General features: G+C 46.5%; 43 protein-coding genes and 1 tRNA gene. 21 read left to right on the forward strand and 23 right to left on the reverse strand.

What is annotated here, in order from left to right:
- Nucleotides 1–390 precede the first annotated feature (390 nt).
- The 3 genes from HGO26_RS07315 to fadI all read right to left on the reverse strand — a co-directional run bounded on the left by HGO26_RS07315 (nucleotide 391) and on the right by fadI (nucleotide 4,413).
- Nucleotides 391–591 carry a hypothetical protein gene (locus HGO26_RS07315; protein ID WP_168824254.1) on the reverse strand — a complete coding sequence of 67 codons (201 nt, stop codon included), beginning with the start codon at nucleotides 589–591 and terminating at the stop codon, nucleotides 391–393.
- A 379-nt stretch (nucleotides 592–970) separates the two neighbouring features.
- The gene (fadJ, locus tag HGO26_RS07320; protein ID WP_168824256.1) at nucleotides 971–3,097 is read right to left on the reverse strand and encodes a fatty acid oxidation complex subunit alpha FadJ; all 2,127 of its coding nucleotides are present in this window, start codon (nucleotides 3,095–3,097) and stop codon (nucleotides 971–973) included.
- 5 nt (nucleotides 3,098–3,102) lie between these two features.
- Nucleotides 3,103–4,413 (reverse strand): acetyl-CoA C-acyltransferase FadI, encoded by a 1,311-nt coding sequence (gene fadI / locus HGO26_RS07325; protein WP_014610833.1) that lies wholly within the window; start codon nucleotides 4,411–4,413, stop codon nucleotides 3,103–3,105.
- Between the two features lie 262 nt (nucleotides 4,414–4,675).
- Here fadI and HGO26_RS07330 point away from each other — a divergent pair, with 262 nt between their 5' ends.
- From HGO26_RS07330 to HGO26_RS07405, 16 genes are all read left to right on the forward strand, one after another.
- On the forward strand, nucleotides 4,676–5,632 hold the full coding sequence (locus HGO26_RS07330; RefSeq protein ID WP_028761051.1) for an AAA family ATPase: 957 nt from the start codon (nucleotides 4,676–4,678) through the stop codon (nucleotides 5,630–5,632).
- A 24-nt stretch (nucleotides 5,633–5,656) separates the two neighbouring features.
- Entirely contained in the window at nucleotides 5,657–6,610 is a 954-nt protein-coding gene (locus HGO26_RS07335; protein ID WP_168824258.1) for a DUF58 domain-containing protein, read from the forward strand.
- A 2-nt stretch (nucleotides 6,611–6,612) separates the two neighbouring features.
- Complete coding sequence (locus tag HGO26_RS07340) at nucleotides 6,613–7,239, forward strand: DUF4381 domain-containing protein (protein WP_168824260.1); 627 nt, start codon at nucleotides 6,613–6,615, stop codon at nucleotides 7,237–7,239.
- Complete coding sequence (locus tag HGO26_RS07345) at nucleotides 7,233–8,252, forward strand: vWA domain-containing protein (RefSeq protein WP_131525283.1); 1,020 nt, start codon at nucleotides 7,233–7,235, stop codon at nucleotides 8,250–8,252. Before HGO26_RS07340 ends, HGO26_RS07345 begins: the two co-directional genes overlap by 7 nt.
- Entirely contained in the window at nucleotides 8,252–10,297 is a 2,046-nt protein-coding gene (locus HGO26_RS07350) for a VWA domain-containing protein (protein ID WP_168824262.1), read from the forward strand. The genes HGO26_RS07345 and HGO26_RS07350 overlap by 1 nt, the downstream gene beginning before the upstream one ends.
- On the forward strand, nucleotides 10,291–12,012 hold the full coding sequence (locus tag HGO26_RS07355; protein ID WP_168824264.1) for a BatD family protein: 1,722 nt from the start codon (nucleotides 10,291–10,293) through the stop codon (nucleotides 12,010–12,012). Before HGO26_RS07350 ends, HGO26_RS07355 begins: the two co-directional genes overlap by 7 nt.
- A gap of 72 nt (nucleotides 12,013–12,084) precedes the next feature.
- Nucleotides 12,085–12,648, forward strand: coding sequence for a sigma-70 family RNA polymerase sigma factor (locus tag HGO26_RS07360; protein ID WP_168824266.1), 564 nt, complete (start codon nucleotides 12,085–12,087; stop codon nucleotides 12,646–12,648).
- Nucleotides 12,641–13,345: a DUF3379 domain-containing protein gene (locus HGO26_RS07365; RefSeq protein ID WP_168824268.1), complete on the forward strand. Its 705-nt coding sequence runs from the start codon at nucleotides 12,641–12,643 to the stop codon at nucleotides 13,343–13,345. Before HGO26_RS07360 ends, HGO26_RS07365 begins: the two co-directional genes overlap by 8 nt.
- Nucleotides 13,346–13,502: 157 nt before the next feature.
- On the forward strand, nucleotides 13,503–14,954 hold the full coding sequence (putP, locus tag HGO26_RS07370) for a sodium/proline symporter PutP (protein ID WP_105253092.1): 1,452 nt from the start codon (nucleotides 13,503–13,505) through the stop codon (nucleotides 14,952–14,954).
- A 353-nt stretch (nucleotides 14,955–15,307) separates the two neighbouring features.
- Nucleotides 15,308–16,612 (forward strand): OmpP1/FadL family transporter, encoded by a 1,305-nt coding sequence (locus tag HGO26_RS07375; RefSeq protein WP_168824270.1) that lies wholly within the window; start codon nucleotides 15,308–15,310, stop codon nucleotides 16,610–16,612.
- Between the two features lie 103 nt (nucleotides 16,613–16,715).
- Entirely contained in the window at nucleotides 16,716–17,102 is a 387-nt protein-coding gene (locus tag HGO26_RS07380; protein ID WP_168824272.1) for a VOC family protein, read from the forward strand.
- A 144-nt stretch (nucleotides 17,103–17,246) separates the two neighbouring features.
- On the forward strand, nucleotides 17,247–17,963 hold the full coding sequence (locus tag HGO26_RS07385; RefSeq protein ID WP_113940700.1) for an SIMPL domain-containing protein: 717 nt from the start codon (nucleotides 17,247–17,249) through the stop codon (nucleotides 17,961–17,963).
- 197 nt (nucleotides 17,964–18,160) lie between these two features.
- Nucleotides 18,161–19,174: an efflux RND transporter periplasmic adaptor subunit gene (locus HGO26_RS07390; RefSeq protein ID WP_168824274.1), complete on the forward strand. Its 1,014-nt coding sequence runs from the start codon at nucleotides 18,161–18,163 to the stop codon at nucleotides 19,172–19,174.
- 36 nt (nucleotides 19,175–19,210) lie between these two features.
- Nucleotides 19,211–22,459 (forward strand): efflux RND transporter permease subunit, encoded by a 3,249-nt coding sequence (locus tag HGO26_RS07395; RefSeq protein ID WP_168824276.1) that lies wholly within the window; start codon nucleotides 19,211–19,213, stop codon nucleotides 22,457–22,459.
- Nucleotides 22,460–22,502: 43 nt separating this feature from the next.
- Nucleotides 22,503–22,715 (forward strand): YgaP family membrane protein, encoded by a 213-nt coding sequence (locus HGO26_RS07400; RefSeq protein WP_006082265.1) that lies wholly within the window; start codon nucleotides 22,503–22,505, stop codon nucleotides 22,713–22,715.
- A 118-nt stretch (nucleotides 22,716–22,833) separates the two neighbouring features.
- The gene (locus HGO26_RS07405) at nucleotides 22,834–23,250 is read left to right on the forward strand and encodes a rhodanese-like domain-containing protein (RefSeq protein ID WP_168824278.1); all 417 of its coding nucleotides are present in this window, start codon (nucleotides 22,834–22,836) and stop codon (nucleotides 23,248–23,250) included.
- 383 nt (nucleotides 23,251–23,633) lie between these two features.
- On the opposite strand, the gene HGO26_RS07410 is transcribed toward HGO26_RS07405, so the two are convergent.
- Complete coding sequence (locus HGO26_RS07410; protein WP_247651505.1) at nucleotides 23,634–25,796, reverse strand: alkyl/aryl-sulfatase; 2,163 nt, start codon at nucleotides 25,794–25,796, stop codon at nucleotides 23,634–23,636.
- A 1,311-nt stretch (nucleotides 25,797–27,107) separates the two neighbouring features.
- On the opposite strand from HGO26_RS07410, the gene HGO26_RS07415 reads away from it, so the two are divergent.
- Nucleotides 27,108–29,564, forward strand: coding sequence for a S8 family serine peptidase (locus tag HGO26_RS07415; protein WP_168824280.1), 2,457 nt, complete (start codon nucleotides 27,108–27,110; stop codon nucleotides 29,562–29,564).
- A gap of 83 nt (nucleotides 29,565–29,647) precedes the next feature.
- Here HGO26_RS07415 and HGO26_RS07420 read toward each other — a convergent pair whose 3' ends face one another.
- From HGO26_RS07420 to HGO26_RS07465, 10 genes are all read right to left on the reverse strand, one after another.
- Nucleotides 29,648–30,193, reverse strand: coding sequence for a YaeQ family protein (locus HGO26_RS07420; RefSeq protein WP_028761068.1), 546 nt, complete (start codon nucleotides 30,191–30,193; stop codon nucleotides 29,648–29,650).
- Nucleotides 30,194–30,369: 176 nt separating this feature from the next.
- Nucleotides 30,370–31,281: a precorrin-2 dehydrogenase/sirohydrochlorin ferrochelatase family protein gene (locus tag HGO26_RS07425; protein WP_168824282.1), complete on the reverse strand. Its 912-nt coding sequence runs from the start codon at nucleotides 31,279–31,281 to the stop codon at nucleotides 30,370–30,372.
- Between the two features lie 19 nt (nucleotides 31,282–31,300).
- Nucleotides 31,301–31,660 carry a rhodanese-like domain-containing protein gene (locus HGO26_RS07430; RefSeq protein WP_113941668.1) on the reverse strand — a complete coding sequence of 120 codons (360 nt, stop codon included), beginning with the start codon at nucleotides 31,658–31,660 and terminating at the stop codon, nucleotides 31,301–31,303.
- A 128-nt stretch (nucleotides 31,661–31,788) separates the two neighbouring features.
- Nucleotides 31,789–32,106, reverse strand: a complete 318-nt coding sequence (locus HGO26_RS07435) for a putative signal transducing protein (protein ID WP_028761071.1) — start codon at nucleotides 32,104–32,106, stop codon at nucleotides 31,789–31,791.
- Nucleotides 32,107–32,340: 234 nt separating this feature from the next.
- On the reverse strand, nucleotides 32,341–33,288 hold the full coding sequence (secF, locus tag HGO26_RS07440; RefSeq protein ID WP_168824285.1) for a protein translocase subunit SecF: 948 nt from the start codon (nucleotides 33,286–33,288) through the stop codon (nucleotides 32,341–32,343).
- Between the two features lie 12 nt (nucleotides 33,289–33,300).
- The gene (secD, locus tag HGO26_RS07445) at nucleotides 33,301–35,151 is read right to left on the reverse strand and encodes a protein translocase subunit SecD (protein WP_168824287.1); all 1,851 of its coding nucleotides are present in this window, start codon (nucleotides 35,149–35,151) and stop codon (nucleotides 33,301–33,303) included.
- Nucleotides 35,152–35,168: 17 nt separating this feature from the next.
- Nucleotides 35,169–35,501 carry a preprotein translocase subunit YajC gene (gene yajC / locus HGO26_RS07450; RefSeq protein ID WP_007649452.1) on the reverse strand — a complete coding sequence of 111 codons (333 nt, stop codon included), beginning with the start codon at nucleotides 35,499–35,501 and terminating at the stop codon, nucleotides 35,169–35,171.
- A gap of 27 nt (nucleotides 35,502–35,528) precedes the next feature.
- Nucleotides 35,529–36,653: a tRNA guanosine(34) transglycosylase Tgt gene (gene tgt / locus HGO26_RS07455; RefSeq protein WP_006082277.1), complete on the reverse strand. Its 1,125-nt coding sequence runs from the start codon at nucleotides 36,651–36,653 to the stop codon at nucleotides 35,529–35,531.
- A gap of 161 nt (nucleotides 36,654–36,814) precedes the next feature.
- Nucleotides 36,815–37,852, reverse strand: coding sequence for a tRNA preQ1(34) S-adenosylmethionine ribosyltransferase-isomerase QueA (gene queA / locus HGO26_RS07460; RefSeq protein WP_168824289.1), 1,038 nt, complete (start codon nucleotides 37,850–37,852; stop codon nucleotides 36,815–36,817).
- A gap of 62 nt (nucleotides 37,853–37,914) precedes the next feature.
- Nucleotides 37,915–38,124 carry a hypothetical protein gene (locus tag HGO26_RS07465; RefSeq protein ID WP_105252070.1) on the reverse strand — a complete coding sequence of 70 codons (210 nt, stop codon included), beginning with the start codon at nucleotides 38,122–38,124 and terminating at the stop codon, nucleotides 37,915–37,917.
- 207 nt (nucleotides 38,125–38,331) lie between these two features.
- Here HGO26_RS07465 and HGO26_RS07470 point away from each other — a divergent pair, with 207 nt between their 5' ends.
- Both HGO26_RS07470 and HGO26_RS07475 read left to right on the forward strand, forming a co-directional pair.
- Entirely contained in the window at nucleotides 38,332–38,955 is a 624-nt protein-coding gene (locus tag HGO26_RS07470; RefSeq protein ID WP_168824291.1) for an acyl carrier protein phosphodiesterase, read from the forward strand.
- A 60-nt stretch (nucleotides 38,956–39,015) separates the two neighbouring features.
- Nucleotides 39,016–39,687 carry an RluA family pseudouridine synthase gene (locus HGO26_RS07475; protein ID WP_168824293.1) on the forward strand — a complete coding sequence of 224 codons (672 nt, stop codon included), beginning with the start codon at nucleotides 39,016–39,018 and terminating at the stop codon, nucleotides 39,685–39,687.
- 98 nt (nucleotides 39,688–39,785) lie between these two features.
- Here the strand turns inward: HGO26_RS07475 and HGO26_RS07480 are convergent, their stop codons facing one another.
- On the reverse strand, nucleotides 39,786–40,226 hold the full coding sequence (locus tag HGO26_RS07480; RefSeq protein ID WP_131523165.1) for a hypothetical protein: 441 nt from the start codon (nucleotides 40,224–40,226) through the stop codon (nucleotides 39,786–39,788).
- 352 nt (nucleotides 40,227–40,578) lie between these two features.
- Here HGO26_RS07480 and HGO26_RS07485 point away from each other — a divergent pair, with 352 nt between their 5' ends.
- Nucleotides 40,579–41,958 (forward strand): Gfo/Idh/MocA family oxidoreductase, encoded by a 1,380-nt coding sequence (locus HGO26_RS07485; protein ID WP_168824295.1) that lies wholly within the window; start codon nucleotides 40,579–40,581, stop codon nucleotides 41,956–41,958.
- 169 nt (nucleotides 41,959–42,127) lie between these two features.
- On the opposite strand, the gene HGO26_RS07490 is transcribed toward HGO26_RS07485, so the two are convergent.
- The 7 genes from HGO26_RS07490 to HGO26_RS07520 all read right to left on the reverse strand — a co-directional run bounded on the left by HGO26_RS07490 (nucleotide 42,128) and on the right by HGO26_RS07520 (nucleotide 49,391).
- Entirely contained in the window at nucleotides 42,128–42,652 is a 525-nt protein-coding gene (locus tag HGO26_RS07490; RefSeq protein WP_168824297.1) for a CIA30 family protein, read from the reverse strand.
- A gap of 75 nt (nucleotides 42,653–42,727) precedes the next feature.
- Nucleotides 42,728–43,954 carry a serine/threonine transporter SstT gene (gene sstT, locus HGO26_RS07495; RefSeq protein ID WP_028761081.1) on the reverse strand — a complete coding sequence of 409 codons (1,227 nt, stop codon included), beginning with the start codon at nucleotides 43,952–43,954 and terminating at the stop codon, nucleotides 42,728–42,730.
- A 171-nt stretch (nucleotides 43,955–44,125) separates the two neighbouring features.
- A complete protein-coding gene (locus HGO26_RS07500) occupies nucleotides 44,126–45,025 on the reverse strand; it encodes a chemotaxis protein CheV (RefSeq protein WP_028761082.1) in 900 nt (299 codons plus the stop codon).
- Nucleotides 45,026–45,164: 139 nt separating this feature from the next.
- Nucleotides 45,165–45,635 carry a phosphatase domain-containing protein gene (locus tag HGO26_RS07505; RefSeq protein WP_028761083.1) on the reverse strand — a complete coding sequence of 157 codons (471 nt, stop codon included), beginning with the start codon at nucleotides 45,633–45,635 and terminating at the stop codon, nucleotides 45,165–45,167.
- Between the two features lie 72 nt (nucleotides 45,636–45,707).
- Complete coding sequence (locus HGO26_RS07510; RefSeq protein ID WP_168824300.1) at nucleotides 45,708–46,991, reverse strand: DEAD/DEAH box helicase; 1,284 nt, start codon at nucleotides 46,989–46,991, stop codon at nucleotides 45,708–45,710.
- A 47-nt stretch (nucleotides 46,992–47,038) separates the two neighbouring features.
- Entirely contained in the window at nucleotides 47,039–47,596 is a 558-nt protein-coding gene (locus HGO26_RS07515; protein WP_168824303.1) for a methylated-DNA--[protein]-cysteine S-methyltransferase, read from the reverse strand.
- 103 nt (nucleotides 47,597–47,699) lie between these two features.
- Complete coding sequence (locus HGO26_RS07520; protein WP_168824305.1) at nucleotides 47,700–49,391, reverse strand: DNA-3-methyladenine glycosylase 2 family protein; 1,692 nt, start codon at nucleotides 49,389–49,391, stop codon at nucleotides 47,700–47,702.
- A 172-nt stretch (nucleotides 49,392–49,563) separates the two neighbouring features.
- On the opposite strand from HGO26_RS07520, the gene HGO26_RS07525 reads away from it, so the two are divergent.
- Entirely contained in the window at nucleotides 49,564–51,393 is a 1,830-nt protein-coding gene (locus HGO26_RS07525; protein WP_113941006.1) for an ABC transporter ATP-binding protein, read from the forward strand.
- A gap of 571 nt (nucleotides 51,394–51,964) precedes the next feature.
- Here the strand turns inward: HGO26_RS07525 and HGO26_RS07530 are convergent.
- Nucleotides 51,965–52,040: transfer RNA gene (locus tag HGO26_RS07530), tRNA-Glu, on the reverse strand.
- Nucleotide 52,041: the final 1 nt, after the last annotated feature.

Here is a 52,041-nt window from a genome sequence, read left to right on the forward strand (position 1 = left end):
TCCTTACGTGAAGTTCAAACCGCTCGAAGTCGCAGGACATCCTTACGTTAAATTTATTAACTCTGAAGTTGCATAACATTAATCAGGTTAAGGAGAGTGACTATGTTAAATTCAATCAAAAAAGCACTCGGTTTATCCAAACCAGCGCGTAAAAAAGTTAAGTTGCCTGAAGGCTTGAATCACCTTGAAGTGATTTCTGCAAAAGGTTGGTGGAACTAATTTAAGTTCTGTAGCCATGAGTCTAACTCATGTACAGTGATAGTTAATTAAGCTAGCGCGGCTTAGAAACAATAAAGGGAGCATTGGCTCCCTTTAGTTTTAAGTGAATATAAAAGTACTAAATAGTCATGTAGTCATGTAGTCATGGAAATTACCTAGCAAATTAATAAATTAGCTATTTAATATCCCTTCCTCACTACAACGGATTTTCCTCAAGGCTAAATGACTATGTGTCGTAAAGAGTGGATAAGCCAGAGGCCCGAGCACAAAACCCAGCAGCACCCAATGCTTAACAGTAAAAACTGCGGTAAATGCAGCTAAGCCGAAGTACCAAGCCGAGATTAATGCTTTAAACATAACCAGCAAAACCACAAACCACCTCTTTAAAAACAACTAAATAAATCATAAAGGTAGAGAAATTAATTCCTCATCAAAATGCGGATGCTACTCGCGTAATCTTGGTGATTGATGCACATGTTAAATACGTCGTTTTAACAGCAGGATAAAAAATTCTCCGCACTATGCATAAACGAGCAACACTCATTCATCGCTACGCTCTCAGTACAGAACACGTAACACCGACCTCTCGATAAAGGGCTCGGATTATACAAGATCCACATCCCCAACATGAACATTTTTTAGGCAAAAACATACCTTATGGCAATAAAAAAAGCGGCAACAATCTGCCGCTTTTTTGTTCAATTTTGATTAACTAAGACCTAGATTAACGATGACTTAGATTCACTGAAACTTAGAAAAAGTGCGCGTTTTCTTGAGCCATGGTTTTTAAGCGCTCACAAGGTTCGAATCTGTTACCGAATTGACTTTGATAACCTTCAAGGATCTTCACTAAGTTCGCGGCGCCTAAAGAGTCAATATAATGGAATGGGCCACCGAGGAATGGCGGAAAGCCAATACCGAAAATAGCGCCAATATCACCGTCTCTTGGCGATGCAATAATACCATCGTCTAAACAACGCACCGCTTCATTGAGCATTTGTACGACACAACGCTCAGCAACCGCTTTTACATCTTTATTGGTGCCAGGCTTAATACCTAACACGCCATAAACACTCTCATCGACGACTTTCGCTTTCTTGCTAGAGTCTTTTTGGCCGTATTGATAAAAGCCTCTGCCATTTTTGCGGCCTTTACGATCGTCACCTAAAAGCTTGTCGAATGCGGCTGGCGCTTTAAAACGTTCACCCAATTCTTTCTCAAGGATCGGTGAAATTTTTGCGCCCACGTCGATACCCACTTCGTCGAGCAAAGTAATCGGTCCCACTGGGAAGCCAAATTTCACTAAAGCTTTATCCAAATGCTCAACACTTTGGCCTTCGAGTAGTAATTGCGCCGCCTCGTTCATGTAGAGCGCCAGAATACGGTTTACATAGAAACCCGCGCCATCTTGCACCACTATCGGTGTTTTACCTTGCTTACGGGCAAATGCGACAGTTGTCGCAATGGTTTCTGGCGAGGTTTTAGCGTGGGCAATCACTTCCACCAGCGGCATTTTTTCCACTGGCGAGAAATAATGCAGACCAATCACATTTTCAGGACGCGTCGCCGCCTCGGCGATTTGGCTAATCGGCAAAGATGAGGTGTTTGACGCAAAAATAGTGTGCTCACCACACTCACGCTCAATGTCTTTCACCATTTGATGCTTAAGCGCTAAGTCTTCAAATACCGCTTCCACAACGATGTCGGCATCGTTAACGCCTTTATACTCAGTGGTTGTAGTCATCAGTGCCATTAAGTTGTCACGGGCAGCAGGCGTCATATGACGGCGCTTTACCCCTTTATCCAACAACTTATAAGCGTAGGCTAATGCATTGCTTAAACCTTTTTCGTTGATGTCTTTGACGCGAACAGGGATTTTAGCCTTAGTGGTAGTCACAGAGGCGATGCCTCCGCCCATTAAACCACCACCTAAGATCACCGCTTTCTTCACTTTACGCGGCGTAGCACCCTCAGCGCCGGTTTCTTTCTTCATTTCTGTGGTAGCGAAGAAAATACTGCGCAGCGCTTCAGATTCTTTTGATACCACTAATTCGGCAAAGTGACTCGCTTCGACTTCTAGCCCTTTTTGCATCCCCTTCGCAATCCCTTGACGCACGCAGTCAATAATTTTGGCTGGTGCTGGATAATTACCTTGGGTTTTCTTTTCGACTTGTTTAGTCGCTTGATCGAAAATAATGTTACGGCCAAAGCTCGTGCCTTCAAGCACTTGATTAACGAGCGACTTGTTAACAGGTTTCGGTGCACGTTTACCAGCCAGTGCCATCTCAACTGCGGTTTGCAGCAAAATGGTCTGCGGTACAACATCATTCACTAAGCCCATTTTCAAGGCTTGTTTAGGACGGATTTGTTTACCGGTCAGCATCATGTCTAAGGCGGTGGTAATGCCGACTAAACGAGGCAAACGTTGAGTCCCACCGCCGCCAGGTAATAAGCCAAGTTGAACTTCCGGTACGCCGAGCATGGTTTTACCATCGTCGCTACATACCCTTTGATGGCAGGCTAAGGCTAACTCTAAACCACCACCTAAACAGGCACCATGGATTGCCGCCACTACAGGAATTTTTAAGGCTTCTAACTCATTAAAAACCAAATGCCCTTGCTGGGATAAGGCTTTGGCATCGGCCGCCGTTTTACAGGCATCGAGCATGGAAATATCCGCGCCCGCGACGAAAGAATCTTTCTTGCCCGAGATCAGCACGAGCCCACGAATATGAGGATCGCTTTTAATCTCAGCCAGAATCTCACTGATTTCAGGGCCAAACTGTGCTTTTAGGGTGTTCATGGTTTCGCCAGGAACATCCATAGTCAAAATGGCAATGCCGTCGTCGCGGCGGGTTAAATTAAAGGTCTTTTCCATGCCGATTACTCCACTTCCACTATCATAGCCACACCCAAACCACCGGCCGCACAGGCCGTCGTTAAGCCAGTTCCACCACCACGGCGCTTAAGCTCACGACACACTTGGGTGATTAAACGGGTTCCCGTTGCCGCAAAAGGATGACCATAAGCAAGCGAGCCGCCGAGCACGTTAAACTTGCTCATGTCGATTTCGCCAATCGCGCGGTTGCGGCCGAGTTTTTCTTCGGCAAATTTTTTCGAAGCAAACATCTGCATATTCGCTAATGTCTGCGCCGCAAAGGCTTCGTGCATTTCAATCAGGGTAAGATCTTCTAATTCCATTCCGGCACGTTTTAACGCCAGTGGCGTCGCGTAAGATGGCCCCATCAGCATATCTTGCCACACATCAATGGCGCTAAAGGCGTAACTCTTAATGTAACCAATCGGTTGATAACCTAAGGCTTTGGCTCGACCTTCACTCATCAGGATAATCGCTGAGGCACCGTCCGTCAGTGGCGTACTATTGGCCGCCGTCACAGTACCGTGTTGTTTGTCGAATGCAGGGCGCAACTTAGCATATGACTCCAGTACCGAGTTTTCGCGGATATTGTTATCACGATCGATAAACTGCTTATACGGCGGTATATGCGCGACCATAACTTCGTCACGCAAATGGCCCGAAGCCCAAGTTTCACTCGCTAAGGTATGTGAGCGATGTGCTAAGGCATCTTGATCGGCACGGCTAATATTGTAGGTTTTTGCCATCTGCTCGGCGGTTTGTCCCATAGACAAGCCCGTTGAGTACTCTGCCACCGCAGGCGGCACAGGTAATAAATCCTTTAAACCTAAACGGCGGAAAATTTGTAACTTTTGCCCAAAGCTACGGGCTTTATTCAGATCGACTAACGCATGGGCTAATTTTTTCGATACACCGATAGGCAATACAGAGGAAGAGTCGGCGCCGCCCGCAATACCGATTTCGATATTACCCGTCATGATAGATTCAGCCACGTTTACGGCAGATTGAAAGCTAGTTGCACAGGCGCGAGTGACACTATAGGCATCGGTCGACACATTCATGCCAGTACCGAGTACGATTTCACGGGCAATGTTAGGTGCAGCGGGCATTTGCACCACTTGTCCATATACTAATTGCTCAATCAGCTTAGGATCGAGTTCTGAGCGCGCCAATAATTCATTGACCACCATTTTGCCCATATCGAGCGCCGATACGCCGTGGAATGCCGTGGCTTGCTTTGCAAAGGGCGTTCTTAAACCCGCTACAATGGCGATACGTTCACCCTTGGCGTTCGTAACCTGTTGTCTATCACTCATTTGTCACCCTCTTTATGTGCGCAATCGCTGAGAGATTTCAGGCGGCGCTATCGATTTCCGTGTTTGACCCATTGTTTTACGGCGAAAAACGCCCAATAACAGGTCTGACCATTAAAGTGTGATCTGATTCTAACTTCTTGTCAGCAAGTTTTAAACACCTGTTTGTTTTTTTAACACTAGCCAAACCCTAAGGGAATTCTTTACCATAGCTGTTGTCTATAGCCCACACACGTATTTTCAACATAATAAAACGAGTAGCATCATGCCTTTGAGTCGCTTCCACGCATTACGCACTTACCTAAATAAGGTTGTTTTAGGGCAGCCAGTATTGACCGAAAATCTGCTCATTGCCTTAATTGCCAATGGCCACTTATTAGTTGAAGGACCACCGGGGCTGGCCAAGACCCGTGCAGTGAAAGCCTTATGTGACGGGGTTGAGGGCGATTTCCACCGCATTCAATTTACCCCAGATCTACTGCCCGCCGACTTAACCGGTACAGATATCTATCGCTCGCAAACTGGCACCTTCGAATTTGAAGCCGGACCGATTTTCCACAATTTAATCTTGGCGGACGAAATTAACCGTGCCCCAGCCAAAGTTCAGTCAGCCTTATTAGAAGCCATGGCCGAAGGCCAAGTCACAGTTGGTAAGCACAGCTATAAGCTACCGCCGCTGTTTTTAGTGATGGCCACCCAAAATCCATTAGAGAACGAAGGCACGTATCCGCTGCCCGAAGCACAGCTTGACCGTTTTCTGATGCACTTAAACCTTGATTACCCAAGCGGTGAGACTGAAATCGAAATTCTGCGTCAATCCCGCAAAGAAGCACTGACCCACGAATTGCCAACCACTGAGCCGATTGCACAAGCAGATGTGTTTGCCGCCCGTGACGAAGCCATGGAAATCTATCTTGCCGAGCCGCTCGAAAAGTACATAGTCGAAATCGTGATGGCGACCCGTGAGCCTTTACGTTACAGCGAAGACTTAGCTAAGTGGCTTGAGTACGGCGTCAGCCCGCGCGCAACCATTTCATTAGAACGCTGCGCCCGCGCCCGTGCTTGGCTGCACGAGCGAGACTTTGTTTCACCGGAAGACATTCAAGCCGTCGCACCGAACGTGTTAAGACACAGATTGCTACTTAGCTACCAAGCACAGGCCGAAGGTGTCAGCCGCGATCACGTGATCAACCACATCTTAAGTCAAGTTGCAGTACCTTAACGGTGAAGATAAAGGTGAAATAAGATGAGTGACATAGCGCGACTCTCAGCCTCAGTCGATGGCTTGCCGCTTTTTGCCGATGGCTTGCATTTAACCGAGCAAGAGCTGCTGGCGTGCCAAAATATCGCCCGTGCTATGCCTGAGCGTTATAGCCGTGCCCGCGCTAATTTAGCGGGCCATCGCAGCAGCTTAATCAAAGGCCGCGGTATGGAGTTTGCCGAGGTGCGCCACTACCAACAGGGCGACGATGTGCGCACCATTGATTGGCGCGTTACCGCTCGTACAGGCACAACTCACACTAAGTTATTTGTCGAAGAACGTGAGCGCCCTATTTTATTGTTAATCGACTTGAGCCAAAGCCTCTATTTTGGTTCGAGTTTATTGCTGCAATCGGTGCAAGCAGGACACCTTGCGACCACCTTAGGTTGGAATGCGATTAACCATGGCGATCGGCTCGGCGCCTTGATCGCATGCGAGTCTGAGCATTTAGAGCTCAAACCCCGCAGCCGTCGTCAGGGCATATTGCAATTGATCTCAGGCCTGCGCCGTGTGCACGAAAATCAGCTCAATCATGTTGGCACTGGCCAGCGCGATCCTGACCATATCCTGCGTGCCTGTCAGCGATTACAACGTATCGCCAAACCCGGCTCCTTAGTTTGGATAGTGACAGATGGCAGCCATTTTAGTCCCCAATGTATCGCGCCTCTCACCGAGCTTAAGCGTCATTGCGATGTGGGTGCCTATCTTATTACCGATCCTCTGCGTCAAGGTACACTGCCGTTACCACACAACTTTAATTTGCCGGTACGGGATGGGAATGAGGACTTAGTGCTTACCCGCCACAGTTATCAGGCTTGGCTCGACATTCAGTTGCGTCAACAAAACAACTTTATCGCCATGATGCAGCAACTGCGCGTACGTACCCAGCTCATAGATGCGGGTGCTCCCCTAGCCCATCAATTGGAATTATTGCGTTAACTATGGATCCAGCAACAGTGAATTCAGAAATAGCAAATCCACAGGCAACAGTACCTATGCCTTCTACGGCGTCAAACCCAGCCCTTGCACAACTGCAGGATATTATTCATCCCGATCCGATCGGCGCTTGGCCTTGGGCAATCGGTTATTGGCTGGTTTTAGCACTTGTGATTGCCCTCATCACACTCTTAGTTATCTGGCTAAGAAAACGCGCCCGTGACTTAGCGCCAAAAAAAGCCGCTAAACAGTTACTCAATCAGCTCGATAGACAAGCGACTTCCTATGCCTCTGACGTCAACAGCCTATTAAAGCGCACCGCCATGAGTTACCTCAGCAGAGAAGCGATAGCCTCCTTAGATGGTGAAGCTTGGGCGACTTGGCTAGACAGCTATTTACCCGAGCATAAACGCCAACATATCGGCCCTTTGCTAGCCAAACGCCATCAGGCAACTCCATTGACCTTAGCTGAAGCCAATGAATTGCATCAACTCACACAGGCTTGGTTGGCATCGAAAGCAAAACTGAGTGCGCCTGAGCCGACTCTTGCTCATGTTAGTGGCGACGCTCGAGCTAAAAGCCAAGCGACACCCCAGCCAGCTGACACTCAACAAGCGGAGGCACAATGTTAACAATTGCATGGCCTTGGCTATTGATATTATTGCCTTTACCTTTGATTTTTTGGCGCCAACACACAGTACAAGTGGATGGTGGCCGGCTGCAATTACCCGGAATAAGCCAAACGGGTAAACAAAGCTTAGCGGCCAACACGCGCCAGAGTCGCAAACGCTACTGGCTGATGTGGTGCCTGTTAGTGCTCGCTATTGCTCGTCCGCAATGGCTTGGTGAACCTATCGAACTGCCAAGCCAAGGCCGCGATTTGATGATGGCGGTGGATTTATCCGGCAGTATGCAGATTGAAGACATGGTGGTGAATGGCAAAACCGTCGACCGTTTCACTTTAATTCAGCACGTCGTCAGTGACTTTATCGAGCGCCGCAAGGGTGATCGTATCGGCTTGATCCTCTTTGCCGATCACGCCTATTTACAGGCGCCGCTCACCCAAGACAGACGTTCAGTCGCGCAATTTTTAAAAGAAGCACAAATTGGCTTAGTCGGTAAGCAAACCGCCATAGGTGAAGCCATCGCGCTGGCGGTAAAACGCTTCGATAAAATGGACGAGAGTAATAGAGTGTTGATTTTATTGACCGACGGTTCTAACAACGCGGGCAATATCGAACCAGAGCAAGCAGCGCAAATTGCCGCTAATCGTAAAGTTACCATTTATACGGTTGGTGTGGGCGCAGATGTAATGGAGCGCCGCACACTCTTTGGCCGCGAGCGGGTTAATCCTTCGATGGATCTGGATGAAAACCAACTTAAGCATATCGCCGACGTCACCCACGGCCGTTATTTTCGCGCCCGTAACAGCCAAGAGCTAGACCAGATTTACCAAGAAATCGATAAACTCGAACCAGTGAGTCGCGATCAATTAAGCTATCGTCCGCAGGCAGATCTGTTCTACTGGCCGCTGGCACTAGCATTACTGACGAGTCTGTGGATTGCCTTAGGTCAATTGCCACTGTTTGCAGCGCGCCGCGTTAAACCCTCTGTCGCAACCACTTCACAGGGGAACATCAAATAATGAGCCTACATTTTATTCGTCCCGAATGGCTACTCGCACTAGTACCGCTAGCCTTAGCCTTGTTGAGTTTATGGCGGCAACACGAGAGCCACAGCGCTTGGAATCGTTATATTGCGCCGCACTTAGCCAAGATATTGGTCACCCAAAGCAATAAGAAATCCCGCCGTCCGTTGCATTTATTAGCCTTAACTTGGTTGATTGCGACCTTGGCACTCGCCGGACCTGCCGTGAATAAACAATCCTTACCTGTATTTGCCGCCGAGCAAGGCCGCGTACTGGTGATGGACATGTCCGTATCTATGTTCGCCACCGATCTTGCGCCGAATCGGTTAACCCAAGCCAAATTTAGGGCAACGGATCTCCTGCGTAATCTTAAAGAAGGTGAAACAGGTTTAGTCGCCTTTGCAGGAGATGCCTTTACTATCAGCCCGTTAACGCGCGATACCGGCACGCTACTCAATTTACTGCCGACGTTAAGTCCTGAGATCATGCCCGTTCGTGGCTCAAACTTAGCGGCAGGTTTAACCCAAGCTAAAACGCTACTGGCTCAGGGTGGGCATATTCGCGGTGATATTATCGTGATGACAGATGGCATAACCGCTGCCCAATTTGATGACGCTAACTCGGCATTAAGTGGCACGCAATATCGTCTTGCCGTCGTCGCTTTTGGTACCAGCCAAGGCGCGCCAATCCGTCTACCCGATGGACAATTGCAGCGCGACAGCAGCAACGAAGTCGTCGTGGCCAGCACTGATTTCGCTCTGCTGCAAAAACTGGCCGCGAATAACAAAGGTGTGTTGATCCAGAATCGCACCGACGGTAATGATCTCGCCCAATTACAGCAATGGTTAAGCGATGCTGGCGATGCGAAAGCCACAGATCTTGATGGTGAAACTTGGCAGGATCTCGGTCCTTACCTCGCCTTATCATTACTGCTACCCGCACTTTTCAGCTTTAGACAAGGAATCGTGGCCAGTGTTGGATTGGCCACTCTCGCGGGCGGCTTACTGCTCGCGGCTGTGCCTCAGCCAGCCCATGCCAGTGTGTGGGACAATGCCTGGGATAGTATGTGGAAAACCACAGATCAACAAGCGATGCAGGCCTATCAATCCCAAGATTACGCAAACGCCGCTAAGCAGTTTGAGTCGCCCCAATGGCGTGGCAGCGCCCAATACAAAGCCGGTGATTACCAGCAAGCACTGAAAACCTTCGAGCAAGATAGCTCAGCCCAAGGCCTCTACAATCAAGGCAATGCGTTGATGCAACTCGGTAAACCCGATAAGGCCAAGGAGCGCTATCAAGCCGCGCTTGAGAAACAAGCTGATTTCCCTACGGCGAAGGCCAATCTTGAACTGGCTGAAAAGTTATTGCAGGAACAGCAACAACAGCAAGGTAAAAACGAGCAACAGGATAAGAACCAAGATCAACAAGGCGATCAGCATTCCGGTGATCCCAAATCAGGTGATCAACAGTCTGGCGACCAACAATCCGGTGACCAAAAATCGCAGGATAAACAGCAATCTGACCAAGATAGCGCTCAGAAAGATAAGCAAGATCAAGCAGGGCAAGAGTCTCAGGATCAACAGGACGATGCCGACGCGGATCAAAGCCCTGAGCAGCAAAAAACGGATGAGCAACAATCTGAGCAAGATAAGCAAAATGGCAATGCTCAGGATCAGCAGGATGAAGCCAAGCAGCAAAATGGCGAGCAGGATACGCAGGAAAATGAGCCTGCAGACAATGAAGCTAAGATGCAAGCGCAGGCTAAAGCCGATGCTGAAGAGCAAAAGTCAGCAGAACAGAAAAAGCAAAGTGTTGCCGCCAAAGAAGCTCCTGAGCAAAATGCGCAAGATAAACAAGAGGCTGCTATGAGTGAATCGGTCGAGGCACCGCCAACCAATAGCGAGTCACTGCCCGCAGAAATGCAGCGAGCACTGAGGGGCGTGAGTGAAGACCCGCAAGTGTTACTGCGCAACAAGATGCAGTTGGAATATCAAAAACGCCGTCAAAATGGCCAAATATCAAAGGATAACGAACAGTGGTGACGAGACAATTTTTTATCCTGCTACTCCTTGCCATCGGAGTGGCTCATCCCGCCTTTGCACTTAGCAAAATTGAGGCCTCGGTCGATCGCAACCCAGTGATGGAGGGCGAATACTTTGTGCTCAACATCAGTGTCGATGACGAAGTCGATACAGGTAAGCTAGACACATCAGCTCTACTGAAAGATTTTATTGTCGGCCGTACTAGCGTGAGTCGCAGCACGCAAATCATGAACTTCGATGCGGTCAAAGAAACCCGCTGGCAAGTGCTGCTCGCGCCAAAACAACAAGGCCAGTTAACCATTCCAGCCTTTAGTATTGACGGCGTCAGCTCATCGCCTATTCCTCTCAAAGTGGTAGAAACCGGTAGCCAGCCCGCGCAAATGAACAATCTGTTCATTGACGCCAAAGTCTCTACCGACGAAGCCTATGTTGGGCAGCTCATTACCTACAAGGTGAAACTCTATCTGGCGGTAGAATTACAAAGGGGCGTATTGAGTGCACCTGTGATCGAAGGCGCACAGATCAAACAAATCGGAGAAGATAGGGATGGTTCAGAGATAGTCGATGGCCGACGTTACCGCGTGATTGAACGCACCTATGGCATCATTCCCGATTTGCCCGGCCAAGTGAATATCAAAGGTGCAACCTTTGCTGGCGATGTGCTGGTAGAATCCCAACGCCGCGGCGGCATGTTTGGCTTTAATGAAAGCCGCCCAATGCAAGCAGGCGCGCCCTCACTGACAGTTCAAGTGAATCCCGCACCAACAAGTTTCCAAGGCCAATGGCTAGTTGCCGATTTAGTGGCGCTAAAAGAAAACTTCCCTGAAGATATTAAAAAGTTTACCGTCGGTAGCCCTATCACCCGCACTATTACGCTGTTGGCTTCCAATGCTGATGAAAATAGTCTGCCTGATATACTGCAAACTCTGCCCGATGAACTCAAGTCATACCCAGAAAAACCCCAGCGGCAGACCTTTGTGCGCGATGCACAAATTGTTTCGCAGTACAGTATTACTTCGGCAATCGTTCCCAGCAAAGCGGGCACCTTTACCTTGCCCGAAATCAAAGTGCCTTGGTGGAATCCGCGCCTTAAACGTCAAGAAACTGCAACGCTGCCCGCACGTACCATAATCGTTGAAGGTGGTGCTGTCAGTGATACGCCAGCTCAACCAACATGGGAAACCAACTCCGCGGCCGATAAGGGCTGGTCTTGGCTGACCACGGTTTTTGCTGCGCTATGGCTGGTGACTCTAGTCGCTTGGATTATCACCTTAGTCGCTTGGCGCCGCGCCTTAAAAAATCAAACGGCCGCCCCAATTTCAGTAAACTCTTCAATCAGTTCAGCACAATCAGTCACTGCCTCCGGCTTTAAAGGATTAGAGCAAGCCTGCGCCAGTGGCGATGTGAGCCGGATTATGTTGCAATTGCAGCGATATTTCAGTGAGTTACAGCAAACGCCTATGACATTAGATAAGATTGCTGAGCAGTCACCACAACTAGCAGCAGCGATACAGCAACTGCAAATCAAAGCCTACAGTGCGAAGGCCGATAAGAGCCACCATACTGAGAGTGCTAATACGAGCAGTGCGAATTCTAACAATACAAATAGCCACTTAAGCGCCGAATGTACCGCCTTACTTAACGCGGTTAAGGCTTGTGAGCATAAACATTCCGCACCTAAATCAGCGCCATTAAGCCCACTGAATCCTAAGTAAATTAAGGATTTAATGAGAGAGAAGCGAGCTCAACTATGCTAAACATTCAGCCAACAAGCCGAAAAAATAAAAATGTTTGCTAACTGGCGTAAGAAATCCGTCGAGCCCGCGGTCTCTTCTGACATGCTAAGTAAACAACGACGATACAACAGCCTAGTCAAGGCGCTACATGCAGACATCTTCCGCTACGCCTACTGGTTATCCGGCGATAAACACGTGGCTGAAGACATTACCCAAGAAACCTTCTTGCGGGCGTGGCGCTCTTTGGATTCCCTCAAGGATGATAAAGCGGCGAAAGCTTGGCTGATCACGATTCTTAGGCGTGAAAATGCGCGGCGTTTCGAGCGTAAACAGTTCGATTATTCCGACGTTGAGCAAGATACATTGGAAGACAATATCTCCAATAGCAGTGAAGAGCAGACCGAGCAATATCTGATCCGTCGACAAATTGGCAAGCTAGATATCGAATACCGCGAACCACTCTTACTCCAGCTCATTGGTGGCTTTAGCGGCGATGAAATCGCCGAGCTGATGGAGCTCAATCGCAACACCGTAATGACGCGTTTATTTCGGGCGAGGAGCCAATTGAAAGAATTACTTGAGAAGAATGATGTTAGAGGTCAATCCAATGGATGAGCTTAAATTTAGACGTCAAGCTTATGAAGATCCTCATAATCAGGATGTTGACTTTCTGGCGCAGATCAATGCCAAGCCAGAAAACCAAGCCCTAATCAATGAGCTTAAAAACCTTGATGCCAAACTGAGCAATGCATTGAAAGTAGATGTGGCTGAGGATCTCGCCGACAAACTCATTTTGCGGCAGCAGTTACAACAGCACCATAAACAGCGCCGGCAAACGTTTTTTTTAGTGGCCATGGCAGCCTCGGTCGCGTTTGTGGTAGGGATCAGCTTCAGCCTATTACGCTTAGGGCCTATTGATTTGGCTGAACATGCACTGGCCCATGTCTACCATGAAGATATTGCCTTGCATGTCGATCAAAATGTCAATTTTAGTCAAGTCAATGCCCAGCTTGCGTCGATAAAAGACTTTGGCAATGCCAAATTTACCCAACAACCGGGCAAAGTGTATTACACCTCTTATTGCGATTTTCAAGGGGTAAAAAGCCTGCACTTAGTACTTCAGGGCGAACAAAGTAAGGTGACGCTTTTTATCGTGCCACTCGAGAAACGTATGGTGTTGGATAAAACCTTCGCCGACGGTAAATATCAAGGGATGGGCTTTGAAACGCCCGATGCATTTATTTTGCTCATAGGTGAGGATCAAGCTGACCTTAGCTATATAAAAGACGAAATCAAGAATATATTTATTTAAGACATTGTTATAAATGATATTTAAAAATCAACCTCCGATATTTTCATGTTATCGGAGGTTAGATTTCAATCACACTTACATCTGCTAATGGGCGCACGTTCAAACATCTGGTAGCATGCTTGCCACTTTTAATAATAAAAAGATGGGAAAAGGCAAGATGACGATTGAAACCCCGATTTTAATCACATTTGTTGGTTACTTAGTATTGATGATGGGCATAGGTTTTTGGGCTTACCGTGCTACCGATACTGTTGATGATTATATTTTAGGTGGCCGCAAAATGGGCCCCGCAGTGACCGCACTCAGCGTGGGTGCATCTGACATGTCAGGTTGGCTGTTACTGGGATTACCCGGCGCAGTTTACTTAAGCGGCTTAGGTGCAGCCTGGATTGGCGTAGGATTAATTATTGGTGCTTGGCTAAACTGGTTATTTGTTGCCAAACGACTGCGCATTTATACCCAACTCGCCGATAACGCCCTCACTTTACCGGATTTTTTCGAGAAACGTTTCCACGATACCCAAGGCTATCTCAAGCTCGTTTCCGCAATCACTATTCTGGTGTTTTTTACTTTCTATGCCTCCTCAGGCATGGTCGGTGGCGCGATTTTGTTTGAGAAAGTCTTTGGGCTTGATTACACTGCAGCCCTCGTGATTGGCTCGGCCATCATAGTCGGTTACACCTTTATTGGCGGTTTCTTTGCCGTGTGTTGGACTGACTTTTTCCAAGGCAGTTTAATGCTCATCGCCCTATTGATTGTCCCTTTTGCCGTTTTCGCTCACCCCGAAAGCCATGCAGGTATTGAAACGATTGATCCCGCTATGTTGGCATTGGTCAATGACAAAACCACTGCCATCGGCATGTTATCTTTGCTCGCATGGGGCCTAGGTTATTTTGGTCAGCCACATATTTTGTCGCGTTTTATGGCGATAGGCAGTGCCGATGCCCTGCCCTTGTCACGCCGTATAGCCATGAGCTGGATGGTGTTATCTCTCATTGGCGCGTTAGCCACAGGTATCGCAGGATCGCTCTATTTCGCCAAAGAGCCATTAGCCAATTCTGAAACGGTATTTATCCATTTAGCTCAAGCAGCGTTTAACCCATGGATTGGTGGGCTATTAATCGCCGCTATTTTATCGGCAATCATGAGTACTATCGACTCACAACTCTTAGTCTGCTCAAGTGTCATCACCGAAGATTTCTACCGTAAATGGTTGCGCCCAAAGGCCGATGATCGCGAGCTAATGATGGTAGGTCGTTTAGGCGTACTCGCTATCGCTGTGATTGCAGGTGTGATAGCACTCAATCCTGAAAGTAGCGTGCTCAGTTTAGTGAGTTATGCTTGGGCAGGCTTTGGTGCGGCCTTTGGTCCCGTAGTCTTGTTATCCTTGTTTTGGAAGCAATACAGCCGTAATGGCGCTATCGCCACTATTATTGTCGGTGCATTAACCGTGGTGATTTGGAAGCAACTCACTGGTGGCATTTTTGAAGTATACGAAATCCTTCCTGGGTTTATATTCGCGACTATTGCGGGTATTTTAGTCAGTAAATTCTCTGCTCCAAGTGAAAAAGTAACGACAGAGTTCGAACAATTTAAGTCTGCACTCTAATCTAGATATGCTTCCATATGTTTAAAAGCGCACAAGTGTGCGCTTTTTACATTTTGTATCCTTTTAAATACCCTACACACTATTACAAACCTTTAACTTCAATTAAAACCCATAGCGGCACCCAAAGCCCTTCATATCAAGCATCTGGCCAGACCATTCAAGCATACTAAAGTATCACTCTTGTTTTAAAGACTTTTAATTAACTGAAAATTAACATATTTCACCTCTGGTCGGACTTGTTGAGGGTACATTGAATCCATAAGATGCCGGAGACTAATAAATGGATTTAAATACTTTCGGCGGACTAGGACCGAATAAAAATCCAATACTTATAAAAAATAGAGAGAATAATAATGAAAACATTCAACAAGACACTCATTGCCGTTTCTGTCGCATTAGCAAGCACACAAACCTTAGCCGCAGGCTTCCAATTGAACAGCCAATCTGCAACAGGTATTGGCCGTGCATTCTCAGGTGATGCTGTTATCGCCGATAATGCCTCTGTTTTATCTCGTAACCCAGCAGCTATGGCTTTATTTGATGAGAAAGCCCTCTCATTCGGCGTAACCTATGCCGATATCAGCGTTACTGTTAAAGACGTTGAAAAAGCTGGCACGCCAATTAGCTTTGGTAGCGAACACGATGCTGCCGACAGTAAAGTGATCCCAAACTTTTACTACATTCAACCGCTAAACGATCAATGGGCTTTTGGTCTAGCCGCATTCAGTAACTTTGGTACAGGCACAGATACCACCGCATTAGCAAATAATGCCGTCACAATCCCAGGCATGGGTACAGTACCTGCGCCAGTGGATTTACTCGGTAATACCGAAGTCGTCACCATGAACTTCAATGCGAGCTTATCCTATCGTTTCAACGATCAATTTAGCGTCGGTGCAGGTCTCGATTTAATCTATGGTCAAGGTAAACTGAGCCGAGAAGGTAACTTACCTATCGGTCCTAACAGCGCTATGGTTAATGCTAATCTAGTCGATGTTGATGCTGATGGTTTTGCCGTAGGCGGAATTATTGGTGCTGTGTATGAGTTCAATAAAGACAACCGCATTGGTGCCAGCTACCGCCTGAGCCCAGATTTCAAAGCGACTGGAGATATCAACACTCTGAATACTCAATTAGGTAAAGTGGTTTCCTTTGATGAAATCAATATCCCATTACCAGATATTTTCCAAGTTGCGGGTTTCCATCAGTTAACAGAGAAGTTTGCTATTCACTACACTGCCCAGTTATCAACTTGGGGTGACTTTGATCAGATCACATTGACTGATGGCACTGTAGGTGGCACACCAGTCGTTAGCAGCGCGCCATTAAAACAATACGTATGGGATGACTCTTGGTTATTCAGCGTAGGTGGTACTTATACGATTAATGATAAGTGGACTGCCCGTGCAGGTTACATGCATGACCAAGGAGTTGTGAATGATATCAGCTCAATTTCAATCCCTGATTCGAACCGTAATTGGTTTACTGCAGGTTTAAGCTATAACCTGAGCACTCATTCAACTGTGGATATGGGTCTTGCCTTCGTTCGCGGTGAAGATACTGAAGTATTAGAACACAGCGCAATCATTGGCGACGTGATTGCCCATACTCGCTCTGATGCTGTGTACTACTCAGTTCAATACAGCTACCAGTTCTAAGCTAAACGCTTAACCCCAAAAGCCGCATTTTTTGCGGCTTTTTTGTATCTTAAGCATTTATTGCCTAAAGTTAATTCATACTCCTGTAAACGCAGCTACGGCTATGGCTAAAGTCATTGGACTCGGTGGAATTTTCTTTAAAAGTGTCGATCCCGTTGCCTTGGCAACTTGGTACAAAACCCATCTTCAAGTCCCCATTGAAAACTGGGGAGGCGCCGCGTTTTATCACACAGATAAATCAACTCTTGGCTACCATGTTTGGACCCCTTTCGCCCATAGCACGGACTATTTCGCCCCCTCAAATAAAGGGTTTATGTTCAACTTTGTCGTTGACGATCTAGAGCAAGCCCTAGTACAAGTAGAGCAAGGTGGCGGTCAACCGATTGGTGGTATTGAAGATTCAGAATTTGGCCGCTTTGGCTGGTTTATTGACCCTGACGGCAATAAAGTCGAATTATGGCAGCCAAGCGCCATCCCTCCTGAAAAATAGAATGCTTTAAACAGATATTTCAAAACTCATATCTCAACATAATCTCCTCTGCCTTAAGCGGCATCTATTCCGAATAAACCCAGTGCATGACTGAGGTTTATTCGGTATCGTAGACTGAGTTCATCTAATCAAGAGATTCTTTTTATGGAAAAAAGTAACATCCTTCCTGCCCTGCTGTTAGGTGGTTTCCTTTGCGCTGGGCTTGTTTATGTAGGCCAGACAGCAAGCTCAGCACTATTGCAAATGAAAGCCATGGAACGCACTGTCACGGTAAAGGGCTTAGCGGAAAAAGAAGTCAAAGCCAATGTGGCAATTTGGCCAATCAATTTCACTGAGGTCGATAACAATCTGCCTAAACTCTACGAGACGGTTCAGCAAAAAACCGATCGTGTTGTGGCGTTTTTAAAGGAACAAGGCTTTAGCGACAGCGAAATTACTGTCTCTTTGCCTTCAATTGAAGATCGCCAAGCCCAAGGTTATGTCGATCCTAACGTCAGATACCGTTACTCGGCAAAAGTGAACCTATCAGTTTATACCCCACAAATTGATCTCATGCTGAACACCCGTAAGCAAATGATTAACTTAGTAAAAGAAGGTATAGCGATTGCCAGCCAAGATTATGATAATCGCACTGAGTTTCTGTTTACCGATCTCAACTCAGTCAAACCTGTCATGGTGCAAGAAGCAACTCAAAATGCCCGCGAAGTGGCTGAAAAATTTGCTAAGGATTCGGATTCTCGCCTCGGAAAAATTAAAAGTGCGAGTCAAGGCCAGTTCACCATTTCAGACCGCGACAGCAGCACGCCTTACATTAAACAAATTCGCATCGTTTCCACACTAACCTATTATTTAAATGACTAAATTTTAGGCTTAATTTGAAACTCTGAAGCATAAGGAATAAGGCGCTATAGGCCTTATTCCTTATTCCTTATTCCTTATTCCTTATTCCTAAATTAGGTAAAAACACTACATTAAATTTTTCTAATAAATATTGATTGCCTATTGAAAACAACTCCATTAGAATTTTCTCATAAATTACATCTGGGGTGATATAAGTTATGACATCAATTTCTCGTGCTTTTTTCTTACTGCTGGCACTTTCCAGTACTCAAGCTCAGGCTGCCTCAGTCGAAACCATCGAAGTCCTAAATAAACCCTATCCGAATTGGGTCACCTTAGACGCCACCATTGAAGCAATAAAAGCAGCGACGGTATCGGCGCAAACCTCTGGTCGTATTGTCAAACTCAACTACGATGTTAACGATGTCGTCCCCGAAGGAGCCGCCCTACTGGAAATTACCAGTAAAGAGCAAGGTGCTGAATTGGCAAGCTTTGAGGCTGATCTAGCCAAAGCGAAGGCTTTAAATGTCGAAGCTCAGGCACAATACAAACGTTATAAAGAGCTATTTCCCCAAGGCGCGATTTCTAAGGGCGCGATGGATGAAGCCACCGCCAATGCTAAAGCAACAGAGCAAGCCGTCAGTGCAGCACAAGCCCGTGTCATCAAAGCCAACGAATCCTTAAAATACACTGTCGTTTCAGCGCCTTTTAGTGGCATAGTCACTGAGCGTTTTGTCGAACTTGGCGAAACCGTAAGCCCAGGACAAGCACTACTTTCAGGGTTTTCCGCGAGTCAAATGCGCGCCATTACCCAAGTGCCACAGCGTTACATTAACCAACTTAAAAATTCCCCTGAATTTCTCGTCCGTTTAAGTGATGGCCGCGAGTTCACCTCAACTGACCTCACGATTTTCAGTTTCGCCGATCCCGTCAGCCACAGTTATCAAGTGCGAATTAATCTGCCAGAAAATGAAGCCAATCTTCAACCTGGTACTTGGGCAAAAGCTTCCTTTAAAAATGGCGATCGGGAAAAAATCCAACTGCCCGCCTCTGCACTACTCACAATGAACGAACTGAGCAGTGTTTACCTTAAACAAGGCGAAGCCTTTGTGCTGACCCAAGTCCGTGTCACTGAGCCCTTAGATGGCGAGGTAGAAGTGCTTGCGGGCCTTAAGTCGGGTGACAAGGTGGCCGTTGATGCCTACCAAGTGTTGCTCAGCAAGAAGCAATAAATTCCCTAGCGACTTAAGCTTTGTCGAGGTTGTTTTATGAAACATGCTCCAGTACCACAAACCACACTTGGGATTTCCGGACGAATTGCCGCTGCCTTTCAAAATAGCGCCATCACGCCGCTATTAGCACTTCTCGGGCTCTTACTTGGCTTATTCGCCATTTTGGTGACACCAAAAGAAGAAGAGCCACAAATTGATGTCACCTTTGCCGATGTGTTTATCCCTTTTCCCGGCGCGACACCCACGGAAGTTGAAAACTTAGTCACCCTGCCAGCGGAACAAGTGATCTCCGAAATCAAAGGCATAGATACTCTGTACTCGTTCTCCCAACCCGATGGCGCGCTGATCATCGTCATCTTTAAGGTCGGTGTTGCGCGCAATGATGCCATCGTCAGCCTATACAACCAGATTTATTCCAACATGGATAAATTACCAAGGGGCGCTGGCGTGGGTGAACCGCTAATTAAACCCCGCGGCATCGATGATGTGCCCATTGTCAGTTTGACCTTATGGTCAAAGGACAGGCAAGTGTCTGCTGAGCAGCTAACCCATGTCGCCCTTGGATTAGAAACCGAAATTAAGCGTATTCCCGGCACTCGCGAAATCGATACCGTTGGCCAGCACGATATGGTGGCCAACATACGTATCGATCCCGCCAAGATGAACAGCTTTAATCTGACCTACGACAAGTTAAGACAAAGCCTGAATGACAATAATATGGTCTCTATGCCTGCATCCTTAGTGCAAGGCAATCAAGAGATTAAAGTTCAGGCTGGGCAGTTTTTACAATCCATCGACGATCTCAAGCAATTAGTCGTCAGTGTCTATCAAGATAAACAAGGCAAGAATATTCCGATTTATTTGGCGGATATTGCCGAAATCAGCTTAAAAAGTGATATCCCTAAACAGAGCGTTTGGCACGCAGATAAAACCGACATTTATCCCGCAGTTACAATCGCAATTGGTAAACAAGCAGGCCAAAATGCCGTCGATATCGCCGACAGTGTGATTGAGCGGATTGCTAAAGTCGACAATGTGTTGATCCCGGCAAATGTCGAAGTCACAGTGTCACGTAACTATGGCGAAACCGCGGCGGATAAATCTAATACCCTTATTTTAAAACTGATTTTTGCCACCAGCGCCGTAGTCGTGCTGGTCTTTTTAACCATGGGCGCACGCGAATCCTTAGTCGTGGGCGTGGCCATTATTATCACGCTAGCGATCACCCTTTTCGCCTCTTGGGCGTGGGGATTTACCTTAAACCGCGTGTCCTTGTTCGCCTTGATTTTCTCCATCGGCATCTTGGTCGACGATGCCATAGTCGTTGTAGAAAACATCCACCGGCATATGGCACTCGGCAAAAAGTCTTTTAGTGAGCTTATCCCTGTGGCGGTCGATGAAGTCGGTGGCCCGACGATTCTGGCGACATTTACTGTTATCGCAGCCTTGCTGCCGATGGCTTTTGTATCGGGCTTAATGGGGCCTTACATGAGCCCGATCCCCATCAACGCCAGTATGGGCATGTTAATTTCCCTCGTTGTGGCATTTGTGGTCACTCCTTGGCTCAGTCGTAAACTGCTGAAACATAATGACCAACACGATACTGCCCAAGCCTCGCACGAAGATGAAGCTGAAACTAAGATGGTGCGCCTCTTTACTCACTTAATTGGTCCTTTCCTGCTGGGTAAAAATGCCCGTAAGGCAAGAGTGGGACTGGCTGCCGGCGTATTTGTGTTAATCGGCATCGCCGTCGCGCTCCCTGTCGGTCAGCTCGTGGTGCTTAAAATGCTGCCCTTCGATAACAAGTCCGAGTTTCAAGTAATGGTGGACATGCCAGAAGGCACTCCCGTAGAGCAAACACAAAGAGTATTGCAGGATTTGAGTCGCTACCTAACAACCGTCCCTGAGGTCGAGCATCTGCAATTGTATGCGGGCACTAACGCGCCAATGAACTTTAACGGCTTAGTGCGCCACTATTTCCTGCGTCACAGCCAAGAGCTTGGCGACATCCAAGTGAACCTAGTGGATAAGAAACACCGCAAGCGCGACAGCCACAGCATAGCGGTATCGGTGCGAGACGAACTGCAGCAAATTGGCGAGCAATATCAAGCCAATATCAAAGTGGTTGAAGTTCCACCAGGGCCGCCAGTGTGGTCGCCGCTGGTTGCAGAAGTGTATGGCCCAAGTCCCGCTATTCGCGAGCAAGCCGCATATGAGATGCAGGCGCTGTTCCATGAAACCAAAGATGTGGTCGATATCGATATTTTCTTGCCCGCCGCCCAGCAAAAATGGCAAGTGATGATCGACCGCAGTAAAGCCAGCCTGATGGCCGTGCCCTACAGCAATATTGTCGACTTGATTGCCACCTCAGTTGGCGGCAAAGATGTGAGCTATTTACATCAAGCCCAGCAAAAACAACCGATACCGATCCGCCTGCAATTAAACGAAGGCGCGAAAGTCGATTTAGAGCAAGTGCTGAATATGAAGTTACTGAGCCAAACGGGGCAATCTGTGCCTGTCTCTGAGCTGGTGACCATCAAACGCGGCAAAATCGATGCACCAATTATCCATAAGAATATGATCCCTATGATCATGGTCGTCGCCGATATGTCGGGACCACTGGACAGCCCGCTCTACGGTATGTTCGATATGGCGGGCAAAATTGATGGCACCGATGGCTTAGGGTTTGATCAGCATTATATTCACCAACCCACAGGGTTAGACTCAGTCGCCGTGCTCTGGGATGGCGAATGGAAGATCACCTACGAAACCTTTAGAGACATGGGTATCGCCTATGCGGTCGGTATGATTGCGATTTATTTATTGGTGGTCGCGCAGTTTAGATCGTATCTGGTGCCGCTTATCATCATGGCGCCAATTCCACTGACTGTGATTGGCGTAATGCCTGGACATGCCCTGCTCGGTGCCCAATTCACGGCAACGTCCATGATAGGCATGATAGCGCTGGCGGGGATTATTGTGCGTAACTCGATATTATTGGTCGATTTTATTAATCAAGAAACCGCATCCGGCGTACCCTTTGAGCGGGCAGTGATCCACTCGGGTGCGGTGCGGGCCAAACCCATTATGCTCACCGCATTAGCGGCCATGATAGGGGCGCTGTTTATCCTTGATGATCCGATTTTCAATGGCTTAGCGATCAGTCTGATCTTTGGTATTTTTATCTCGACCATACTGACCTTAGTTGTCATCCCAGTGCTGTACTACGCAGCAATGAAAAACCGCATGAATACTGTTCAAATACAGACACAAACACAAAACTAACCACAACAAAGGCCATCACCAAGATGGCCTCAAGGAGTAAGGTATGTCATTAGAACGCAGCATTATGGCTTTTGCCGGATTTATGGTGTTACTGTCACTGGTGTTAACCGCCTATGTGCACCACAACTTTCTGTGGTTAACCGCATTTGTTGGCGCGAACCTGTTCCAGAGTGCTTTTACCGGCTTTTGCCCTGCAGCAATGGTTTTACGCAAATTGGGTGTAAAATCAGAGGCTGAAATTGCCAAGCAAAGCTAAGCCACACAAAGTCACTACTTAATAGTTAAGAGTTAAGAGTTAAGAGTTAAGATTTAGGTGAGTAAGTACCCGCTTGGCTAAAACAAGCTTGCCCAAAAGATCGTCAAGGAGAGATAAAGTGACCCACAACCTCGTAACCAGTGGCCAAAGTCTAATGCGCTTAGCCCTATTAAGCTTGCAATCACTGGTACTCATGCCTCTGCTGCTAATGCCCATGATAGCCAGCGCCGCCGACCAAGATCCTGCAATCGCATGGGATAAAATTGCCGCAGGCGCTATGGTGCTCGATGTTAGAACGCCTGAAGAATTTACCGAAGGTCATTTAGCGAATGCGGTCAATATTCCCTTTGAGCAAGTGACAGAGGAGTTTGCTAAGCGTGGCATCGCCAAAGATGCTCCCGTCGTCTTGTATTGCCGTAGCGGTCGTCGTAGCAGTATTGCGACCGAAGCCTTAGTCGCTGCCGGATACACCCAAACCTATAATGGTGGCGGTTACTCCACCTTAGTTGAGGCGCAAAAAACACCCGCTAAGTAATTTACTACCATCGAATTGGCTCTAGTGTGGGGAAGTAAGGATAAATCACTTAAATACTGTCACCTAACTCTAGTCATTCAAGGTTTAACGGCTAAAAGCGCCCTAGGGCGCTTTTTTATTGTCTAAATAGAATATCGAAATTAAGCAGAGGTAAATAAGTAAGCACCTACCTACAATCATTTTTGAAGAGACACATAATCCATCCTAAAAATGAGTGGCAGATTTAAAAACACAAAAAGATGTCGTTAACCTGCAGTTGGCACAAAAATAAATCACCTTAAGGTTGCAGCACTGGCGTATTGACACCGCTGCAACCTATTGTAAGCAGGGGAAGTGAACCTCAACGCTCTACATTCTTGCAAAAGGATGAGAGAAAAGACGCATTAGCCCCCCGAAGTATTACCGGGCTCTTGAACTTCAAACGGGTCTTTAACAAGATCTTGATGAGGTTTAACGGCCTTGGTACCAGGCAATAGTTCAAAACTAGGAGTAAATCTAACCAAAGAACTCCGCAGCAAATCAAACGGCTTGCGGTCACCTTCAAGCTTAGCTTTACCTTCCTTAATCAACTGGTCAAATGTTGCTTTCCCCCCCATAACGGTTTCTAGGTCTACACGGTTGACTCTAATAGTCAGATCCGGATTCTTAGCCAACTGTCCCTTGATGTTCGTCAGTGTTGAATTGCTTAGCTCAACGATAAACATCTCACCATTATCAGGCGTGATCAGATTAATGACAGCCTTGACTCCCTCCACTTTGGTGCTATCCATGCTGATACCCATAAAATTCAACCAAAGCTCGGTGGTCATACCGCGAATGGTATCCGGACCGCTAGATTTGGGTGGTACACCACTTGGCAGACCATGGCGCAGTTCATAGGCTGCAGCCAGGAAGCTGTTACGCACGCTCGGGCTTTCCTTCTGATAGCCTATCTGCTCATAGACATCTGCCAACAAGTCTTTGGCAGAAACATTCTCAGGTTCGGCATAGACTAATTTATTGAGGATCTCAACAGCTTCGAAATACTTGCCCTGATCCTGCAGTTGCTTACCCTTAGTCATTATCTTCTTAGCGCCACCCATCATCTCGACATAAAGCGGTGCTGATTCTCTGGGTGAAAGCGGCATCAGAGTCGCCGGGTTTGCATCCCAGTAACCAAGGTATCTGTTCATCACAGCACGGCTGTTATGCTCGATAGAACCGTGGTAGCTATGGGCCGCCCACTGTTCTTGCAGGCTCTTAGGTTGTTTATAGACGTTGTGGATTTCGTTTATCGTCACACCTTTGTTCGCATGGTGCAGTACGTTGTTGTTAAGGTGACCATAAGCATCACGCTGGGTGCGCATTATTTCCTGTATGCGTCCGTTACCCCAACGTGGCCAACTATGTGCAGCGAACATGTATTCGGCCTCAATACCGTAACGATACAGTGCCACATTGATGTGCTTGGACCAAGCCAGTGCATCACGCACTAATGCGCCACGCAGGGTGTAAATATTGTGTATGGTACCGGTGATGTTCTCTGCAGCCCAAAACGCTTTTAGCTGCGGGAACCAAGTATTCATTTCAGCAGGCGCTTCGGTGCCAGGAGTACTTTGGAACTCCATAATGACCCCATCGACGGTCAACGTCTCGAAGTCTTTTTCTATATAGCGTGACGGTTGAATTAGACCTGTATTACCCGAAGCGGTATTTTTCCCAATTGATTGATCAACATGACCAAACGGGCTACGTGGAAGTAGCACGCCGTATTGAAAGAATGAACGGCGGATCATTGCATTGCCTGCGTAAACGTTCTCGGAAACAGCATGTTCCATAAAGCCACTCGGCGCGATCACTTGCACCTTGCCACTCTTGACATCGGCCTCGTCAATGACACCGCGTACACCACCGTAATGGTCCAGATGTGAGTGCGAATAGATCACCGCGACTACTGGCCGAGGACCGAGTTTTTCGTTGATTAACTTCAACGCTGCTGCGGCAGTTTCCTTCGCTGTCAGCGGATCAAACACGATCCAACCCGTGTCGCCCTTGATAAAACTGATGTTGGCAAGATCGAAACCACGGACCTGATAAATCTTGCCCGGAACCACCTCATAAAGGCCATAAGCCATGTTCAAGATGGCCTGGCGTTGCAACGAAGGGTGGATGCTATCAAAATCCTTGCCCTGCAGTAGGTATTCGTAACTACCCATATCCCAAGCCACGTTGCCAGCCTCGGCCATAATTTGCTTATAGGATGGCGCGACAATGAAGCCCTTCTTGGCCTCCTCGAAATCACGCTTATCTTCAAAATGCAGGCTCTTGCGCAGGCCATTCTGCAGTTCGACCGTAAACGTCGACGGCATTTTACCTTTGGGATCGAAATGCTTACCTTCCATGGCACCAGGGTCTACCAGCACGCCACCGCCACCTGCTGCTAAAGTGTCACCGCAGATCAAGAGTGTTCCGACCAAAAACAGGCTAAACACATTTTTATGTCGCATATGATTTCCTTTCAAGTTTGAAGAGTAAAATAGCAAACAGACATTTTGTAAAGTACTCATACGCGTTTATCCCATGAGACCAACGCAGTCTTTAAGGCCAGTAAAAATGCGTATTTTTAACTACATATTAGTTATCAGCTTCCTAAAATATAACATTCGACAAAACGCGCATGTGCGGGTTCCAAACCTATTGTTTCAAGCTGTAAAACATAAGTTATTTGTCAGAAATGTTAATCGAATGTAAGGATGGCACAGGTGCACAAGTATTTTTATTTTTTCCTTTGAAACTTGATCAAAGTCACTAATTTAGCGCAAATAAACAGTATAAAAAAATCGGATATCATGAATATAAAAACCCCGTTTCTACACCTAATTCAAGAATAAATGTGTATGCAGGATTAGAGATTAGAACTGAAAAAACTACCTGCATTGGATCAAAAAAATTATTAACGTTCACCACGAGTATCATCCTGAAACGATGGAAACTGAAGTGGCCATACAATACTTAACCTTCCTTATCCATAAATAAAATATGGCTCTCAATACGCAAAAAGTTGTGCTCAACACATTAATCTATTTGTTACGGAATCATCTGTATCATAAGTTTGGAAATTTAATTTTTTTGCTATGCCACTAAGCAGTGATATTTATCCACCGTTTTATCACTTTCAGAAGTCTTATAACGATTAAATGAACTTATTAGCCATAACAAACAAATAATAGAGCAGTGCTATAGCGGAAGATTGTGGATCTCAAAATACCTAAGATTACCTATGCAAAATATTGATATTCAAAAATACTTAATAACACGGTACATAAAGCCCAAATAGCTAAACGTGTTACCAACGTACTTTAAAGTACAACGTTGCAATCCAGTTATTTCAAACTGACCGAGATATTAGCCGTCGTCAATCAATTGGCAACTGCCACCCTATTGACAGCCTTTTGCAACAATTTCGCATAATCAATCACTTGATGAAATATCATCATTATGATGAAAACTTAAAGTTTGTTTTTGTTATTTTTAATTACAAAAAAATATATATATAAATTTCAATACATTGATAACGGTAAAATCAATCAAAAACCCGTATATGGAGTCGTAAATTCGTATTCACTTATTCACGTTTATCACATAAAAAAACAAATATTTTAATAAAATTTGGTTACAATTCGTTACAACTTGAATTTATATGCACTATAAATGCCTATTAAATCTAATCACTTACCAACCGCCATACCGTTAACAATTGATTTACAAATACTGTGGTCGCAGATAAATTCACTAACCGAGTAGCATCTGAGTCGTAGTTATTCTTATGAAACATAAAATAATAATGATTAACACTAAATTGACCATGGAAGAAGAACATGACAATCAACAGAACCACTAAAATAGCGTTAAGCCTTTCAAGCTTAGCTATTGCGATCTCAGCCGGTGTACAAGCAGCACCACAAGCCCCAGGTTTTGCCGCAGCATTACAAGCACAAACCTCCCCACTGCCAAAGCGTTACATTGTGAAGTTTAAAAACACTGATGCCGCGGCCATCATGTCAGCCAATAGTGTGCAATCAACGAGTGATCTGCAGTCACTCAATGACGCGACAACAGATACTCTACCAACCACAATGAATTATCAGCCACAAATGGCTGAAATCAGTGCCCAACATACCGCATTAAATAAAGTACAAGCGAAGGAAATGAAGCGTATCGGCCGCAGTAACAGTTACTCGGTGAAACTCGATGCCAAAGGGATCAATGCCTTAAAAACCCGTGCTGATGTGGAATATGTCGAAGAAGATATGCCACGCCGCTTTCTAAGTGAAAGTACGCCTTGGGGCCAAACTTTTGTAGGAGCAACCCAGCTAAGCGACAGCCAAGCTGGCAACCGCACTATTTGTATTATCGACTCAGGCTACGACCGTAGTCACAGTGACTTAGGTGGCAACAATGTCACAGGAACCAATAACTCAGGCACGGGTAACTGGTTTGAGCCGGGCAATAATAACGCCCACGGTACCCACGTTGCGGGGACGATTGCGGCGATTGCTAACAATGATGGCGTGATCGGCGTTATGCCAAATCAAAATGCCAATATTCATGTGATCAAAGTGTTTAATGAATCTGGCTGGGGCTACTCTTCATCCTTAGTCGCTGCCGTAGACACTTGTGTCACCAACGGCGCCAATGTTGTCACTATGAGTTTAGGTGGTTCAGGTTCTAGTACCACTGAGCGTAACGCTCTGGCTGCCCACTATAATAATGGTGTTCTCCTGATTGCTGCTGCGGGTAACGATGGGAATAGCACTCACAGCTACCCAGCATCCTACGATGGCGTCATGTCCGTCGCCTCTGTGGATAGCCATAAAGACCACTCAGCATTCTCCCAATACACTAACCAAGTGGAAATATCAGGCCCTGGTGAAGCCGTTCTATCGACTGTTACCCGTGGCGAAGGCCGTTTAGCCGATATCACTATCGGCAGTCAGTCTTACTTTGACTCAGGTGTCGTGCCACACAATCGCCTGATATCCTCTGGTGGCAGCTATGTCCCCGCACCATTTAACGGTACCAGCACTGCAACTTTGGCAGAATGTACCGTTAGCGGCACAAGCTTCAACTGCGGCAACATGACCAATAAGATTTGTTTAGTGGAACGTGTTGGTAATCAAGGCACTAGTTACCCTGAAATTAACGCAGCTAAAGCCTGTAAGAATGCGGGTGCCAGTGCGACGATTGTTTACAGTAACGCGGCATTACCCGGCTTACAAAACCCCTTCCTTGTCGATGCTAACAACGAAATCAATATGGTTTCTGTATCTGTTGATCGTGCAACAGGCTTAGCATTGCGCAATCAACTGGGCGCCACAGTCACTGTCAGCAACCAAGGCAATAAAGATTACGAGTACTACAACGGTACATCAATGGCGACACCGCATGTGTCAGGTGTTGCGACCTTAGTGTGGAGCTACCACCCAGAATGTAGTGCGGCGCAAGTCCGTAACGCATTGAAAATGACCGCCGAAGATCTTGGTACTGCGGGTCGTGACAACTACTATGGCTATGGTTTAGTTAATGCAGTTGCAGCAAAAGCCTTCCTAGATGCATCTTGTACTGGTCCAACGGGTCCTGTCGATCCAACCGAACCGGGCGATAGTGTTCTGGTGAACGGTGTGGCGAAAACAGGTTTAGCAGGCGCAACAGGTGAAGAATTACATTTTTCATTTGAGGTTCCAGCAGGTGCAACTAACCTAGGCTTTGTGATGAACGGTGGCACAGGTGATGCGGACTTGTATGTGCAATATGGCGCGGCGCCAACCACCACTAATTACGATTGCCGTCCGTATAAAAGTGGCAATAGTGAGTCTTGTCCAATCACCAACGTACAATCAGGCACTTACTATGCCATGGTGAAAGGCGATTCGGCTTTCACTGGTGTGTCGTTAACGGCGAGCTACACAGCGTCTAATGGCGGCGGTACACCAACGAGCTATAGCAATACTGATAACTATAATATTCCTGATAACAAAGCGGCGGGGATCACTAGCCCAATCACGGTTACTCGCACAGGTGATTCAGGTACTGTGACTGCAGTCGTGAATATAGTCCACCCTTACATTGGTGACTTAAAAGTGCAGCTGATCAGCCCTTCAGGAAAAACGGTTACCCTGCATAACAACACAGGTCTTGGTGCAGACAATATCAACAAGAGCTATACCGCAGATATGACAGGTGCGAATTCGAACGGCGTATGGAAGTTAAAAGCCGTAGACAGTGGCCGTGGTGATGCTGGTTATATCGATAGCTGGGAACTGAGCTTCAAATAAATAAAAATCGATACTCTTACTGATACTTAAAAGTGATAAACGGAAAGAGCCTGCAATTGCAGGCTCTTTTTTTACAAAACATGTTATTCAATATCTTTGAGAATTTCAGGCTCAATCAACACGCTGGTTTCATTATCCGATAACCAAATTTGGCCTTCACTAATCGAAACTTGCAATGCCATATTACGCCCAACAAAGGCTTCCATCGCCGTGACGGACTCTTCGGCAATATTCCACACTTTTAAATTCTGATAACGCTCTAACGCCTGCTGATTCTGTTTCCACCAAATCGGTACACTGCGGCCACCATAGGTAAAGAGCTGCACGACTTTGGCACGGCCGCTGGCCTTTCGCAGCCATTTTTCATCGGCCTGACCAAACTCAACCCACAACTCAATTTCACCGGATAGGGTTTTGTCCCATAGCTCTGGCTCGTCATCGACGCACAGACCTTTACTAAAACTTAAGGTTTCGCTGGCATTCACAATAAACGCGAGTAAACGCACCATCATGCGGCCATCGGTTTCGGAAGGATGCTGTGCAAGCGTCAATTGATGGTCTTGGTAATAATTCCGATCCATATCGGCTATCTGTAAATTGACTTTAAACACGGTCGCCTTGAGGGCCATAGTCATCCTAAATGCAGAGTGAAATCCTGAAACAGCGAAATCCTAAAATAAGGCTGCCGAGTCTACCTGAGACTCGGCATTAGCTCAAACGAACAATAGAATACGCCCATGAAATCGAACATAAAGTGCAATCGAATAGAAGGTTAAATCGAACCCAAGGCTGAATCGGTAAGAAATTAAATCGCACCGGGTCGCAGATGTTTAGCCATGGGGAAATGGGCTTTCAACAAGCTGATTTTTTGCGTATCCGCTACCAGTAACATGCGCGTACCCAGCTCATACTGTTGACTCAATTCACTGAAAGCGGGTAAAAAACCACGATCTGCGTCGCGGCGAACAAGTTCAGCGAGTTCGACGCTCAAATCCCCTTGGCTGTATATCCAATCGAGGCGCTGTAATAATGGCATGGCGGCGAGCGGCAGTAAGTCCACAGATGTTGCATCATCCAACAAAAGGATTTCACCGCGGCTGACTAAGTTATTAAACGCATTATGGTAATGCTCGGTGGTACGACTATCGAAACGGTCGCCATTGGTATCGAAAAAACGCTCCCAAAATAAGCGGCGTTTCGAGGTTGAATCGAGTTTATCTTGTACTTCGACGCGTCTATCAGCGACAAAATCGAATAACGGTTTGAGTGACTGCGGTAGGCTAGATTCTAAACGCGAGCGAATCGTGCGTGCAAATACTGGTGCTGCTCCCGCAGTGCTGATCGCGACCACTAAACGACCTCTATCCACAATAGAAGGAGTGATAAAGCGGCAAAAGGCGGGATTATCAACAGCATTAACCCAGATACCACGCGCAGTAGCTAAGGTCGCTAACTCGGCATTAAGACTGTCGTTTGCCGTAGCTAAATACACCAAATCATAATTTTGAATGTCGGCATGGACGACTTCACGCTGGGATAACAAAATGCGGCCAGCATCTGCATAACGTTGCACCTCAGGGTTCACCTCTGGCGCTACCACGTGGATATTAGCTTCAGTACGTGTCAGCAGTGCTAACTTACGGCTCGCCACATCGCCCGCGCCCACCAGTAGAACATTCAAATTAACCGTATCGACAAACAAGGGAAAATATTGCATTAGATGAGATCCTGAACGCTTAGTCCTGCACGACTGGCAGTTGACGCTGTACCCAGCCCTTATAGCCACCAATCATAGAGGCAACGTGGGTGTAACCCATAAGTTGCAGATTATGGGCAGCCAAGGCGGAGCGCGCACCACCCGCGCAGTAGAGTAATATAGGTGTATTTTTATCGGGGAAACGCGCTTCGATATCACGCTCTAAAATACCCCGGCTTAAATGTTTCGCTCGGGGTAAATGATCTTGCAGCCACTCACGATCCTCACGCACATCAACAAGGTGCCAGCGGTCATCGGCCTGATAAGCTTCGATTGTCACTTCGGTGATATTAGGCAGAATAGCGTCAACAAGGGCGGAAAACGCATTGGGATGCTGCATCACTAACTCCTAGATAAGATATTGAATGACATGATGAATGTCAGCTTATCAGCAAAGTGTAATCTTCTCATCCTGCAGACGCAATCTTTCAGCCTCACCGCAAAGCTGAAAAAGTTGCCAGTGAAAGGCTAGTTGTGGCTTTCGCTGCGCTCTGAGCTACATTGCCAGCAAAGCTCAAAACTGCCTTCATTAGTCTCATGGCATTGCACACACTGCCATTGCGGACTTTCAACATCCAACGCATTCAATTGAACTTGTGCCGACGCGTATTGGGACTCACCTACCCATAACTCGACGTTTTGCATCCCAGTAGGGAGTTCACCAATGCCGCCTAATAACGCTTCACCTCTGAGTTCAACATGAATGCCACAGGCCTCCAATAAACCTTTCCATGTGTGGGCCTGCAATAAATTACCACCAGCAACTAACACTTTACGTTCTTCCATGCGACATCCTACGGCTACAACTCTCTAGAATATGGGTTGCCGACATCCTACTGCTAAATAGCCGAGACTGTCGAGCGCTGATTTTTACATCAGTTGTTAAATAAATTAACATTCACCTTTTACAGCATAACTGACTATAACTTTGTGAGTTTGCTAGCAGAATGTCAGATATGCCTCAAAATTGATGCAAAAAAAAGCCACCTCATAGGTGGCTTTTTAACTCGAAATTAACCTTTAAGGCATCATAGGAGGTTGGTCTGCGCCTTCTTTCTCAATCTCAACTGGCATCATGTGTTCACGATTTATACCCAGTTTAACGGCCAAGAAGCTCGCCACATAGATAGAGGAATAAGTACCCACAAAAATCCCCAACAGCAATGCAGTCGCAAAGCCATGGATCATAGTGCCGCCCTTAAGGAACAAGGCCACAACAGTCACCAAAGTCGTGCCCGTTGTAATAATGGTACGGCTCATCGTTTGAGTGATTGAAATGTTAACTATTTCTTCAGGATCGCTCTTACGCATCTTAAGGAAGTTCTCACGGATACGGTCAAATACCACAATAGTATCGTTAAGTGAGTAACCCACCACAGTCAACAAGCCCGCCAATACGGTCAAGTCAAATTCCAATTGGAATAACGAAAACACCCCTAAGGTCACGATGACATCGTGCGCCAGTGCTGCTACAGAACCAAACGCTAAGCGCCATTCGAAACGAAACGACACATAGATCATGATACAAATCAGCGCAACTAATACCGCCAATGCACCTTGCTCTGCCAGTTCTTTACCCACTTGTGGGCCAACAAACTCAACACGCTTCTGCTGCACTTGTGGGTCAACTTTCTGCGCGGCTTCCATGACAGACTTAACCTGCACATCGCTCTTAACGCCTTCTTTCACCTGTAAACGTACAAGTACGTCACGGCTAGAACCGAAGTTTTGCACGATCGCACCTTCGGAATCTGGCGTCGTCAGTTGCACACGCAGCGCATTCAAATCAACCGGCTGAGTAAACTCCATTTCAACAACAGTACCGCCAGTGAAATCAAGACCCCAGTTAACGCCATTAGTTGCGAGCGATACCAGCGAGCCCAGCACTAACACTGCCGACATAATGCTAATAGGCAGTGCATGGCGGAGGAAGTTTACTGTATGTTTTAAGGATAAAACTTCAATCATTGTCACTTCCCCTTAGATAGACAGAGTCTTCACGCGCTTACCACCCCAAATCGCGTTAACGATTGAGCGAGTACCCACGATGGCGGTAAACATAGAAGTCGCAATACCTATCATTAAGGTCACAGCGAAGCCTTTAATCGCACCAGTACCTACGGCAAACAAAATGAGCGCAGTGATGAAGGTGGTGATGTTCGCATCGGCGATAGTTGAGAAAGCATTACCATAACCTTCATGGATTGCCTGCTGTACGCTACGTCCTGCACGAAGCTCTTCACGAATACGCTCATAAATCAGCACGTTGCCGTCAACCGCCATACCGACCGTCAACACCATACCGGCAATACCGGGTAGGGTTAACACAGCGCCAGGGATCATAGACATAACGCCCACGACCATGACTAAGTTTGCGGTTAAAGCCAGGTTAGCAATAAGCCCAAAGCTACGGTAGTAAACCAACATAAAGAGTAAGACAACTGCCATACCCCATACCATAGCTTGCACACCGCTTTGAATGTTTTCAGCACCTAAGCTTGGACCAATGGTACGTTCTTCAACAATTGATACAGGAGCAATCAAGGCACCCGCACGCAGTAATAGCGCAAGGTTTTGTGCTTCACCATGACTTAAGCCAGTGATCACAAAGTTACGGCCTAAACGGGCTTGAATAGTAGCAACCGAAATTACTTCTTCAATTTTCAGCATCTTAACGCTGCCATCGGCATTGCGTTCACCACTGTCTTTATACTCGATGAACAAAGTCGCCATAGGCTTGCCTATGTTGTCTTTGGTCACGTCAGAGAAAATGGTACCGCCTTTAGCGTCGAGGTTGATACTGACCTGAGGACGACTGTACTGGTCAAAGCTAGGTTGTGCGCCAGTGATATGATCACCCGTCAACATCACTTCTTTCTTCAATATCACAGAGCCACCTTCGCGGCGCTGATACACTTCAGAACCCGCAGGTACACGACCTGATTGCGCAGCATTCGGATCGGCTTTGTCATCCACCATGTGGAATTCAATTGATGCGGTTGCACCTAAGATTTCCTTAGCGCGAGCCGTATCTTGCACACCTGGCAGCTCAACGATAATGCGCTCGGCGCCCTGACGTTGTACTACAGGTTCAGCCACACCTAACTCATTAACACGGTTACGAATTGTGGTAATGTTTTGTTGCAGTGCTTCTTCTTTAATCTGCTTTAGATAAGCTTCACTCATCACAGCTTGCAGCGCGAAATCTTCGCCACGGCTAGCGTCGGTGAACACCATATCTTGATTGCGAGTTTTAAGAAAACGCTCGGCAGTCGCTAAGTTTTCAGCATCACGGAACTTGATTTCAATTCCAGTGGCATTAACACGAATACCTGCATAACGGATGGTTTCTTCACGTAATTGTGAACGGAAATCAGCAACTTTAGCTTCTTCCATCTTACGAATCGCTTCGCCCATGTCCACTTCCATGAGGAAATGCACACCACCGCGAAGGTCAAGACCGAGCTTCATTGGGCTGCCGCCCATGGACTCGAGCCACTTAGGCGTCGCAGGCGCTAAGTTAAGTGCCACAGTAAACTTGTCACCTAAACTGTCAGCAATGATTTCTTTCGCCAGTAGCTGTTGATCCGCATTTTGCAAACGGACCAACAACTGACCTTTTTCAAGCTCAGAGCGCTTTACCGCAATGCTCTTACTGGCTAACAGCTCGTTCACACTGGCTTGGGTAGATGCTGTTACTTCAGCACCTCGAGTCGCCACCACTTGCACCGCGTGATCTTCACCAAAAAGGTTAGGTACGGCATAGAAACAACCTATGGCGATGACGAGCATCACCATAATGTTTTTCCACATTGGGTATTTATTTAACACGCCTGAGCCCTCTTGGCTTACAACGACTGGATAGAGCCCTTAGGCAATACAGCTGCAATATAGTCTTTTTTGATCGTGATTTGTGTTGTGTCGTTCAAGCTCAGTAACACGTAATCGCTTTCGTCGCTGATTTTTGCAATCTTGCCTAAAATCCCACCACTGGTTAACACTTCATCGCCTTTGCCTAATGAAGACATTAGATTTTTGTGCTCTTTAACGCGTTTTGATTGCGGACGGAAAATCATGAAATAGAAAATCAGGCCGAAAATCGCCAGCATGAAAATCAGTTCCATCGTGCCGCCACCTTGTGGTGCGCCGGCAGCGCTTGCATATGCATTTGAAATAAACATAGTTTTTCTCTTCTTATTAGCAAAAAATCAATCGACTAACTCTGGTACTTCGCGACCTTGACTGGTATAGAAGTCCGCCACAAAGGCGTCTAATGTACCCGTCTCAATCGCACCGCGCAAACCTTCCATTAACATTTGATAGTATCTCAAGTTGTGAATGGTGTTTAAACGCGCACCCAGAATCTCATTACAACGATCTAAGTGGTAAAGATACGCCCGTGAATAATTTTTACAGGTATAACAATCACACTTAGTATCAAGTGGTGACGTGTCATCTCTATGACGCGCATTGCGTATTTTGATCACACCTTCACTCGTAAACAGATGACCGTTGCGGGCATTACGGGTTGGCATCACACAGTCAAACATGTCAACACCACGACGTACACCTTCAACTAAATCTTCTGGTTTACCGACCCCCATCAGATAGCGAGGTTTGTCTGCAGGAATTTGCGGGCAAATATGCTCAAGAATGCGATGCATATCTGCTTTAGGCTCACCGACGGCCAAACCACCGACGGCATAACCGTCGAAACCAATATCGACTAAGCCTTTTAAGCTTTCGTCGCGTAAATCTTCATACACACCGCCCTGAATAATACCGAAGAGTGAGTTAGGGTTCTCTAAACGGTCAAATTCATCACGCGAACGTCTCGCCCAACGCAAAGACATCTGCATTGACTTGCGCGCTTCATCTTCAGTTGCGGGATATGGCGTACATTCGTCAAAAATCATCACCACATCACTGCCCAATGCATCTTGAATTTGCATTGATTTTTCAGGATCTAAGAAGATTTTTTCACCATTAATGGGCGAACGGAAATGCACACCTTCTTCGGTGATCTTACGTATATCGCCAAGACTAAACACTTGGAAACCGCCCGAGTCCGTTAAAATAGGACGCTGCCAGTTCATAAAGTCATGCAAGTCACCGTGCTTACGCATGATCTCTTCGCCTGGGCGCAACCATAAATGGAAAGTGTTACCGAGCAAAATATCCGCGCCAGTGGCACGTACTTCTTCTGGTGTCATGCCTTTCACTGTGCCGTAGGTTCCTACCGGCATAAAAGCGGGGGTTTCTACTGTGCCACGATCAAAAATTAACCGACCACGGCGCGCACGCCCGTCGGTAGTGTCTAATTCAAATTTCATAATTCACCTCGCCAGATAAACAGTCTGACTACATTTTTAATGGCTAATGCCATTTTGATTAACAATAGAGATGGGGACAGCGTTAAAAGGTTCAATCTTTTAACGAAAAAAATTGCCGCACCATCTCACTTTGGGCGGCTATTTTAAAACAAAATCTTGGTCTAGTGGGCTTTTTTCGTCACAAACATCGCATCGCCATAGCTAAAGAAGCGATATTTTTGCGTGATAGCATGTTGATACGCCGCCATAACATGATCAAAACCAGCAAAAGCACTAACTAACATGATCAAAGTTGATTCAGGTAGATGAAAATTTGTCACCATAGCATCGACCACTTGGAATTCATAACCTGGGTAAATAAAGATATCGGTATCGCCGCTAAAAGCTTTGAGCTCGCCAAGGCTTGCGCGTGCCGCACTTTCTAAAGAGCGCACTGACGTCGTCCCTACGGCCACCACACGTTTACCCGCAGCTTTGGTTTGCGCGATTAAATCAACCACATCCTGCGGCACATTCGCCCACTCGGAATGCATCTTGTGTTCAAGAATAGTATCGACACGCACTGGCTGAAATGTTCCCGCGCCCACATGCAAGGTCACAAACGCGACATTCACGCCCTTGGCTTTTAATGCATCGAGCATGGCATCGTCAAAATGCAAACCCGCCGTTGGCGCGGCAACTGCACCAGGGTTTTGGTTATACACGGTTTGATAGCGCTCTTTGTCGGCATCTTCATCGGGTCTATCGATATAAGGAGGCAAAGGCATGTGCCCTACTGCTTCAAGCACTTCTAAGATGGTTAACTCTGATAACAACTCAAGTTCAAACAAGGTATCGTGGCGGGCGACCATCTTCATTTGATAGCCACCGTCGAGATGGATTAACGAATCCACTTTCGGGGATTTAGAGCTGCGAACATGGGCGAGGATGCACTTATCATCGAGCATACGCTCAACTAAAATTTCTAACTTGCCACCACTGGCCTTTTGACCAAACATGCGCGCGGGGATCACTCGGGTATTGTTGAACACCATTAAATCACCGGGATTAATCATCCCCAGCAAATCGGTAAACTGTTTGTCGCCTAACGCGCCAGAGTTGCCGTCTAAGGTTAACAGACGAGATGCATTACGCTGCGCCATAGGATAACGAGCGATCAGCTCATCGGGGAGATCGAAAGAAAAGTCTGCAACGCGCATATTGGCCTCTAGATAGCTTAGAACGGCGGCTAGTCTATGGTTAGAGGCCAATAAGATCAAGATTACTTATTGCCAGTGTCCACTTCTTGCTCGGGTTCCACTGGATTGATGCCATCTTGGGGCTGATTGTCATCGGCATCGAATTTTAGCCGCGAGCGACTAAAGTCATCCATGCTGAAACGGTGTTGTTCAAAGGGGATTTCTATTAGCACTTTTTTGCGCTTCTGCTGCTCGTCTTTACCAAGCATTTTGGTGAACCAGTTCCACATCATCCATGATCCTAAAAAAGGTTATTGATTTTATTTCACTTTCCCTTATCGATTACTATGTCAACGTTTAAGTCAGCCATAATTATTCACAGCGAATCAAATGTCATTATCAATAAAAAGTGAAAAAATACTGCATTTTTAGCTTCGGCGCTTTCCTAAGCGCGCTTGTGCATGATACCGTGAACCGACGTGGTTAACCAAGCACAAATAATGAACTTTCTTACACACTTACATCTCGCCGACATCAGTAAAACCCACCTTGCTGCCAACGTAGCAGGTAACTATATTCAAGCGCCAATTGCACAAGCCCCAATGGAGTTACGCCAAGCTTTATGGCTAAACCAAGAGATTAATACCCTCTGCGCCAGCCATGAATTGACGATTGAATTAATGGAAGCTTTCCCTGCGCCCTTAAGAAGCATAGCAGCAGAACTCATGGCGGTGAGTTTCGATCACTATTTAGCTTACTATTGGGAAGAATATCACCACCAACCCTTGGATGAATTCAGCAGCAAGGCCTATGACGCGTTAGATGCTTTCGCCACGCAAGGCGTTGATCCATACCATCCAGAGGCATTATTTACACTCTTGCCCACAATGCGCAGCGCCGATTGGCTAGGCAGCTACACCACCGAAAAAGGATTACAACAAGCCTTAGCACAAGTGGCCAAACAGCATCCGCAAGCCGCACTGTTTAAAGATGCCCATAAAGTCGTCAATAAAATGCAGATAGAAATCGAAACCGCGTTCCGCACTTTTTATCCGCAGCTGATGGCTTATACCCGTATTTGGAGCCGTAAGACGCCTGTAGAATATTTGCCCTCACCCCTCTAAGAATAATGCTGTGTGCCTGCGTAAATTTTGCTAGTATGGCCGCGCAAAAATGAGGACAAGATGCAGATATTTGATTACCAGCCCCCAGCAGTTCCTTGGCTAGACATACGCTATAAAGATAGAGATCTGATTATCATCAATAAGCCTTCGGGATTATTATCTAATCCGGGTCGAGCGGCTCACACCTTCGATTGCGCCTTAACCCGCTTACAAAGCCTTTATCCAGAAACGATTTTAGTGCATAGGCTCGACTGCGCGACCTCGGGCATTATGGTGTTCGCCCGTAATAAAAAAGCGGAGTCGCATTTAAAAACACAGTTTCAAGATAGACAGAGTAAGAAAGTCTATATTGCCGAAGTGATGGGACATGTGCTGCAAGATCAGGGGATTATTGACCTCGCGATAGTGCCAGACACTGAACATCCGCCCTATCAAAAAACGCTACAGGCGGGAGAGACTGGCGGCAAAAGCGCCCTCACTCACTACCGTGTATTAGAGCGCCGAGAAAACAGCACCTTAGTCGAGCTTTCGCCAGAAACAGGCCGCACCCATCAATTGCGTGTGCATATGCTTGCCCTAGGCCATGCGATTTTGGGTGATGAGTTTTATGGTGATGCCGAGGTTATCAAGGCCAAACCGCGTTTATGTTTACATGCACAAAGCTTAAGTTTGACCCATCCCTATTCGGGTAAACCGCTGTTTTTTAGCAGTAAACATCCATTTACTGAATAACTTAAGCCACTCGCTACAATTCCATAAAAGCAAAAGGTCGCGACTTAGCTCTTAGCTATCGTGCGACCTTAGTTATTTACAGATTCGACTGTCGTCGTTTAAGCGACGCGTATACCTTGACCAAAATCGACATCAGCCGCTAATTTTTCTGCTTGGAAATAACAGCCCTGCTCATTACAAAATTGTAATTGCTGCGACGATGTCACGATAAAAAATTCACCAAAGAAATTGCCGCCAACATCTTCCAGCTTATGGCCCTCAGGAGTTTGCGTCATATAGACTTCATCTAAACTATGGCAGCCATCGCTAAACCAAGTTTCTAAAAAATATTTATCGTCTTCTTTATAGAGGGTAATTTTGTCACCCAATAAAGGACGCCCATCTAACCAACGACCTATAATTTCACGATTTTGCATATCTGTCTCCCGCCAATGAAGGCGACGGCGTTTTTCAATCCCAGACATCCTGATATCCTTATGCAATACCCAATCACCTAAAGTGAATGTCAGTTGTGGTAGTACATTAAGCATAGAACCCATTTAACTCTTTACTCCCCACAGCAGCAAATTACTTCAAATCGCCCGTCAAATGTAATTTTTTGGTTAATTTAAATTTGCTAAATATTTAAAATATAAAAGATAAATACCTTTGACTAATTAATCGGCAGTGTAGCTCAATCTAAAAATAAAAACGCGATCTTTATCACTATTTACTTATCGCTAAAGTAAAGGCAGCTAAAAGACTTATCCTCCTAGATGAATGAGGTTTGTTACATCTTTTATTGCCAATTTTAATAGGGTTTCTGATATAACCCATAAGTGAATTACCGCACAAATAAGACCAAGTGATATTTCAATATCCCTACAAAACAAAAATAAAGCAGGAAGCGCTATGCATAACATTCATCGTCGTCATTTTCTTAAGGCAGCGGGTGCCGCTACCGCCGGACTCGTCACAGCCAATATTGCCCTCAACGCCTACGCCAGTAGTGTTGCCCCTAAACCGCAAGCGGGTAAATCCGTTATCGGACTCATAGCACCCAAGATGGACGTGGTTCGAGTTGGCTTTATCGGTGTTGGCGAGCGTGGCTTTAGCCATGTCGAGCAATTCTGTCATTTAGAAGGCGTTGAACTTAAAGCTATTTGTGATACTCACCTAGCGGTGCTGGACAGAGCCGTGGATCATATCGTTAAACAGAATCGGCCAAAACCGGCTGTCTATACAGGTAATGACCTGAGCTATCGCGATCTCTTAAGCCGCGATGATATTGATATTGTGATCATTTCTACTCCATGGGAATGGCACGCGCCTATGGCGATAGAGACGATGGAAAGCGGTAAACATGCCTTTGTCGAAGTACCGTTAGCACTCACAGTAGAGGAATGCTGGCAAATTGTGGATACCGCTGAACGCACTCAGAAAAACTGCATGATGATGGAGAACGTCAACTACGGCCGTGAAGAACTTATGGTTCTCAACATGGTACGCCAAGGTGTGTTTGGTGAGTTGCTCCACGGTGAAGCCGCTTATATCCACGAGCTACGTTGGCAGATGAAGGAAATAGACCATAAGACGGGCTCATGGCGGACTTATTGGCATACCAAGCGCAACGGTAACTTGTACCCGACCCACGGTTTAGGACCAGTTTCCCAGTATATGAACATCAACCGCGGTGATAGATTTGATTATCTAACCTCGATGAGTTCGCCCGCTCTTGGCCGTGCGCTCTATGCTAAACGTGAATTCCCCGCCGATCATGAGCGTAATCAGCTCAAGTACATCAATGGGGATATCAATACCAGTCTGATTAAGACCGTTAAGGGCCGGACCATCATGGTGCAGCATGACACGACGAGCCCAAGACCTTACAGTCGCCACAATTTAATCCAAGGGACAAATGGCGTGTTTGCGGGTTTCCCGAATCGTATCGCCGTCGAAAATGGTGGCTTTGGTCAAAGTTACCACGAGTGGGATATGGACATGCAAAAGTGGTATGACAAATATGATCACCCTCTGTGGCAACGCATAGGCAAAGAAGCTGAGATTAACGGCGGCCACGGCGGCATGGATTTTGTGATGTTATGGCGCATGATTTATTGCCTGCGCAATGGCGAGGCCTTAGATCAGGATGTGTACGATGGTGCGTCTTGGTCGGTGGTGAATATCTTAAGTGAACATTCAGTCAATAACCGCAGTAATTCAGTCACCTTCCCAGATTTTACCCGCGGCGCGTGGCAAACGGCCAACCCCTTAGGGATTGTAGGCGCTTAAGCAGCGGCTTTCGCCAAACTCATTATGATGGGTTCACCATAAGGATAAGTGCCTCGGCCTTATCCTTTTTCTTAAATGAAGCCTAGTGATGCCCGCACCATCAATAGCAAGCAATAAGGGACAAGCAATTAGGGGCAAAAAACTCATGATAAGAAACCACCTATAAACGCTAATAGTAGCCAATTTCTTTGATTTTCAAAGAAAAATCACCACACTGCTGGGCACCAATCACTAACCCTAGACTACAGACTTGGCTTAAATCCATTGCCACTCGGGAAATCGGTTTACCCCGACATTGGGGCAAGAAGTCACTGAAGGGAATTTCTATCCGCTGCCAATTCATGACTCTAGCGCCACTCACACCAAACGTTTGATGACTTGGCGCTGGCATAGGCGCTTGATAAACCGTACTTTGTGGTGTGTCGATATCCTTTAAATTCACTTTATAATCTTTAGGTCGGTCGCCATCGAGTTCGACATAGATCCCAGTAAACCCACTGACATCAATAGGGTTAAACTCACAACGCACTGAAGCAAACCCGCCGCCATTGGCCAGCGATACATGGCCACTAAACTCACCATAGCCTAAAGGTGACACCGTCATCTTACTGCGAGACAAACCGCCCATCACAGTGTCATTTATCCCATACCAGGGCTTTGCAGCATCTAGCACTCTAAAATCAAAAAAGATCATAACGACTCCCATAAAAAAAGCAGCCACCTAAGTGACTGCTTCCATAATACTTTTCAATACGAATAACAGCACTCGTTAACTCAGTTTAGCTTTATTCTCAGCGGCTTCACAAGCGGCAGCGGTAAAGATAACGTCTGTAGAGCTGTTCAATGCGGTTTCGGCTGCATCTTGAACCACACCAATAATAAAGCCGACAGCGACCACTTGCATGGCGACATCATTAGAAATACCAAACAAGCTACAAGCCAGTGGGATCAACAGTAATGAACCACCCGCTACACCCGAGGCGCCGCAAGCCGAAATAGCGGCGACAACGCTCAATAACAATGCGGTGAGTAAATCGACTTGAATGCCCAAGGTATGCGCTGCAGCTAAGGTCAATACCGTAATAGTGATCGCCGCGCCGCCCATATTGATGGTGGCACCTAAGGGAATAGAGACTGAATAAGTGTCTTCATGCAGATTTAATTTTTCACACAGCGCCATATTCACCGGAATATTCGCCGCACTCGAACGGGTGAAAAATGCTGTAACGCCACTTTCACGCAAACAACGAAATACCAACGGATAGGGATTACGTTTAATCTTCACGTAAACAATTAAAGGATTTACGATTAAGGCAATAATGGCCATCGCACCTAATAACACAGCCAATAACTGCGCATAACCCGCAATTGCGGCAAAACCGGTTTCAGCAAACGTCGCAGCAACTAAACCAAAAATACCAATAGGTGCTAAACGAATAATGAAATGCACCATTTGCGAAATGCCGTGGCTCATGTCGGCAAATACTTGCTTAGTCGAATCGCTAGCATGATGTAAGGCTAAACCTAAACCCACACCCCAAGCAAGAATACCAATATAGTTGCCCGTCATTAACGCATTCACTGGATTATCAACCAATTTAAATAATAAGGTATTGATCACTTCACCAATACCTTGTGGAGGACTTGTACCTTCCACACCAGCAACCAAAACTAAAGTCGTGGGGAAAATAGAGCTTAAAATCACAGCAGTTAACGCCGCGGCAAAGGTACCCAATAAATAGAGGATCACAATTGGGCGCATATTGGTTTGCGTATTTTTCTTTTGATTGGCAATCGACGATGCTACTAAGATAAATACCAGTATTGGAGCAATCGCTTTTAATGCTCCAACAAATAAACTGCCTAAGAAGGCGATATCTTTTGCGCTATCGGGTGAAAAACTCGCTAATACCACACCAGCGATAATCCCTAATAAGATTTGTAATACGAGACTGCCATTAGCCAACTTAGCTAATAATGATGATTCTTGTTTCATGGTTTAACCTGTCGTTATTATATTTCGGTTGAGATCCCCAACGCGCACCTTCGGAAATGAGGCCAATAAGGTTTTTATAGGATGTGACTAGACTTGTCTAGTTTTGCGGGGAAATAAGCTAACTAAATTACCCTTGTCCCGCAAAAAGCATACAAAAAACTAACAAGCGCCTTATTGGCGCTGCTTCATGGCTAAATCGGCACCACGCAACATGGCATCAATCAACTCGTGGGCATCGAACTTAGTCAGCGCTTCATTTGCCCCCACTTGGTGGGCCTGACTCACGCTTATTTCGCTGGATAAAGACGTGTGTAAAATGATGTATGCCTTGGCAGTCAGTGGATTATCACGCACCTCAAATGCCAGTTCGTAACCATCAAGTCCCGGCATCTCGATATCACTCACTAGAATATCTATGGGGTGATGCTCTAGTGCCGCTTGTTCCATCATGACTAAGGCTTCTTTACCGTCGGCGGTCACTCGATAAGGGATGTTGATCATATCAAGGGCGTCGGATAACTGCTTACGTGCCACCTTAGAATCATCTACTAACAGGATATTCATGGGTTTGAGTTTCTCACGCTGCACATCGGTCAAGATTGCCCGATTTGCCTGTGGGTTATTCGGGAAAATTTTCGACAGCAATAACTCAACATCGAGCAATTGTACTAACTGGTCCTCAAAACGAGTCACGCCAGTCAAGTAAGCATTCTTGCCCAAATTGGCAGAAGGCGCCTCAATATCGCGCCAATTACATTCAATAATCTTATCGATACCACGCACTAAAAAGCCAATGATCATCCGCTGACAGTCAGTGATGATGATGTAGCATTTTTCCCGCTCTTCAGGAGCTATCGGCCGATAACCAATCGCAGCCGCCATATCTATGATAGGAATCGTATGGCCACGAATAGTTGAAGCGCCAAGAATCGTCGGATGAGATTGGGGAATTTTGCTTAGCTGTGTGTACGGCACCAGCTCACGCACTTTCAACGTGCCTAAGGCAAACACTTGAGTCTGTGATAACCGAAACAGTAGTAATCCCTGTGACTGACTTGCCTTACTTTTCATAATTAGATAAATAACTCACTAAAAACAACCTTCGGATAGCTTAACCTTAACACAGTAAAATTTTGATGACTAAGGTCAAACGAATGAAACTATTATTACCTATTTATTAATAGGTTCGATGCCAATCGCCGACAAGTGCTTAGTCTTGTAATGCGTACAAGACATCAAAGGCGAATTGATCCCAACCTTCGGCAGTAAAAGCGATATCGCGAATATTACGAACTTGGCTCACCGCATGTAATGGCGCAGCACCATTGACCATCAAGTAATAGGCCATGATAAGACTGGTGCGATCCTTGCCAGAGCGACAATGGATCACTACAGGCAGCTCATCGGCTTCACATTGCTGAATAAAAGCGAGTGCCTTGGGCAACTGAGCGACACAAATCGCCACATCCCCATCTTGGGGCGGCACATTGCGCGAAAAGGGAATACATTCGTAACGTAAATCAAGCTGCTTAAACGCACTCGGCTCGCAGCCCTCGCCCCCATTGACCGACAGAATGGCACCAATACCGGCCTCTTTGAGCGCTTGTAAATCCCAAGGATCTTTATTAGGGCCACTGCGCCCTGCGACTTTACCTTCAACTAACCAGAATAAGTGTTGCATAAACCTTACCTACGACAAGTGAGATGACAAGGAACGCCAGAGATAAGCTAAGAATAGCTTGTTTCCAACGACTTAAGATTTTTTACCCCAAAATTCAGCATTGGCAGGCGGTAACTGTTTACGTTTTTTTTTACCCATACCTTCAGGCTTGGCGACAGGTTTAGCTTGTTCTAACAGTTCGGCTGGCATTTCATCATCGGCTTCAAAACCGACAATTTGCTCACGCACTAACTTAAGTTTGTTCTTTTTCTCTATCACGCCAAAGTGGTGATAATCCTCATGGGAAATCAAGGTCACGGCCAAGCCTGCTTCACCGGCGCGGCCACTACGGCCAATACGATGCATATAATCTGCAGGGCTTCGTGGTAAATCAAAGTTGATCACCACAGGCAGTTTATCGATATCGATACCACGGGCGGCAATATCGGTCGCAATTAACACACTGATCTCACCATTTTTAAAGCCATCGAGCACCCGCGTACGCGCACCTTGGGCTTTATCGCCATGGAACACTTCGGCTGTGATCCCACGTTTAGACAGCTTTTGCGCTAAGTGATTACAAGTATTTTTAGCACTCACGAAGATCAACGCCTGTGACCACTGATGTTCTTTAATCAGATGCGCCAATAATGCGGTTTTCATCGGACGATTAACCGTAATCACCCGTTGATGAATCGTGCTTTCTTGCTCACTTTGCAATTGATATTCAAGTGGATTATTAAGCAGTTTTGCCGTTAACTCACGGACTTCTTCAGGGAATGTCGCAGAGAATAATAAGGTTTGTTTCTTGACGGGCAAAGCGTCGAGCACTTGAGCTAATTCTTCAGTAAAACCAAGGCTTAACATGCGGTCAGCTTCATCTAGCACTAAGGCGCTGACACGATTGAGTTTGATGGCATTACTGGACAACAGATCTAACAAACGACCCGGCGTTGCTACGAGTACGTCGGCACCAGAGCGTAGACTCTGCATTTGCGCATTCACCGACACACCGCCAAACGCAGCCACAATTTTTAGCTTGCCATTGAGATGTGAGGCATAGGATAAAAAGCTGTCAGCGACTTGTTGTGCTAATTCACGGGTTGGGACTAAGACCAAACAACGAACATAAACGCCGGTCTTATCATCAGTTTTTGCTTCAACAAGTTGTTGCAACAGCGGCACGGCAAAGGCTGCCGTTTTACCCGAGCCCGTATTAGCACCGGCTAACACATCGCGCCCCGCAAGCACAGCGGGGATCGTCGCCGCCTGTACTGGTGTGGGCGAAACATACGCTAATTCGGTTAATCGATTTAGCAAGGGTGCAATAATGCCGAGTTGGGCAAAGCTTGCCGCAGAGGAAGAAGCCTGAGTCATAGAAAGTTTAACTGCTCACCAATATCTTAATAGGCGGCTATTCTAGCTTAAATATCGAGGCAATGCTTGGCAGTTTCCAGCGTTAATAACTGCTGTTTCATCGCAAGCCCATAGGCGTAACCCGTTAACTTGCCATTTTTGCCTATCACTCTATGGCAAGGCACGATAATCGCAATGGGATTGGCGCCATTAGCCGCGCCCACTGCGCGCACCGCCTTAGGCCGACCGATTTGCTCGGCAATCTGCCCATAACTGCAGCTCTGGCCATAATCTACATTGATCAAAGCTTGCCAAACTTCACGCTGAAATTCAGTGCCTTTAGGTGCGAGCTTTACATTAAATTCAATCAGTTCACCTGCAAAATAACGCGCGAGCTGCACTTGAGTTTCACTAATATGCGCCTTAGCTTGATTGAGGACATCCTCACTCACCTTAGCAAGCGCAATCTCAGTGCGATCCGAGCCGACAACCGTTAAATGACTCAGCCCATAGGCATTGGCATTTAACTGCAATATTCCGGCAGGACTCATAAAAGTATCTACGGCACAGGGCTGATACGCAGCAATACTCGGCGCTTGGCTCAATTGACGAATCGCATGTTTCATAATCTGTCTCTTTGTTTGCTCTAAATTTGGTTCTAAATTGGCTCTTAACTTAACGCTAAATCATCTTTTTAAACTAGCAGTTAAATGTGAGGCGGCTTGATGGTTATTGATGCCAAAGCTGGAAGGTTAAATAACTGCCCCAAGGCGCGATTTCTTGACTCAGTTGCTGGCACAGCTGCGGGTAGTTGACTGCACCCGCAGCGGCTTCATCCAGCCTATGGGTCTTGCCATACAAGGCCAGCAAATGCTTTTTAACAATCAAATCGGTATGCAAAAACACATTGGGATCGCCCAAACCGCGGAGCTTAGCATACGCGATTGTCCAAGGACCTATGCCCTTAACGCTGAGCCAATCATCGACACTCGCCTCAGGATGATCGCAGATAAACGCCGCGAGCGCATTGAGGGCTAATTTACGAGCGCCGGGCATTTTTAGCTCTGTTAGACTCGCCTCACGAATGGCCTCGGGTGTAGGAAATAAACGATACTCGCAACCATTGAGACTAAAGCGCTCGCCATAGGCTTCAACCAATTGATTAAGTAGCTTAGTCGCCTGCACTACCGTCACTTGCTGACCTAAAATCGCACGGCAGGCCGCCTCAAATAAGGAGCCTGCACCGGGAATGCGTAATCCCGAAAACGGTGTTAATCCTAAACTTGGTAGCGCACTTAAGCCTTGTTCAATCAGCAGCATATCCGCATCGAGATCTAAAATGCGTCGCACTTCAGTGACCAGCAATTGCAGCTCATCGACAGGAGAGTCTTCGGTCAACATTATCGCGAGTTTGAAGCGATTTAGCTTAGGCTCATGGATAATGTGCACTGTGCCGCGCATCTTACCTAGGGCAAAACAGCGACCATATTCGAGCCCATTATCGCCAGCTTTGGCCTCATCTACCACGGACGCCTCATCGCCAACGACATCGCTCGCTTGTGGATGACTCATCTGCGGTGTGAACCATTCCATCCCTGTTACTGCACGTAATCGATAAAACCCCAGCTGTGATGTCCAATCCAATGGCGGACGATAATACTGATACAAGGTTAATCCATAGTGCGGCACAAATTCACCCATAGTATCAATCTCACTTAATCCTGTTAGTGGCTCAATCATGGACTCCTTTGCCGCTTTGGTTAATGTACTCTTTCTTAACTGCGTCGGCGTCAATTGCAAGGTTTGCTTAAACGCCTCATTGAAACGGCGAATACTGTTGAAACCCGCCGCCATCGCGACTTGAGTGATAGGTAATTGGGTTTGGTGCAATAATTGTTTAGCAAACAGTAACTGCCGATATAAGGCATATTGTTTTGGCGAAGTGCCAAAGCCTTCGGTAAAGAGCTTATTGAGATAACGACTGCTGATCCCTAATCGGTCAGCCAATTGTGTTACTGTTGAGGCTGGCTCTCCCGATGATTTTCCCGCTAAGGCGCCCGCTTCGATTAAGCTAATGGCCCTCGCTAACGTTGTGCCAGTCCCCTTCCAAGGATTCGATCCCGGCGCACTGTCGGGCCGACAACGTAAACATGGGCGTAATCCCGCCTGCGCGGCTTTAATGGCCGAATCAAAATAACGCACATTTTGCTCTTTTGGTGCCACGGCAGGACACACAGTTCGGCAATAAATGCCGGTCGTTAAGACGCCCACAAAAAACTTACCATCAAACCGCGGATCGCGGCTCATCCTCGCTTCACGGCAAATCGACGCAGAAAGTTGCCCCGAACTGGACTCCAGCGAATGCACCGAATCTATTTCATCACGCTTATTTGCACTCTCAGACGCTCTATCTGTACTCATTTTTCATCACGCCCGACAATATTCGCTCACAATTAATTTCTTGTTCATTACTTTACGTAAAACTAGCATATAGCACTAGCGGAAAACGGAACTCAATCATTTCAATGCTTTTAAGGCATGAAATCCTATATGCTAGAGCCGACTATTTTTTATCTCACCATAGAGTTAATTCATGTTTAAACGATTTGAATCCTGGGTTGAAGCCCTACCCGATGATGAACCCACTAAACCACCCACAGGGGTTTATGCTTTTTGTCGCCACTACACTAAGGGCTACGAACTGCCGCTGATCTTAATGTCAGTGCTGACCGCCATGCTGGCCATGCTTGAAGTGTCACTGTTCGGATTCATGGGCCAATTAGTTGATTGGCTGGTGAAAAAAAATCCCGAAACGTTATTCCAAGACGAAGGCACGACCTTAATGCTGATGGGAGGTATGGTGATAATTGTGATGCCAATATTGGTATTACTGCATGCGCTTATCATGCATCAAACCTTGCTCGGCAATTATCCTATGTCGATCCGCTGGCTTGCACACCGTTATTTGCTAAAACAAAGTGTATCGTTTTATCAAGATGATTTTGCTGGCAGAATCGCCACGAAAGTGATGCAAACCTCCTTAGCCGTACGCGAAACTGTGATGAAATTGCTCGATGTGTTGGTATACATTTTAGTGTATTTCACCTCTATGCTGGTGATGATTGCCAGCGCTGATCTGCGCTTAGTCATACCTATGCTCGTCTGGCTTGCACTGTATGTTGGTCTGCAATGGTACTTTGTGCCTAGACTAAAAAGTGTCTCTACCGAGCAAGCCGATGCGCGCTCAACCATGACAGGCCGTATCGTCGACAGCTATACCAACATCACCACAGTGAAGCTATTTGCCCACACACAGAAAGAAGCCGAATACGCCAAATCCAGTATGCGGATATTTTTAGACACGGTTTATCGCCAAATGCGCTTAGTGACGGGCATCAGCGTCAGCGTGCAAATCATCAACTATCTGTTGGCCTTTAGTATTGCAGCAGTATCGATAGCCCTATGGACCGATAGCGCAATCACGGTCGGCGCCATCGCCATTGCGGTCAGTTTAGCACTGCGCTTAAACGGCATGTCACAGTGGATAATGTGGGAAATCAGTTCGTTATTCGAAAATATCGGCACGGTTACCGATGGAATGAACACCTTATCGAAAACAACGATCATCCAAGATGAGCCAAACGCCAAGGCGCTGGTCGTCAATCATGGCAAGATTGATTTCAACCAAGTGTGTTTCCATTACGGTGAGCAGACTGGCGTGATTGAAGATCTGAATTTGAATATTAAAGCAGGTGAAAAAGTTGGCTTAGTGGGGCGTTCTGGCGCGGGTAAATCGACCCTAGTGAATCTACTAATGCGATTCTACGATGTTGAAAAAGGTCAGATTAATATTGACGACCAAGACATCAAGATGGTTATGCAAGATTCACTGCGTTCGCAAATTGGCATGGTGACCCAAGATACCTCCCTCTTGCACCGCACCATTCGCGAGAATATTCTTTACGGCAATCCCAGTGCCAGTGAAGAGCAACTTGATCGCGCGATTAAACAAGCTCAAGCCTATGACTTTATTCAGGAACTCAGTGATCCTAACGGTAATCATGGCTTAGATGCCCAAGTGGGTGAACGCGGCGTAAAACTCTCTGGTGGCCAAAGACAGCGTATCGCCATCGCGCGGGTTTTATTGAAAAATGCGCCCATTTTACTGCTTGATGAAGCCACATCTGCACTAGATTCCGAAGTCGAAGCTGCTATTCAAGAAAGTTTGTATGAATTAATGCAAGGCAAGACAGTGATCGCGATTGCCCATCGACTTTCGACTATTGCCGCGATGGACAGGTTAATTGTATTAGATCAAGGCCGAGTCGTTGAGCAAGGCACGCACCATGAACTCATCGCCGCAGGCGGGATTTATGCTCAATTATGGGCCCACCAAACCGGTGGATTCTTAGGTGTAGACTAAGCCAAAGGTAAGATGACGAAAGGCGAAACTCAGCAGTGAGTGTCGCCTTTTTTATCTCAAATAAGTTTCCGCCTAATTCTGCCCTCTTCCCACAAAGCTTCACTCTTCTCGCGCTCATATTCACCGCAGTAATACACGATTCGCTACCGTGTGAACGGTTCACTTCAAACTTTACTCGTTGAACGATTGGAAACAAGAGATAAACCGCGCTTAACGGCTCAACTTATCAACATTGAAAGTGGCAGCATTCAAAGTACCAACACACTGAACAATCCGAAAGGTGAGTTTGGGCCATGGGTTAGCGCAAGGTTAAGCAGGAAAACGCTTCGATAATCTTTATCACACGATTGAACAGAATGACTTCACCACACTAAGTAAGCCTCTCGAAGCATTATTTATCTTAATGTGGATGGTTTGAATTGTTGGGTAAATTAGGCAAATAACTCGGAGCGTATGACTCGTAAATGAATCGGGGAGATCTCGATTTAATATTCAAAATTCAGACACAAAAAAACCACCTTGAGGTGGCTTATTGTCTTTAACCAAAGTTTCGATAAACCTTGATTAAAATTGGTATCCCCTAGGGGATTCGAACCCCTGTTACCGCCGTGAAAGGGCGGTGTCCTAGGCCTCTAGACGAAGGGGACC

This window comes from Shewanella oncorhynchi (genome assembly GCF_012584455.1).
GTDB classification, from domain to species: domain Bacteria; phylum Pseudomonadota; class Gammaproteobacteria; order Enterobacterales; family Shewanellaceae; genus Shewanella; species Shewanella oncorhynchi.

Coding starts and splice junctions, on each gene's coding strand:
- fadJ (WP_168824256.1), bottom strand. CDS start 3,097: ATGGAAAAGACCTTTAATTTAACCCGCCGCGACGACGGCATTGCCATT.
- fadI (WP_014610833.1), bottom strand. CDS start 4,413: ATGAGTGATAGACAACAGGTTACGAACGCCAAGGGTGAACGTATCGCC.
- HGO26_RS07330 (WP_028761051.1), top strand. CDS start 4,676: ATGCCTTTGAGTCGCTTCCACGCATTACGCACTTACCTAAATAAGGTT.
- HGO26_RS07335 (WP_168824258.1), top strand. CDS start 5,657: ATGAGTGACATAGCGCGACTCTCAGCCTCAGTCGATGGCTTGCCGCTT.
- HGO26_RS07340 (WP_168824260.1), top strand. CDS start 6,613: ATGGATCCAGCAACAGTGAATTCAGAAATAGCAAATCCACAGGCAACA.
- HGO26_RS07345 (WP_131525283.1), top strand. CDS start 7,233: ATGTTAACAATTGCATGGCCTTGGCTATTGATATTATTGCCTTTACCT.
- HGO26_RS07350 (WP_168824262.1), top strand. CDS start 8,252: ATGAGCCTACATTTTATTCGTCCCGAATGGCTACTCGCACTAGTACCG.
- HGO26_RS07360 (WP_168824266.1), top strand. CDS start 12,085: ATGTTTGCTAACTGGCGTAAGAAATCCGTCGAGCCCGCGGTCTCTTCT.
- HGO26_RS07365 (WP_168824268.1), top strand. CDS start 12,641: ATGGATGAGCTTAAATTTAGACGTCAAGCTTATGAAGATCCTCATAAT.
- putP (WP_105253092.1), top strand. CDS start 13,503: ATGACGATTGAAACCCCGATTTTAATCACATTTGTTGGTTACTTAGTA.
- HGO26_RS07375 (WP_168824270.1), top strand. CDS start 15,308: ATGAAAACATTCAACAAGACACTCATTGCCGTTTCTGTCGCATTAGCA.
- HGO26_RS07380 (WP_168824272.1), top strand. CDS start 16,716: ATGGCTAAAGTCATTGGACTCGGTGGAATTTTCTTTAAAAGTGTCGAT.
- HGO26_RS07385 (WP_113940700.1), top strand. CDS start 17,247: ATGGAAAAAAGTAACATCCTTCCTGCCCTGCTGTTAGGTGGTTTCCTT.
- HGO26_RS07390 (WP_168824274.1), top strand. CDS start 18,161: ATGACATCAATTTCTCGTGCTTTTTTCTTACTGCTGGCACTTTCCAGT.
- HGO26_RS07395 (WP_168824276.1), top strand. CDS start 19,211: ATGAAACATGCTCCAGTACCACAAACCACACTTGGGATTTCCGGACGA.
- HGO26_RS07400 (WP_006082265.1), top strand. CDS start 22,503: ATGTCATTAGAACGCAGCATTATGGCTTTTGCCGGATTTATGGTGTTA.
- HGO26_RS07410 (WP_247651505.1), bottom strand. CDS start 25,796: ATGAGTACTTTACAAAATGTCTGTTTGCTATTTTACTCTTCAAACTTG.
- HGO26_RS07415 (WP_168824280.1), top strand. CDS start 27,108: ATGACAATCAACAGAACCACTAAAATAGCGTTAAGCCTTTCAAGCTTA.
- HGO26_RS07420 (WP_028761068.1), bottom strand. CDS start 30,193: ATGGCCCTCAAGGCGACCGTGTTTAAAGTCAATTTACAGATAGCCGAT.
- HGO26_RS07425 (WP_168824282.1), bottom strand. CDS start 31,281: ATGCAATATTTTCCCTTGTTTGTCGATACGGTTAATTTGAATGTTCTA.
- HGO26_RS07430 (WP_113941668.1), bottom strand. CDS start 31,660: ATGCAGCATCCCAATGCGTTTTCCGCCCTTGTTGACGCTATTCTGCCT.
- HGO26_RS07435 (WP_028761071.1), bottom strand. CDS start 32,106: ATGGAAGAACGTAAAGTGTTAGTTGCTGGTGGTAATTTATTGCAGGCC.
- secF (WP_168824285.1), bottom strand. CDS start 33,288: ATGATTGAAGTTTTATCCTTAAAACATACAGTAAACTTCCTCCGCCAT.
- yajC (WP_007649452.1), bottom strand. CDS start 35,501: ATGTTTATTTCAAATGCATATGCAAGCGCTGCCGGCGCACCACAAGGT.
- tgt (WP_006082277.1), bottom strand. CDS start 36,653: ATGAAATTTGAATTAGACACTACCGACGGGCGTGCGCGCCGTGGTCGG.
- queA (WP_168824289.1), bottom strand. CDS start 37,852: ATGCGCGTTGCAGACTTTTCTTTCGATCTCCCCGATGAGCTGATCGCT.
- HGO26_RS07465 (WP_105252070.1), bottom strand. CDS start 38,124: ATGATGTGGAACTGGTTCACCAAAATGCTTGGTAAAGACGAGCAGCAG.
- HGO26_RS07470 (WP_168824291.1), top strand. CDS start 38,332: ATGAACTTTCTTACACACTTACATCTCGCCGACATCAGTAAAACCCAC.
- HGO26_RS07475 (WP_168824293.1), top strand. CDS start 39,016: ATGCAGATATTTGATTACCAGCCCCCAGCAGTTCCTTGGCTAGACATA.
- HGO26_RS07480 (WP_131523165.1), bottom strand. CDS start 40,226: ATGGGTTCTATGCTTAATGTACTACCACAACTGACATTCACTTTAGGT.
- HGO26_RS07485 (WP_168824295.1), top strand. CDS start 40,579: ATGCATAACATTCATCGTCGTCATTTTCTTAAGGCAGCGGGTGCCGCT.
- HGO26_RS07490 (WP_168824297.1), bottom strand. CDS start 42,652: ATGATCTTTTTTGATTTTAGAGTGCTAGATGCTGCAAAGCCCTGGTAT.
- sstT (WP_028761081.1), bottom strand. CDS start 43,954: ATGAAACAAGAATCATCATTATTAGCTAAGTTGGCTAATGGCAGTCTC.
- HGO26_RS07500 (WP_028761082.1), bottom strand. CDS start 45,025: ATGAAAAGTAAGGCAAGTCAGTCACAGGGATTACTACTGTTTCGGTTA.
- HGO26_RS07505 (WP_028761083.1), bottom strand. CDS start 45,635: ATGCAACACTTATTCTGGTTAGTTGAAGGTAAAGTCGCAGGGCGCAGT.
- HGO26_RS07510 (WP_168824300.1), bottom strand. CDS start 46,991: ATGACTCAGGCTTCTTCCTCTGCGGCAAGCTTTGCCCAACTCGGCATT.
- HGO26_RS07515 (WP_168824303.1), bottom strand. CDS start 47,596: ATGAAACATGCGATTCGTCAATTGAGCCAAGCGCCGAGTATTGCTGCG.
- HGO26_RS07520 (WP_168824305.1), bottom strand. CDS start 49,391: ATGAGTACAGATAGAGCGTCTGAGAGTGCAAATAAGCGTGATGAAATA.
- HGO26_RS07525 (WP_113941006.1), top strand. CDS start 49,564: ATGTTTAAACGATTTGAATCCTGGGTTGAAGCCCTACCCGATGATGAA.